Origin of the sequence: Streptomyces sioyaensis, from assembly GCF_004122735.1 — a bacterium.
In the GTDB taxonomy this organism is placed as follows: domain Bacteria; phylum Actinomycetota; class Actinomycetes; order Streptomycetales; family Streptomycetaceae; genus Streptomyces; species Streptomyces sioyaensis.
The window spans coordinates 1-49,712 of the sequence record NZ_SDIF01000048.1; the positions used below are offsets into that span (position 1 = coordinate 1).

41 protein-coding genes and 1 pseudogene are annotated in these 49,712 nt (G+C 71.6%); 18 read left to right on the forward strand and 24 right to left on the reverse strand.

Annotated elements, in window-relative coordinates; all coding sequences use genetic code 11:
* Positions 1 to 856: pseudogene (locus tag EST54_RS34095) on the reverse strand (hypothetical protein); the annotation flags it as partial.
* 291 nt (positions 857 to 1,147) lie between these two features.
* Here EST54_RS34095 and EST54_RS17955 point away from each other — a divergent pair.
* The 3 genes from EST54_RS17955 (at position 1,148) to nshR (ending at position 3,692) form a co-directional block, all read left to right on the forward strand.
* Positions 1,148 to 1,780, forward strand: a complete 633-nt coding sequence (locus tag EST54_RS17955; RefSeq protein WP_161989297.1) for an RNA polymerase sigma factor — start codon at positions 1,148 to 1,150, stop codon at positions 1,778 to 1,780.
* 191 nt (positions 1,781 to 1,971) lie between these two features.
* Positions 1,972 to 2,700 carry a hypothetical protein gene (locus EST54_RS17960; protein WP_129248658.1) on the forward strand — a complete coding sequence of 243 codons (729 nt, stop codon included), beginning with the start codon at positions 1,972 to 1,974 and terminating at the stop codon, positions 2,698 to 2,700.
* Between the two features lie 182 nt (positions 2,701 to 2,882).
* The gene (gene nshR / locus EST54_RS17965) at positions 2,883 to 3,692 is read left to right on the forward strand and encodes an NshR/TsnR family 23S rRNA methyltransferase (RefSeq protein ID WP_129248659.1); all 810 of its coding nucleotides are present in this window, start codon (positions 2,883 to 2,885) and stop codon (positions 3,690 to 3,692) included.
* Here nshR and EST54_RS17970 read toward each other — a convergent pair.
* The 15 genes from EST54_RS17970 to EST54_RS18035 all read right to left on the reverse strand — a co-directional run bounded on the left by EST54_RS17970 (position 3,682) and on the right by EST54_RS18035 (position 24,362).
* Positions 3,682 to 4,449 (reverse strand): SDR family NAD(P)-dependent oxidoreductase, encoded by a 768-nt coding sequence (locus EST54_RS17970; protein ID WP_161989298.1) that lies wholly within the window; start codon positions 4,447 to 4,449, stop codon positions 3,682 to 3,684. The two genes, nshR and EST54_RS17970, sit on opposite strands and share 11 nt — an antisense overlap.
* Complete coding sequence (gene tsrT, locus EST54_RS17975; RefSeq protein ID WP_129248661.1) at positions 4,446 to 6,221, reverse strand: tryptophan 2-C-methyltransferase; 1,776 nt, start codon at positions 6,219 to 6,221, stop codon at positions 4,446 to 4,448. Before tsrT ends, EST54_RS17970 begins: the two co-directional genes overlap by 4 nt.
* Positions 6,222 to 6,232: 11 nt before the next feature.
* On the reverse strand, positions 6,233 to 8,830 hold the full coding sequence (locus EST54_RS17980) for a lantibiotic dehydratase (RefSeq protein WP_129248662.1): 2,598 nt from the start codon (positions 8,828 to 8,830) through the stop codon (positions 6,233 to 6,235).
* Positions 8,827 to 10,014: a cytochrome P450 gene (locus EST54_RS17985; protein ID WP_129248663.1), complete on the reverse strand. Its 1,188-nt coding sequence runs from the start codon at positions 10,012 to 10,014 to the stop codon at positions 8,827 to 8,829. Before EST54_RS17985 ends, EST54_RS17980 begins: the two co-directional genes overlap by 4 nt.
* A gap of 16 nt (positions 10,015 to 10,030) precedes the next feature.
* The gene (locus tag EST54_RS17990; RefSeq protein WP_129248664.1) at positions 10,031 to 11,332 is read right to left on the reverse strand and encodes an AMP-binding protein; all 1,302 of its coding nucleotides are present in this window, start codon (positions 11,330 to 11,332) and stop codon (positions 10,031 to 10,033) included.
* Entirely contained in the window at positions 11,308 to 12,657 is a 1,350-nt protein-coding gene (locus EST54_RS17995; protein ID WP_129248665.1) for a cytochrome P450, read from the reverse strand. Before EST54_RS17995 ends, EST54_RS17990 begins: the two co-directional genes overlap by 25 nt.
* Positions 12,635 to 14,578, reverse strand: a complete 1,944-nt coding sequence (locus EST54_RS18000; RefSeq protein ID WP_129248666.1) for a TOMM precursor leader peptide-binding protein — start codon at positions 14,576 to 14,578, stop codon at positions 12,635 to 12,637. The genes EST54_RS17995 and EST54_RS18000 overlap by 23 nt, the downstream gene beginning before the upstream one ends.
* On the reverse strand, positions 14,575 to 16,287 hold the full coding sequence (locus tag EST54_RS18005) for a hypothetical protein (protein ID WP_129248667.1): 1,713 nt from the start codon (positions 16,285 to 16,287) through the stop codon (positions 14,575 to 14,577). Before EST54_RS18005 ends, EST54_RS18000 begins: the two co-directional genes overlap by 4 nt.
* Positions 16,284 to 17,948, reverse strand: a complete 1,665-nt coding sequence (locus tag EST54_RS18010) for a SagB family peptide dehydrogenase (RefSeq protein ID WP_129248668.1) — start codon at positions 17,946 to 17,948, stop codon at positions 16,284 to 16,286. Before EST54_RS18010 ends, EST54_RS18005 begins: the two co-directional genes overlap by 4 nt.
* Complete coding sequence (locus EST54_RS18015) at positions 17,945 to 19,048, reverse strand: lantibiotic dehydratase C-terminal domain-containing protein (RefSeq protein WP_161989299.1); 1,104 nt, start codon at positions 19,046 to 19,048, stop codon at positions 17,945 to 17,947. Before EST54_RS18015 ends, EST54_RS18010 begins: the two co-directional genes overlap by 4 nt.
* 5 nt (positions 19,049 to 19,053) lie before the next feature.
* Complete coding sequence (locus EST54_RS18020; RefSeq protein WP_129248670.1) at positions 19,054 to 20,058, reverse strand: lantibiotic dehydratase C-terminal domain-containing protein; 1,005 nt, start codon at positions 20,056 to 20,058, stop codon at positions 19,054 to 19,056.
* Positions 20,055 to 22,703 carry a lantibiotic dehydratase gene (locus EST54_RS18025; protein WP_161989300.1) on the reverse strand — a complete coding sequence of 883 codons (2,649 nt, stop codon included), beginning with the start codon at positions 22,701 to 22,703 and terminating at the stop codon, positions 20,055 to 20,057. The genes EST54_RS18020 and EST54_RS18025 overlap by 4 nt, the downstream gene beginning before the upstream one ends.
* Positions 22,696 to 23,481 (reverse strand): alpha/beta fold hydrolase, encoded by a 786-nt coding sequence (locus EST54_RS18030; RefSeq protein WP_203525445.1) that lies wholly within the window; start codon positions 23,479 to 23,481, stop codon positions 22,696 to 22,698. The genes EST54_RS18025 and EST54_RS18030 overlap by 8 nt, the downstream gene beginning before the upstream one ends.
* 418 nt (positions 23,482 to 23,899) lie before the next feature.
* The gene (locus tag EST54_RS34100) at positions 23,900 to 24,073 is read right to left on the reverse strand and encodes a hypothetical protein (protein ID WP_154074026.1); all 174 of its coding nucleotides are present in this window, start codon (positions 24,071 to 24,073) and stop codon (positions 23,900 to 23,902) included.
* 103 nt (positions 24,074 to 24,176) lie between these two features.
* Positions 24,177 to 24,362: a thiocillin/thiostrepton family thiazolyl peptide gene (locus tag EST54_RS18035; RefSeq protein WP_129248673.1), complete on the reverse strand. Its 186-nt coding sequence runs from the start codon at positions 24,360 to 24,362 to the stop codon at positions 24,177 to 24,179.
* A 334-nt stretch (positions 24,363 to 24,696) separates the two neighbouring features.
* Here EST54_RS18035 and EST54_RS18040 point away from each other — a divergent pair, with 334 nt between their 5' ends.
* The 7 genes from EST54_RS18040 (at position 24,697) to EST54_RS18070 (ending at position 31,760) form a co-directional block, all read left to right on the forward strand.
* Positions 24,697 to 25,251, forward strand: a complete 555-nt coding sequence (locus EST54_RS18040) for a DUF2867 domain-containing protein (RefSeq protein WP_129248674.1) — start codon at positions 24,697 to 24,699, stop codon at positions 25,249 to 25,251.
* Between the two features lie 67 nt (positions 25,252 to 25,318).
* Positions 25,319 to 26,161, forward strand: coding sequence for an SAM-dependent methyltransferase (locus EST54_RS18045; RefSeq protein WP_129248675.1), 843 nt, complete (start codon positions 25,319 to 25,321; stop codon positions 26,159 to 26,161).
* Positions 26,162 to 26,184: 23 nt separating this feature from the next.
* The gene (locus tag EST54_RS18050; protein ID WP_129248676.1) at positions 26,185 to 27,417 is read left to right on the forward strand and encodes an acyl-CoA dehydrogenase family protein; all 1,233 of its coding nucleotides are present in this window, start codon (positions 26,185 to 26,187) and stop codon (positions 27,415 to 27,417) included.
* A gap of 44 nt (positions 27,418 to 27,461) precedes the next feature.
* The gene (locus EST54_RS18055) at positions 27,462 to 27,869 is read left to right on the forward strand and encodes an ester cyclase (protein WP_129248677.1); all 408 of its coding nucleotides are present in this window, start codon (positions 27,462 to 27,464) and stop codon (positions 27,867 to 27,869) included.
* 22 nt (positions 27,870 to 27,891) lie between these two features.
* Complete coding sequence (asnB, locus tag EST54_RS18060) at positions 27,892 to 29,751, forward strand: asparagine synthase (glutamine-hydrolyzing) (RefSeq protein ID WP_129248678.1); 1,860 nt, start codon at positions 27,892 to 27,894, stop codon at positions 29,749 to 29,751.
* A 78-nt stretch (positions 29,752 to 29,829) separates the two neighbouring features.
* Positions 29,830 to 30,654 carry an alpha/beta hydrolase gene (locus EST54_RS18065; protein ID WP_129248679.1) on the forward strand — a complete coding sequence of 275 codons (825 nt, stop codon included), beginning with the start codon at positions 29,830 to 29,832 and terminating at the stop codon, positions 30,652 to 30,654.
* Between the two features lie 122 nt (positions 30,655 to 30,776).
* Complete coding sequence (locus EST54_RS18070; RefSeq protein ID WP_161989302.1) at positions 30,777 to 31,760, forward strand: aminotransferase class I/II-fold pyridoxal phosphate-dependent enzyme; 984 nt, start codon at positions 30,777 to 30,779, stop codon at positions 31,758 to 31,760.
* Positions 31,761 to 31,785: 25 nt separating this feature from the next.
* Here the strand turns inward: EST54_RS18070 and EST54_RS18075 are convergent, their stop codons facing one another.
* From EST54_RS18075 to EST54_RS18095, 5 genes are all read right to left on the reverse strand, one after another.
* Entirely contained in the window at positions 31,786 to 32,718 is a 933-nt protein-coding gene (locus EST54_RS18075) for a squalene/phytoene synthase family protein (protein WP_129248681.1), read from the reverse strand.
* 221 nt (positions 32,719 to 32,939) lie between these two features.
* Positions 32,940 to 35,540, reverse strand: coding sequence for an ABC transporter permease (locus tag EST54_RS18080; protein ID WP_129248682.1), 2,601 nt, complete (start codon positions 35,538 to 35,540; stop codon positions 32,940 to 32,942).
* Positions 35,541 to 35,616: 76 nt separating this feature from the next.
* The gene (locus tag EST54_RS18085) at positions 35,617 to 36,405 is read right to left on the reverse strand and encodes an ABC transporter ATP-binding protein (RefSeq protein WP_129248683.1); all 789 of its coding nucleotides are present in this window, start codon (positions 36,403 to 36,405) and stop codon (positions 35,617 to 35,619) included.
* Between the two features lie 240 nt (positions 36,406 to 36,645).
* The gene (locus tag EST54_RS35490; protein ID WP_244942550.1) at positions 36,646 to 39,090 is read right to left on the reverse strand and encodes an NACHT domain-containing protein; all 2,445 of its coding nucleotides are present in this window, start codon (positions 39,088 to 39,090) and stop codon (positions 36,646 to 36,648) included.
* Between the two features lie 49 nt (positions 39,091 to 39,139).
* A complete protein-coding gene (locus EST54_RS18095) occupies positions 39,140 to 40,234 on the reverse strand; it encodes an alpha/beta hydrolase (RefSeq protein ID WP_129248684.1) in 1,095 nt (364 codons plus the stop codon).
* A gap of 730 nt (positions 40,235 to 40,964) precedes the next feature.
* On the opposite strand from EST54_RS18095, the gene EST54_RS34105 reads away from it, so the two are divergent.
* The 6 genes from EST54_RS34105 (at position 40,965) to EST54_RS18130 (ending at position 44,445) form a co-directional block, all read left to right on the forward strand.
* Positions 40,965 to 41,780 (forward strand): hypothetical protein, encoded by an 816-nt coding sequence (locus tag EST54_RS34105; RefSeq protein ID WP_154074027.1) that lies wholly within the window; start codon positions 40,965 to 40,967, stop codon positions 41,778 to 41,780.
* Between the two features lie 43 nt (positions 41,781 to 41,823).
* The gene (locus EST54_RS18110) at positions 41,824 to 42,447 is read left to right on the forward strand and encodes a class F sortase (RefSeq protein ID WP_167511564.1); all 624 of its coding nucleotides are present in this window, start codon (positions 41,824 to 41,826) and stop codon (positions 42,445 to 42,447) included.
* A 635-nt stretch (positions 42,448 to 43,082) separates the two neighbouring features.
* Positions 43,083 to 43,313 (forward strand): type A2 lantipeptide, encoded by a 231-nt coding sequence (locus EST54_RS18115; RefSeq protein WP_129248686.1) that lies wholly within the window; start codon positions 43,083 to 43,085, stop codon positions 43,311 to 43,313.
* Positions 43,314 to 43,595: 282 nt separating this feature from the next.
* Positions 43,596 to 43,829: a hypothetical protein gene (locus EST54_RS18120; RefSeq protein ID WP_129248687.1), complete on the forward strand. Its 234-nt coding sequence runs from the start codon at positions 43,596 to 43,598 to the stop codon at positions 43,827 to 43,829.
* Positions 43,826 to 44,089, forward strand: a complete 264-nt coding sequence (locus tag EST54_RS18125; RefSeq protein WP_129248688.1) for a hypothetical protein — start codon at positions 43,826 to 43,828, stop codon at positions 44,087 to 44,089. The genes EST54_RS18120 and EST54_RS18125 overlap by 4 nt, the downstream gene beginning before the upstream one ends.
* A gap of 68 nt (positions 44,090 to 44,157) precedes the next feature.
* Positions 44,158 to 44,445: a hypothetical protein gene (locus EST54_RS18130; RefSeq protein WP_129248689.1), complete on the forward strand. Its 288-nt coding sequence runs from the start codon at positions 44,158 to 44,160 to the stop codon at positions 44,443 to 44,445.
* 58 nt (positions 44,446 to 44,503) lie between these two features.
* On the opposite strand, the gene EST54_RS18135 is transcribed toward EST54_RS18130, so the two are convergent.
* The 3 genes from EST54_RS18135 to EST54_RS18145 all read right to left on the reverse strand — a co-directional run bounded on the left by EST54_RS18135 (position 44,504) and on the right by EST54_RS18145 (position 47,017).
* Complete coding sequence (locus EST54_RS18135; RefSeq protein ID WP_129248690.1) at positions 44,504 to 44,785, reverse strand: SCO5918 family protein; 282 nt, start codon at positions 44,783 to 44,785, stop codon at positions 44,504 to 44,506.
* A gap of 95 nt (positions 44,786 to 44,880) precedes the next feature.
* A complete protein-coding gene (locus EST54_RS18140; protein ID WP_129248691.1) occupies positions 44,881 to 46,413 on the reverse strand; it encodes a DEAD/DEAH box helicase in 1,533 nt (510 codons plus the stop codon).
* A 400-nt stretch (positions 46,414 to 46,813) separates the two neighbouring features.
* Positions 46,814 to 47,017, reverse strand: coding sequence for a cold-shock protein (locus EST54_RS18145; protein WP_006604579.1), 204 nt, complete (start codon positions 47,015 to 47,017; stop codon positions 46,814 to 46,816).
* Positions 47,018 to 47,438: 421 nt separating this feature from the next.
* On the opposite strand from EST54_RS18145, the gene EST54_RS18150 reads away from it, so the two are divergent.
* Positions 47,439 to 47,786 (forward strand): MerR family transcriptional regulator, encoded by a 348-nt coding sequence (locus tag EST54_RS18150; protein ID WP_129248692.1) that lies wholly within the window; start codon positions 47,439 to 47,441, stop codon positions 47,784 to 47,786.
* An 834-nt stretch (positions 47,787 to 48,620) separates the two neighbouring features.
* Positions 48,621 to 49,505, forward strand: a complete 885-nt coding sequence (locus EST54_RS34110; protein ID WP_154074028.1) for an SCO2400 family protein — start codon at positions 48,621 to 48,623, stop codon at positions 49,503 to 49,505.
* Positions 49,506 to 49,712: the final 207 nt, after the last annotated feature.

Sequence of the window (49,712 nt, forward strand, 5' to 3'; positions counted from 1 at the left end):
CCACCGACCCGCCGGCCGCCTCCACCGCCCCCGCGGCCGCGTGCCGGGACGGGGCCGCGGGGGCGGTGGAGGCGGCCGGCGGGTCGGTGGGGCCGGGGGTCTTCCGCACCGCGGTGCCGGAGTTCTTCCGCGCCGTGGTGGGGCTCGCGCTCCGCGTCGGGTGTCCGGTGTCGGACGAGGAGTCGGGTGCGGTCGCCGTGGGCGTGGCCGAGTGCGGGGACTTTGCGTGCGGGACGAACGGAGAGCTGATGCCGGGACCGCCCAGCATCGCGCTGATCAGCACGGCGACATAGCCGCCGGCGGGGATCAGCAGCAGCCGGGCGGCGCGGAGCACCCGGCGCTGGCGTCGTCCCGAGGAATCGACGAAGACGGGGCTCGCTGACTCGCCCTGGGGCGTGTCAGGTTCCGGCACGGGGTGGCCGGGTGCGTCGACCACCGGCAGCTGCGCCGTGTCGGACACCGGGAGCTGCTCCGTGGGGAACACCGGCGGGAGCTGCCCTGTGAGGGCGTCGCCGTACAGGGGGTCCCATGCTGTCGTGTCCTGCCCCGTCGGGTACGTCCACTGCCCCGTCGGGTGCGTCTGCTGGGCGGTCGGGTGCGTCCACTGTCCCGTCGGGTGCGTCCGGTGGGCGGGCGGTACCCCGTCCCAGGGCGGCGAGGCCGTGTCGGTGGCGACGCCCGTGACGCCCCCTGCGTACTCGTGGCCTTGGGCATACCCCTGGCCGTGGGCGTACTGGTGGCCGTAGGCGTACTCGGGGCGGTAGGCGTACTCGTGGCGGCCGTAGGCATAGGTGTAGCCGGCGCCGGCGTACGGATCCTCGCCGTACGCCGCTCCGCTTCCGTCTGTCCACCGCACGAGTCGTGTCCCCTGTCCTGGCCGACCGACGCGGTCGCCCGCATGGAGAGAGCGAACTCGGCCGGAACTGTTACACCTGGGCCGCACGGGACGGACGAAGTTCATGGAAAGGGGTGATCCGGACAAGGGGTGCGCAGATACGCCGGCCCGCACTCCACGGCGACGTGAAGAACCACTGGCCGTTGTGACACTTCCGTGAGGGCGGACGCTGTTCACCATGGGCCGTCGATGCGACCGGAGCGCGGCGGGCGACACGGACTCACCATGAAACCGGAGCGAACGAGGGCAGCTTTGGGTCAGGTAGGGCAAACCCGGCGCGCAGCGACGTACGACGAGGAGTTGGGCGCAGCGGTCTCGCGGGCCCAGGGCGGCGACGAGGCCGCTTTCGCGATGGCCTACCGGATCGTGCAGCCGGCCCTGCTCGGCTATCTGCACGGGCTGGTCGGCAGGGACGCGGAGGACGTGGCCTCCGACGCCTGGCTGGAGATCGCCCGCGACCTCGGACGTTTCAAGGGGGACGGGGCCGGGTTCCGCGGCTGGACCACGACCATCGCCCGGCACCGGGCGCTGGACCATCTGCGCCGCCAGCGCGTGCGGCCCCGGGCAGGCGGGACCGAACAGGACGTACTGAACCTGCCCGGACCGCACAACACTCATGACCAGGCCCTGGAGTCCCTCTCCACCGAGCAGGCCCTGGAACTGGTCCGCGGGCTGCCGCGGGACCAGGCCGAGGCGGTGCTCCTGCGGGTCGTCGTGGGTCTGGACGCTCCCGCCGCCGCACGCGTCCTCGGCAAGCGTCCGGGAGCGGTGCGCACGGCCGCCCACCGGGGCCTGAAAGGTCTCGCCCGCCGGCTGGGCGTCGGCGGCGAGGCGGACGAGGGTGTGACGGATGGGGCTTCCCGAACGCTGGGGAAGTCGAAATGAACGACGAGGGCGGTCGAGGGCGACAGTGAACGGTCGGAAGGTGCCGAGGACCGGCACCTCGACGAATCGAAACGGTCGGACAGGAACGGCCAGGAACGGAAGCGGACATGGGTGAACGGCTGAGCGGCGACGGAGCTCCGGCACGTCACCGGCACGGGCGCCCTGACGGCTCCGTGTCCGGCCCTCCGGACGTGCAGGACTCCGCCACGCTGGAAACGATGCTGGGCGCCGCCCTCCGCGCGGACCGTCCCGATCCCGAGGCCGAGCGGCGGGCCCTGGCCGCCTTCCGGGCCGCCGCCCACGGCGCGGGCGCACACCGGGCCCGTACCCGGCGCCGGGACGACTGGCGGCCGCGCGAGGAGCGGAGCGTCCGGCGCCCGGCGCGGATGACGTTCGGCGCGGTGTTCGCCAGCCTCGCCCTGGGCGGTGTCGCGTACGCAGCCATCGGTTCGGCCGGCTCGTCCACCGACGGCGCCGGTACCGGCCGGGGGACCACGCCCCCCTCCGCGGTCGCCCCGGATCAGCCGGGCGGTACGGCCTCGTCGGCGCCCTCCGGCCGCCCCGGCCCCGGCAACCGCCCCTCCTCCGCCAAGGACACCGAGGCCCACTGCCGCGCCTACAAGAAGGTCGAGGGGCGCGGCAAGGCACTCGACGCGACGGCCTGGCGGCGGCTCGTCGCGGCCGCCGGCGGACGGGACAAGGTCGCCGCGTACTGCTCCGAGCAGCTGGCGCGGGCGACGGCGGCGCCGAGCGGACCGGCCGGCAAACCCGGCAAGGGCACCGCGCACGCCGGCAACGGCCCAGGGGGGAACACCGGCGCCTCCGGCAACAGCACGGCCGACGCCAACCCCGGCGGCACGCACAACCCGACCGGAAACGACCGGACAAGCGGCGGGAACGGCGGCGGGAAGCACCGGTAGCCCCGCGGCACCCTCGGCCGGCCGGCCCGCCCGGGGGCACCGGTCTCGTGCACCTCAGCGTCGGGTGCGGGTGGTGGAGGCGGTCAGTTCACCGCCGTGACCACGTCCCCGGCGTGTGGTGGCGTTCGCTCCCCCGCATCCACGGACGACGCCGGTCAAAAGAGGACGGTTAGACTCGGCCCATGACTGAGTTGGACACGATCACCAGTAATTCCGATCCTGCGGTACAGCGCATCATCGATGTCACCAAGCATTCCCGGTCCAACATCAGGACGACATTGATCGAGGACACCGAACCGCTGATGGAATGCATTCGGGCGGGGGTGCAATTCATTGAGGTGTACGGGAGCGACAACACGCCGTTCTCCCCTGAGTTGCTCGACCTGTGCGGGCAGCATGAAGTACCCGTCCGGCTTGTCGACTCCGCGATCGTCAATCAGTTGTTCAAGGGGGAGCGGAAGGCGAAGACATTCGGCATCGCCCGCGTTCCCCACCCGGCCAAATTCAGCGATATCGCGCAGCGGGACGGGGATGTCGTCCTTCTCGACGGAGCGAAGATCGTCGGGAATATCGGGGCGATCGTGCGGACTTCGCTCGCCCTGGGGGCCTCGGGAATCGTGCTCGTCGACAGCGATCTCACGAGCATCGCCGACCGACGTCTGCTCCGGGCCAGCCGGGGTTATGTCTTCTCGCTCCCCATCGTGCTCGCCAGCCGCGAGGAGGCCGTCTCCTTCGTCCGTGACAGCGGCCTCCGGTTGATGGTGTTCGAGGCCGACGGCGACCTTGAGGTGAAGGAACTCGGCGACGCCCGCGAGCGGCTGGCCCTGACGTTCGGCAGCGAAAAGGGCGGCCCGTCGAACCTGTTCAAGCAGGCGTCCGCGGCGTCGGTCTCCATTCCGATGGCCAGCTCCACCGAGTCCCTCAACGTCTCCGTGTCGGTCGGCATCGCGCTGCACGAGAGGGCTCAGCGGAATTTCGCCGTCAGCCGGTGAGTTGCTGCCGGCCGAGCAACTCATCGAGGTCGTCGGTCCCCACGTGCAGAAAGCGTCCGGCGAGCGGATCCAGCTCGCCGCGCGCCACGCGGAGCACCGCCGCCACGAAACGGGCGGGGTCCGTCCAGTCCTCACGGCCCGCGCAGACGGCCATGGAGAGCGTCATGTCGGTGCGCACCATGCCGGGGCTGATGTCGAAGAGGTGGACCCCGTGGTCCCTGAGCGGGTCGGCCACGACAGCGGCGAGGGCCAGCAGGGATGCCTTGGAACCGCTGTAGGCGGAGTAGCGCAGGTCCCCCTGCACCGCAAAGATGGAGTTGACGTTGACGATCCGGCCCGACCGGCGCCGGATCATCTCCTGTCCCACCGCCTGGCAGGCGTTGACGGTGCCGCGGACGTTCGTTTCGAAGACCTCCCACCAGTGCTCGGGGTCGGCTTCCCAGAAGGGGGCCTCGCCCTGGTCCACCAGCCCGGCGTTGTTCACCAGCAGGTCGACGGGCCCCAGTTCGGCATGCACCGCCCGGGCGGCTTCCCGGATCTCCCGTGGGGAACGGACGTCCGCCACGCAGACGGCGGTGGCGGCCCCGTGCCGTGCGCAGGCACGTGCGGTGTCGTCCAGCCGCCGCCGGTTGCGCCCGATCAGCCCGACCGCCATGCCCGCTTCGGCGAGTCCGGCAGCGAGGATGCTGCCGAGGCCGCGGCCCGCGCCGGTGATCAGCGCCGCCTGCCCGCGCAGGGAGGGGAGTTCAGCGCTCACCGGGCCGCCTCCACCGCGAGCTCCCCGAGGGCGCCGGTACCGCTCATGATGGCCTCGCGGTCGCGCCAGTGCGCCCAGAAAGCGCCGGTGTACCCCTGCCTGTTCAGGCTGGTGAGGAACGGGTTGTCGGCGTAATTGTTGTCGTTCTCACTGCTGCCGGAGATGGTCGGCAGCATCACTCGATAGTATTCGGACTTCGGAATGTGGTCCCAGAGGAAATCGACAGAGGCCTGCCATATCCCGTGCGGGCTGCCCACTGTTCCCGGAGCTTCCGGGAGGTCCGGCGAGAAGTAGCAGACCAGCCGGAACTCCCCGGATTCGTCGAACATGAATTGCCGTTCGTACTCGATGGGGCTGCTGCATTTCCGCAGCGGCTTCAGGACGATCGGCCGGGTCGCGTTGTTGGACTGCAGTCCGGGGAGCGTGCGGACCCCGTCACACTTCTCGGCCAGAGAGATCGCCAGATCCATGTAGGGAAACAGGCGGAGCCCGAGGCTGAAGCCGGTGACCGTCGCGTCCAGCGCCATCATCCGGTCGACGCACTCGCGCATGGTCGACAGGTTTTCTCCCGGCATGCCGAACAGCGCCTCGACCATCGTCAGCATTCCGTAGCGGTGGCTCAGCTCCACCAGCCGCACCGTGTCGCTGAAGTCGTAGTAGCGCGTGCCCTTTCCGGTCACCTTCCACGCGTCGAGCATCTCGGGGCGTACGTGGTCCGCGCCGACGTTCACCCCCGCACAGCCGGCGGCCGCCAGCAGCTCCGCGAATTCCTCGTCGAAGGGCGCGGGCTGGCAGTAGACCCAGAGCCGCAGGTGGCGCAGCGGACTGGCCGGGTCACCCTCCCGGCGCCGGATGATCTCCCGCAGCAGGCTCTTGCTGTGGGAGATCGAGAGGTTGAATTCGCTGTCCGTGGTGTGCAGGTCGTAGATGCCCTGGGCGGTCAGTGACTCCATCTCGTCCACCACCGCGGCCACCCCGCGGCGCGCGAACTGCGTGCCCTTGGCGTCCGGTTCCACGCAGTGGCTGCATTTGTAGACGCAGCCGCTCTTGGTCAGGATGCTGCCCAGCCCCCCCTCCCGGTAGTAGCGCAGGTTGTCGATCTTGTACGGCTCGCCGGACCGCCGGGTGTAGGAGCGTTCGGTCTCCGCCTGCCACGCCCGGCTCTCGTAACGGCCGACGGCGCCGAACGACAGGGGCGCGGGGGCCGGCAAGGGTGCGGGGGCCGCCACGGGCGCGGGAGCAGCCGCCGCGCGTCCGTTCAGCACGGGCGGGGGCACCCTGGTGACCTGCCCGGGGCCGCGGTTGATGAGCAGTCCCGGGATGTGGTCGGCGGTCCGCCCCTCGACGAAGGCCTGTGCCAGGTCGCAGATGATCTTCTCGCCCGGACCCTTCACACCGAAATCGACGTCGAAGTAGTCGACCAGGGCGAACGGCATGGTGGAGAACCCCACGCCACCGGCGATGACGGGAGCCGCGGTCAGCCCGCGGACCTCGTCGATGACCGCCTTGTACCCATCGATGAACGGGCGTTGTTCAAAGGCGTACACGGTGTCGGTATTGCGGCACGTGACGCCGACCAGCAAGGGGCGGCTGCTGTCGAAGTAATCCCGGAGCGCTTGTTTCCAGTCGCCCACATGGAACGTGAGATCCAGTACGTGCGTTTCGAATCCCTCGGCCTCCAGCGCCGTGGTCAAGACGTCCAGTGCATAGGGCGCGATAGGTGGATAAATTTGGTTGGGGTTGATCAGCGTAATGATGCCTTTGTGTGCCATTGGCTTCCTTCTTACGGCCGGGCGCCGGCGCCGCCCGCGGTCGATACGCGCGGGGGCTGGGAGGTCTCCAGGACGTACTCGGTGACGCGACCGTCGGGGTCGGCGTCGATGGGGTCGGGCAGCGGTTCGGTGAAGGTCAGGGTGTCCCCCGGGGCAACCGCCGCGGCCGGCCAGCACAGGGGCTGGGACAGGTCGACGTACAGGGGCTTGCGGATCCCCGCGCCGGAGGCGGAACGGGCGGCCATCACCGGGCTCTTGTCGGCCCGGCCGCGCACCACGTCCCAGGGGTCCGGGAGCGTGGTGGTGCGCAGAAACGACCGGCGGGGCACGCCCGTTCGCGCGCACCAGCGGTGCCAGGCCAGCGCCCCCTGGGCCGTCCCCGCCCACGTCCCGCCGGGGAGCGCGGCGCCAGGGACCTTCCAGGTGCGCCGGCTCAGGACGAGGTGGCCCAGGGTCAGCCGCGGGTAGTGGCGGACGGTGGCCGAGGACTCCGGCGCCGCCAGGGCGTCCACGTGATCCCACAGCGTGAGCGTCGCGCCGGACGCCGGCCCGAAGCGGCTCAGCCACCGGTACAGTCCGGGCGCCACGGTGGCCAGGGTCGAGTTGTGCGGGACCGGGAACAGCGGTCGTCCCGGGAAGCGGTCGCTGAACAGCAGCATCCGGCCCCCCACCGCCTGCGCGACACAGGCGGACAGGTCGATGCGAGCCTCGGGGTCACACTCCAGCGCCCGTCCCGGATAGCTCAGCGCGGCGGGCAGCAACAGCGGGTGCTCATTGACCGTGGCCCCGAGCAACGCGGAGACGTCGACCGGGATTCCGCCCTCCTGGGGCGTATCCGCGCGCGCCGCCCACGCGCGCAACTCGGCGATCCGGGACGCGTCGAGGTCGGCGGCGACCCGGGCGGCAAAGCGTCCGTAGCCGGTGCCGACGCCGTTGACCACCACATGGTCCCCGGCGAGTTGTACCGGCCACGCCGCGCACGGGAGGTCCATGACGGCGTCCGGCAGCCCCGCCGCCACCGCGTCCAGCAGGCCGGGATCGCAGCTCACCTCCGCGCCGGGCCGGTCCGCCGCGGCGCGCAGCCCGTCGAAGAGCCGTTGACGGAGGGCGAGCACCGCCGCCAGCTCCTCCGCCGCACAGTCGGCGAGCAGCGCATCGGCTTCCTTGCGGCCCGCGTCGAGGAACCACGCGTACGCCGTCGGCACCGGCACCGGATCCGACCCGAAGCGGCGCCGGAACGCGATGCCGGTGGCCAGTTGGAAGGGCAGCTCGAAGCCGAGCAACGGCACGATGCGCTGGACCCGGCCCAGGTCGGCGAGGACCTCGGGGGAGGTCCGCAGGATGCCGTCGTCGGCCCGGACGCCCACGACGTCCGCACTGACCGTCGCACGGTCGGCCGCCCGGACGCCGGTCCCCAGGGTGTGGGCGAGGGCAGCGATCCCCTCCTTCGCGCCGCGCAGTGCGGCGGTGCGCGCCGCACCGGCGGTGGCGAGGGCGTCCTCCGCGTCGCGCAGCGCGCAGAGCGCGTCGTGCACGTCCTGGGCCCGCCGGGCCTCCTCCCCCTCGGCGCCCGGCGCCGGGACCGTGGCGCCGGCCACCGCGCACAGCGTCCGCCGGCCGTGGCTCGGCAGGCGTGGTCCGGCCTCCAGCAGCCCGCGCTCGATGAGACGCGCAAGCGTGTCGGGCAGCGCGCCACCGGGCGCGACGGTGTCCAGGCGGACCGGGTCCCGCAACTGGTGCAGCGTGCCGGCAAGCGCCGCTCCGCACCGCGCGGACCGCACCCGCTCGGTGCCGTTCGCCGCGTTCACCAGCCAGGTCACCCGCAGGCCGTCGGGGTGTTCCCGGACCGCCGCGCTCGGGTTGACGGTGAGCCACAGCAGCTCCGGCCTGAGGCTCCGGTAGCCGCCGGTGGCGATCCACTGCCGCACCCACTCGACCACGGCGCGATCCACCCGCACGTGGGTGCGCGGCGGGGTCGTCGCAGCGCCCCGGAAGAGCACGTCGGTGGTGGCGAAACCGGCGAACGGCGTGGGCTTGGTCGCGGCGCGGTGCACCAGGCGGAGCAGCGTGAGGGCCCTGCGCCGGGCCTTCTTGCCCGCGGTCGCGTCCAGCACGCCGACCGGTCCGGCGGCCAGCAGGCCGGGCACCGACAGCTCGACGGACCAGGCGATGTCCTCCTCGCGCAGCGCCGCGTCCACGGTCGCGCCGGCGGTCTCGGCCAGTTTCCCCAAGGCCAGGCCGAGCTCTCGTTCGGACGTGTCGCGGGACGCCAGGGTGCGTGTGTACGCCGCGATCCGGTCGGCGGTGGCCGCGTCCACCGGCAGCCCCGCCGGGAGCGGCCGGGCGTTGAACGCGGCGCGCCGCGCCCGCAGCACGTCCCGGCGCTGCTCCTGACGCACCGTCGGCACCAGCGTGCCGAGGTGGTCGGCGAGCACGGCGCCGCGGCGGTGGGCGGCGTCCTCGGCAGCGGCCCATGCTCCGGCCGCCTGCCACACCCCGTCGCTGCCCAGATCCACCACGACGGAACCGGGCAGCCGGCAGCGCCGGCGCACCGCGACCGGGCCCAGGGTGACGCGGTCGGTGGGCGGTGGTGCGTCGTTCCCGCTCACTGCCGCCATTCGATCTCCAGCGGCAGGCTGTCCAGTCCCCGGTGGAGGAAGTGCGGCGTCCAGGCGGGCTCGGCCGCGAGCCGGAGCCCGGACCACCGCCGGCCGACCGCTTCCAGCAACACCCGGCCCTCGGTACGCGCCAGGTGCGCGCCGAGGCACACGTGGCGTCCCTCGCCGAAGCTGACCCCCGCGTGGTCGGCCTGCGCGCCGCTGGTGAGCAGCTCGTGGTTGGCCGCGCCGAGCATCACCCTGATCATGTCGCCGGGGCGGATGCGCTCCCCTTCGAGGGTGCACTCCTCCTGTGCCACCCGGACGGTGAACGTGAGCGGGGATTCGCCCAGCAGGAGCCGGTCGACCTCCGCCGAGGTGTCGACCTCGCCGGCCGACAGGCCCGCCAGCAGCTCGGGGTGGGTGGCCAGGCGCAGCAGCAAGCCGCTGAGCATGTTGCGGGAGGTGTCGTGGCCGGCGATGTAGAGGCTGAAGACGTTGGCGAGGACCTCGGTGTCGGACAGCGCCTCCGAGGTGTCCCGCGCGTCGACGGCGAGTGCCAGCACCGAGTCGGGCATCAGGCGGTCCGGGGTGGCCCTCCACCGCTGGACGAGCCGGCCGAGGTCGTCCACCCGCGCCAGCGCGTTGCCGACGTCGTCCCCGGAGGGCCGTCCCGACGCCACGCCGCCGCCCCTGCTGATCACTCGGCAGAGCTCACTGACCTCGTGGCGGTCGTCTTCGGGGATCCCGACGAGGTCGCCGATCACGCTCACCGGCAGGCGCGCGCTGATCCCGGCGACGCCGTCCATGGTCGGACACCGGCCGGCGTCGTCCAGGAGCGCCGCCATGGCGGCCTCGATCCGAACGGTCCGGGCGCGCACCGCCCGAGGGGTGAAGAGCCGTCCGAGGAAGCGGCGCAGGCGCGCGTGGCGTTCTCCCTCCGAGGCCAGCAACATGCTCTGGAAGAAGCCCGCGTGGCTGCCGTTCTCCGACCACTCCGACTCCGGTGGCGGGCCGGGCAGGCGGAAGCGGGGATCGCGTAACACCAGCCGCGCGAGGTCGTAGCCGGTCACCACCCAGGTCCGGTCGGGTCGGCTCCACACCAGGGGCCCCTGGCGGTGCATGCGTGCGTAGAGCGGGGCCGGGCACCTCAGCAATGCCTCGGTGACTGCCGCACGAGTGGGTCCGGTCGTCATGCCATCACGCTCTTTCTCAGCGAAGCACCTTGCCGCGTGCGTCATAGGCGGCCTCGTCGGCCGGCCGGCAGACGACCTGGTGCGGTGTCACGGGGGCGGGGAGTCGTCGGCAGGCGTCGCGGACCCGGGCTTCGGTGACGTCGCCCACCGCGATGACGGTCAGGCGATCGCCGGTCCGGGAGCGGTCGACCGCCACCGAGGCGTCCGTGACGCCGGGCAGCGCCCGCACGGCGGCGGTGATCTGCCGCGGGTAGACACTGACGCCGTCGACCTTGACCAAGTCGTCCTTGCGGCCGTCCAGGACGAAGCCGCCGTCGGCCGGATGGGCGAGATCACCGGTGGTCACCGCGCCGTCCGGCCGGGTCGTCAGCCGTCCGCCGGTCACCGCGAACCGGGTGTCGGGGCCGCGGGTCCACAGCGTGCCGACCCCGTCCGGCCCGATGTCCTCCAGCCACACCGGCTTGCCCGGCAGCGGCGCTCCCACGTAGCCGTCGTCGTGCACCGCACGGTCGACGGTGACGAGTCCCGTCTCGGTGGAACCGAGCATGGTGAGGAATCCGCTGCCGGGGAATCCCGTGCTGATGCGCTCCGCCCGCTCCGGGGTGAGGCCACCGCCGGCGGGGACGAAACACGTGTGGGAGAAGGCGCGTTGCCCGGCCGCGGTCCGGGCGCCCAGCACGGTGAGCGCCGGCGGCGCCAGGCACACCCCCGGCCGCCCGGCCAGCTCGGGGATCGCCGTCTCCCACCCACTCGGCCGGAACAGCACCAGGTCGCGGCCGAGCATCATGGCCGGCGCGACCACCATGTAGAAGGCCGCCGCGAAATCGATCGCGGAGCAGGTGGCGAACACCTCGGCCGAGGCGTACTCCGGCAGGCCGTCGACGTACAACTCCACTGCGGACGCCACCGCGTGCGGCCGGCCGAAGAGCAGTTTCGGCCGCCCGGTGGTGCCCGACGACGCCGTGGCGTAGGTGGGGCCGTCCACGCCGGGCGGTGGTGCCGCCTGCGGCCCGGCCGCCAGCAGGGCGCCGTCGCCCACGGGAGCGTGTCCGGCGGCGCCCCACCGAGCCGGGTCACCCAGCACCCAGCGGGGCGCGGGGTCCAGCAGGCCGAGCGCGAGCAGCCCCACGATCGACCGTTCGCCGCCGTCCGAGGGGACGACCCAGCCGTGCGGCGCGTCGGGCAGCTCCGCCACCAACTCCTCGGCCCGCGCCAGCAGCGACGGCCAGGAGAACCGTCCGCGCTCGGTCACCACGCCCGCGCGGGAGCCGCGCAGCACGGGTGCGGCCTGCGTCAGCCATGCTCCGAGAGCGCCCATGTCACCCACTCCCTGATGGTCGTCGGGCCCCGGAGGTCCTCGGGGACGAGCACGCCGTTCTCCTTCAGCACCACGTACGTCACTTCGCGCTCCAGCGACGTCAACGGCCGGTCGAGGTCCTCCTCTTCGAGGGCGTCGGTCAGCGCGCGGGTGAGCGAGGCACCGTCGGCGGCCGGCGGGGAGCACACCACGCGCAGCCGCCGCGGCATGTCGAAGCGGATGTGCCGGACCCGCTCGATCTCCGCGTCGGCCGGCGCGGCGTCCGGCGCGAGGTGGTGCAGCGCCTGGAAGAGCTCCCGCGCCTGGTGCCGGGCGAGTCGCGCGCCGAGGCAGCGGTAGGCACCCCACCCGAAGGAGAACAGCGCCCGGCCGGCCACCGGGTCGTCGTCCAGCCGGTTGGCGTCCGCGACCCGGACCGAGATGACCTGCCCGGACCGGAACTCGTGACCGTCCAGCTGGAACGGCTCCCGGACCACGCGCTCCAGCGTCTTGAGCGGGGGCTCCGCACGAAGGGCCTCGTCGAGCAGACTCTCCCGGGATGCGGCGTCGGCGAGCGCCCCCGGCGTGCCGAGGATCCGCACGGCGGCGTTGCCGAGCATGCCGGACACCGTTTCCAGGGAGGCCTGCACCAGCATCACGGCGTTGGCCTCGATGTCCTCGTCCGACAGGTCCAACGTCCCGGCGTGCCAGGCGCCGAGCACCGACGCCGGGGGCGCGGCCGCCCGGGCGGCCGCGACGATCTCCCGGACCCGGACCAGCGCGGCATGGCCCGCACGGACCGCCTCCGCGGGGTCGTCGAGCCGGGCGGCGTAGGCGACCAGCGCGACCTGCTGGCTCAGCTTGTGCAGCCGCCGGTAGTCGTCGTCCGTGAAGCCGATGAGCCGCGCCCCGACGCGCACCGCGTACGGAAACGCCACGGCGGTCATGAACTCGCCGCCCCCGGACGCCGCGAACCGGCGCACGGTGTCCTCGGCGCCTCTCCGCAACTCCGGCGTGAGGGCCTCGATCGCGTCGGCGTCGAAGAATCCGCCGAACGCCCTGCGGAGCACCTGATGGCGTGCGGGGCCGGTCTGCAGCATGACGCGTTCGGCGAACGCGGCGATCTCGTCGACCTGGGGGTGCAGTTCGTCGGGCAGCTTCGTGACGAGGTGGGCCATGACCGGCTGCGGTTCCAGGACGCCCAGCCGGTGGTCGCCGAGCAGCCGAACCGTCAGGGACCGACTGCTGACCACCCATCCCAGGCCGTTGGGCAGGGGACTCAGCCCCTCGGGCGTCGCCGCGGGGGCGGCCGGGGCCGCGGTCTCAGGGGAATGGGTGCGGCTCATGCCGTACCTCCTCGATGGGGAACTCAACGGGGCCGATGCCGTTCCTGGCCCGGAACGCCTGGAGGGTCTCGGGCGGCGGCAGCCGTCGGTGCCGGTGGCCGAAGGTCATCGGCACGGTGCCCGGCACGATCGCCTTCACGCAGCTCAGGCCCAGGCGATCCAGTTCGCCGGTGGTGTGGTCCACGACGAAGACCTCCTGTCCGTCGCGCCGCGCCGCCGCGAGCATCGCGGCGAGATCCGCCGCGACGTCGCCGGCCGGTGGCGCGGGGGTCACGGCGGGCGACGGGTCCGGCGGCGTCCCGTCGAGGAGGAAGGAGAACCGCGGCCGGGCCCCGGGCAGGGCTCCGACCAGGGCGTGGTCCTCCATGCGGCGCACGAGGTCGGGGGCGTCCAGAGCGCGCTCCAACTCGGGGCGGCGGCGCTGGTACTCCACCGTGATCACGGGCGCGGCGGCGGCCATCTCGTGGACCGCCCCGAGCAGCGCCCGCTCCACCGTGAGCCCCGAGCCCGCGGTGACCAGGGTCGCCGGCCGCTCCGGATCGGGTGAGGTCGTCACGAGCAGGGCCACGGGAACGTCGAACGCGCCGAGGGCCCGGAAGGCCCGCAGGTCGCGTCCGGTCCGGTGCCGCACCGTCCGCACGGCGCGGGCGGCTTCGCCCGTCAGCCCGCCGAGGTCGATCTCCGGCAACGGCGTCCCGGAGTACCACGCGCACAGAAAGGCGTCGCGCTCGGCCACCTCCAACAAGGCGGCCAGCAGGGCCTCTTCGACGCCGGATCCCAGTGCGCACCCGTTGGAGTTCTCGTAGACGAACCGCGGGCCGGTGTCCGGGCGCCTGGTCGCGCCGTAGTACGCGACGTGGAACGGCACCAGCGCCGGCCGCCCGGTGTGCGCCGAGTACGCCTGGGCCCACCCCGTCCGGGTGTCCGGCGTGAACGGCGTGTACTCGAATCCGGGCTGCCGGTACGCCTCGTCGGGGTGCAGGAGCAGGGAGCGGGGGTCGACCGCGTCGTCGAGTTCGGCGAACGCGGCGAAGCGGACGGGGTCGCGGCCGCCGCAGTGCCACCCGGCGTACCGCTCCAGGCCTTCCAGGATCGCGGCGGGCCGGGCCCCCGCGTAGTCCTCGGCCCGCCCGATCGCGATCTCGTCGAATCCCCAGACGGTGGGCACCCGCACCTGCGTCGAGGGCAGGGCGGCCCGGTCGCCGACCGCGGCGGACCGGGTGAGGCCCGACCACGCGTCGAGGTACTCCTGCTCCAGCCGGTCGGCGTACCGGGCAGCCGGGACGCGTCGTGCCGAGCCCACGCCGGTCGTGGGCAGGGGCCTGGACAGGTCGGGAACCGGTGGCGGCAGCGGGCGGCGGCTGCCGAGGCAGTGCGGTGCGGTGCACAAGGTGTGCGGGAGCGCCGGGTGCCAGTCGCCGGTCAACCGCGCGGGCCCGACCGCGAAGGCGGCGTCGACGCCGCGCGGGGGCACGCCGGCGGCCAGCCGCTCCGCCTCGTCGCGCACCACGGCTGCCACCAGGCGCAGGGCTCCGGGCGGCAGCCAGCCGGCGCGCCGTGCGGACAGCCGGCGCGGGGCCGCCTCCGCCCCCGCGGGAACGCCCTCCGGACCATCCGCCGCCCGTACGCGCAGCGCCAGGCAGTGCGGGCAGCCGGGTTGACCGGGCCGCATCACCGGGCCGACGACGACCCGGCCGCGGAGCCCGTACACGGGCACGACGACCGTGTCCGCCGCCGGGAGGTCCGAGAGGTCGGCATCCCAGTCCAGGTGCACCACGACGACGGGGCGGCCGTCCCCGGCCGCGGGCATGCCGTCCGCGGTGCGGACATCGACCGCGTCGCCGACCCATCGGCGCAACTCCGCCGCGGGGTCGTCGGGGAGCCGGGGCGCCCGGCGGCGCGACGTCAGCGTTTCGCTCATCCCGCGTGTCCCGGAGCCAGGACGATGCCGGTCAGGTCGGCGGCGACCAGCGGCGGGAGGGCGGCCTCGCGCCAGGCCAGGCCGAGTGCGGACGCGACCTCGTCGACCCGGCGCTCCTCCGGGACCGTGCCCGTCCACGCCGTCACGGCCGTCGCGTCGTCCCCGTGCCCGAGTTGGCCCCGTGCCAGGGCGGCCAGCAGTGCGCGCTCCACCGCCTGGTCGGGGTCGAAGCCGGTCCGGGTGACGGTGCCGTCCACCCGGGCCCGCCACAGTCCGCTCGGATGGCGCGCCGTGCTGAGCTCGACGTCCCTGCCGGCCAGTTCGGCGAGCGCGCGGGCCCGCTCGGAGCGGGCCGTCCCCTCCCGGCGTTCCGCACCCGCGTCGTCCGGTGCCGCGTCGTCCAGTGCCGCGTCGGCCCAGCGGAGCAGGGCGCGGGCACCTGCCTCGGCGCGGTCCTTGCCCACGCCCACGACGGTGTCGCCGCTGGTGGGAAGCGTCGCCTCGACCGCGGTCACGGCGGCCTCGGCGCGGGCGTCGGCCACGGATTCCGCCACGATGACCGGGCCGTCGGCCGAGCCCGTCGGCTCGCCGCGCCCCGGCGGGTTGATCCGCAGGCGCAGCGCCGTGAGGGGGAACTGCGGGAGCTGTTCGGGGGTGCAGGAGAACAGCGGGCCGAAGCACCGCGCGCCGAAGACCGAGTCGGGGAACCGGGTCCGCCGACCGGCCGCCGGAGCGAGCGACGGGTCCGCCGGGCCGGCGGGCAGCGCATGCCCGGGGCAGTCGGGGTCCGGATCGACGTCCGTGCGCCAGATGCTGAGCCGGGTCAGGTCCACCACCACGCCCTCGCCCAGCACGGCGTCGTCGCCGCCGGCGACGTACTGGAACACCTCCTGTGCCAGCACGGTCGCCGCCACCGACACCGGTACGTACCCGAGCCCGTCGGACGGCGGCAGTTCGACGGCCTGGTGGGCCAGGCGCCGCCAGGCGCAGCGGACGCAGGCCCGGCCCGACCGGGGCACCTGCCCCTTCAGGAGCATCGCCTGACCGCGGACCAGCGCCGCCCAGGCGCCGCTGCCGAGCGCTTCGGCCCGGTCCAGCAGCCGCCAGGCGTCCTCTTCTTCTCCCGGGGCGAAGACCCCGATCACGGTCCGTCCTTCGAGGTCCCCGTCCGGGCCGGACAGGCGTACCGGCGCCCCCTGCCGGCCGAAGTCCTCCGCGAGTTCCTGGAGTTCCTTCCCGGGTGCCGTGTCCAGCAGCACGAGGTCGCCGAAGCCGGTCTCCATCAGCGTCGTCGCCAACGGCCCCACCCGCTCGGCGGGGCCCGCCACGGCCAGCGGGTGCCGCCGGACACGGGCGAAGCCCTCCGCGGGACGGGCGGTGAAGTGGCGCAGGTACTCGGCCTGTTGGGGGAAGAGACGGGCCGACTCCGGGTCGTCGGCCCCCTCGTCGGCGGGTTCGGGCCGCAGCACCTTCCGCTGCTCCAACGCCTTCAGCAGCTTGTCCACGAAGGCGGCCTGCTCTGGCTTGAGCGCGCCGAGGAGCTCGTCGGGCACCACGCCGCGGTCCAGGAGGGGGGCGAGTTTCTCCACCCAGGTCGCGACCGTCTTGCCGTTCAGGGTGAACGAGCCGTCCGTCGTACGGATCCACACCCCGTTGGGCACCGGTACGTAGTAGGCATCGGCGCGCAGGCGCAGCACAGTGCCGGTCATATCCCACCCCCGTCGCCCGCCGCCGCGGCGAGCGGACTCAGACTGTTCTCCAGATACAGGCCCCGGCGGTAGCCGCCCACGGGGACCATCAGCAAGGACGTCAGGCGTCGGGCCCCCAGTCCGAGGGCCTCGTCGAGCACGCCGCTGACGAAGCCCAGCACCGGGTGTGCGGACCTGCCGTCCCGCGCCGCGCACACGGCCAGGCGCTGGGCGAGGACGCCGGCCAGCAGATGCTGGGTGCGATAGCCGACCGGACCGCTGGCACCGCGGTGCGGCTCGGTGGCACCGACCATGACGGCGATCAGCGGTGCCTGTCCGACGTTCATGTAGTGCGCGAACATGCTCCGCTGGACCACCGGCCCGAAGTCCCCGTCGGCAAGCCGGGCGAGCCGGCGCCCGTCCTGCTGCGGCAGGTAGGCCCCCGGGGGCACCCCCGGCACGGAGCGGACGACCAGCACGCACCGCGGGTGCGTCAGGGCGGGGACGTCCCCGCTCCCGGTCACGTCGCAGTCCAGCGGGGCGAGCACCTGGGGCAGCCAGTCCGCCAGGACGTCCGCGGGGAGCGGTGCGCCCCGGAGCTGCTCACCGAGGGCCGACCGGGCCCAGGAGTCGGCGACCGACACCGGCCGTCCGGACACCGCGGGCAGCTCCGCGTCCGCCCGGTCGGCCAGGTCCTCCAGCACGACGGGCGGGAGGTCGACCGTCCGGCCGGGGCGTCCGGCCGCCAGGCAGGCGGCGTGCATGCGGCGGGTACCGGTGGTGGGGCCGGGCGGCGCGGACGCCCCCAGCCAGCGGGGCCGTCCGACCGGAGCCGCGCGGCCGGCGGCCGGCCCCCGCTCCGCCTCGGCCGGGTCCCCCAGTGCGATGTCCACCACGGCCGGGGTGGCCTCTTCCTCGGGGTCGAGCCCGAGGAGGTCGGCGATCCGCCGCTCGTCCACGCCGAACGCCACGCGAGCGGGCAGGTTCCACGAGCGGGCGGCGAGCGCGAACTGGCCGACCACCGCCCCGGTGTCCATCGCGCCGAGCCGGTAGGAGAAGTCGCCGTACTTGAAGTAGTTCTTCCACAGCGGCTGGGTGAGGACGATCCGCACACCGCCCGCCGGGGGCGTCAGCTCCGCCGGCGGCCGGCCGCGGGACAGCACCGCCAGGGCGTGGCGCACCGCGTCGTAGTGGTGGATCCCCGCGTCCAGGCCCGCCGTGCCCGCGGTGACCACGTAGCACTCGGCGGGGTACGTCACGCCGCCCGAGGGCATGGCGCGGCGGAGCTGGTAGTGCGGGTTGCGGTGGACCGGCGTGGGCTCCTCGGGGCTGCTCTTGGCGATGCCGGCGGGGTACCACCGCACACCGGTCAGGCCGTAGCCGGCCTGGAGCAGCGCGCCGAGCCGGGTGGCCGGGTCGGACGCGGCGAACGCGGCCGCCGCGGCGGGGCCACCGGCCGCGACCGTCCGCGACATCGTCGGCAGGTCCCTGCGGGGCAGGTCGGCGTACCAGCGGAAGGGGCTGGGGATGTTCCGCCAGTCGATCTGCCAGTGCTGCGGGTGGACCTCCTCGTAACTGCCGCGGAGCCTGCGGACGAAGGCGTCCACGCCCGCGTCGTCGAACGGTCCGCGCTCCGACGGGTCACCGGAGAGCGGCGGTGCGCCGGTATCGGCCGCGGTCATCCGGAGACCTCGGCTTCCGGCTGCACGGACCGGATGAGCTCCGCCGCGTCGAGGTCGTACTCCTCCTCGAAGGCGCGGGCGATCAGGTAGAAGAGCGTGTACCGGTCGGCCAGCAGGAAGCCCAGCCGGTAGAGGTGCCAGTTGGTGTACGCCTGGGCCAGCCGGGAGGCCAGGAACCGGCGGTCCTCGCGGATCATGCCCTGGTAGTACGTGTTGTCGGCGATGGCCCGGTGGATGCCGGCCACCGGGGCCTCCGGCAGGTCGGCGAGCCACTCCACCTTCGGCCTGCGGTAGAGGCCGTCGGGCGACGGGGTGAGCTTGGCCGTTTCGGCCTTCCGCGGGGTGGCGTAGAGGTAGAAGCGGCCTTCGTCGAAGCCCTTCCGGATGGCCGGGAGATAGCCGCGCAGCCGCACCGCCCACTCACGGGCCAGTTCGGGGACGTCGGCCAGGTCACCCTCCGGGTCCTGCATCTGCTCGACCAGTGCGCGCAGGCGCGGCCGCAACAGGTTGCGGTTCTGCTCGTACCGCTGGGCGTGCTTGGCCCGGGTGCCCTCCGGGTCCCGGATCAGCAGCATGTAGCCCTCGAACGTCGCCAGGTAGGAGAGGTAGCCGGCCTTGAAGCCGAACTTGGCGACGGGCGGCGGCAGATGGGGGGCGAGCAGCACGCCGCTGCACACGAGGAAGTCGAAGGCCGCGGCGAGGCGGAGCGCTCGATCGCCGCGCGTGGCACGGAGGGTCCGCAGCGCCAGCGGCGTGGTCTCGGTCCAGAACGCCTCCGCCAGCCCCAGTCCGGCTTCGCCGCCCAGCCAGTCGTGCTCGTGGTTGTACGGCTGGTGCTCGAAGGGGTCGTCGGACGCCGCGGACCCGATGTGCTCCATGATCCGGGACTTCAGGCGGCGTTCGACCGACGGGCTCCGGGTCGCGAAACGCAGCCGCAGGAACGGCCGGCCGCCGTAGTTCTCCCGCAGGTAGAACCACGACTCCGTCTCGCCGAGTGCCACCGACTCCTCCAGCGTGGGCGCGGCCACGTCGAGAAGGAGGTCTTCCTGCACCGACCACGGGACGCTGACGGTGAGATCCTTTTGTTCACTGCTGGACATGGCACTCATCCCTGTCGTTGTGCGGCCGGCACCGGGCGAGACTGGCTCGCGCCCTGCTCCTCCGCCGCCCGGCAGGCCAGGTAGGCGACGAAGCATTCGCCCTGCGGGCGGACGTTCATCCGGTTGTTGGTGGTGTGGAGGTACTGGCTGACGAGGGTCGCGAGCGCGACCACGGGGGGTGCCGAGCGGTCGGTCTCCGCCGGCCACACCCGCCCTGCCGCCACGAGCGGGCGCAGCCGCTCCAGGGACTGGACGAGCGTGCGCTCCCACCGCTCGCCCAGTCCCTTGCCGATGGGTTCGCCGGTGTCCAGGCCGGCGATCAGCTTCGCGTAGTCCGCGCGCTGCAGCCGGTACTGCTCGTTCCAGGCGGCCAGCAGGCGGTCGTCCGAGACGTACGCGGCCCAGCGCTCGTGGTAGGTGCGGAGGAAGAGGGCGCGGTCGTCCGGCCCGAAACCCAGCGCCCGCGAGGCCAGGAGCAGCAGTTGGAGGGAGATCCCCAGGCGCGCCCGGTCGTTGCGGACCAGCCGGAGCACCTGTCCGGTCAGCAGCGAGCTCGCGTGGAAGACGTCCTCCGCGATCTCGACGCCTTCCGGCCCGCCGTACTTGGCCGTCTCGGGCCGGTAGTCGATCCAGCGGACCGTGTTCGGCGGTTCCGGGGTCTGCATGAGGGCGTCGGAGGCGTCACCGTGCTCCAGCTCGCTGAGGTGGCGGAGCGCATCCCGCAGCCGCACCGGATCCGTATCGGCGGGGCCGGGATGCCGCTCCAGGTGGTCGACGATCCGGCGCTCGACCTGGGCCCGGACGTCGTCGTGCTGCTCGGCCGGCACCTGCATCCGGAGCCGGACGTGCGGACCGCGCTCCCAGTGGCGCAGGTAGAAGTGGCGCTCCAGGCGTCCCGCGCCGCGCAGCTCGTCGACCATGGGCAGGAGGAGATCCGTGAGCAACGGATCGGTGTCGCCGTGGTGGAAGACGTGGCAGGACAGCCAGGAGTGCGCCGTGTCGGTACTCACCGTGCCCCCTCAGTGGTCTCGATGATGAACTCCTCGGTGAGCCGCTCGCGGTGGCCCTGTGCACCGTCGTCGCCCACCGTCGGCAGGCACTCCTGGAACGTCAGGTCGCCCTGGCACCGGCGCAGTGCCCGCTGCCAGGCGCGCACGCTGGTGACACTGGTGAAGTCCAGGAAGGTGGGCTTGCGTTCGGCCGAGGTCGGGAAACGTGCGAGCGTCCTCGCCCAGGTGTGCTGCTCCTCTTCCGACGTCGGGACGAGCGGATCGGGGAGGGTGAAGCCGCGGTAGAAGACGCGGTCCGGGAGCCCCAGCGACTCCTGCCAGCGCCGCACCTCCGCGAATGCGTCGGCGCCGTTCCCGGTGGCGACGTCCGGGAGCCGGTCGGCGGGAACCTTCCAGGTCCGGCGCGCCAGGACCAGGCTCCCGGAGCGGACCCGCGGGTACCGGCGGACGGTGTGCGGGTCGCCCCGGCGCTGATCGACCCGGTCCCACCAGGCGAGGTTGGCCAGGCTGCCCGCGCCGAAGAAGTTGAGGAACTGGTAGAAGCGCGGCGCGAGTTCGTTGAGCAGGAAGTTCAGCATCACCAGCCGCAGGGGCGGGCCGTCCTTGCCCCGGCGGAGCAGCAGCCGGCCCGTGCCCTCGTCGCACTCGACCCAGCACTCTTCCAGGGAGACGCCGGGGTCCTGGCCCCACTCCTCCGGGGTCGCGCAGGGGTAGCGGAGGTAGCTGCCCAGGAGCGGGGAGTGCACATTGGCATTGATGCCGAGCACGGCCGAGAGATCGGTGAGCGGCGCGGAGGTGCGGTCGTCCTGGGCGATCTCCGCCCGGACCAGCTCGCCGAATCCGCCGTCACCGACCGCGGCGTAGGAGGGCAGGAACCGTGAGATGGCACGTCCGAAGCCGATCGAACCGCCGTTGACGACGAGCAGCCCGCCGTCGGGGGACGCATCGTGCTGCACGCTCCAGCTCGCCCGGGACCACCGGGGTATCCACGGCGGAAGGTTCTCGGCGAGCTCCGCGGCCCGCTGCGGATCGATCACCGTCTCGGCGCCGTCCTCCGGGCGGGCCAGCTCGTACACCGCGTCCTGGAGGGTGCGCAGCTGCGTCGGCATCGGGGCGGAGACATCGGTCAGCCGCTGGGTGAGCAGCAGCTGCACCTTGGCCGAGGACAGCGCCGCGAACAGGGTGAGGAGCCGGTGCGGGCCGGGGCCGAACCGCGTCCTGACCACGTCGGCGACGATCGCCCGGACGTGGGCGGCGTCGTCGAAGAGCGGAAGCAGCCGGTGCCAGTGGGACAGGGCGGGCAGGTGCCGCTGCCAGCGGTCGGCGGGCTCGGTGCGTGGCGTGGCCACCACCGTGTCCTCGTACAGGAGCGTGCGTGCCGCCTCGATCGGTGGGGTGGCGACCCCGCACCGGTCGGCGACCTCGGCGACCTGCCGCTTGATCTGGGCGATGAGCTCCTCCCGCCGGTCGAGCCCGGCGGTCTCGAACGCGGACTCGGCGGCGGCCATCCGGTCCACGCACTCCCGGAGGCCGGCGTCGCAGTCCTGGGGAAGTAAGGCGACCAGCCGCGCGATGGGGTGCGGGTGCTGGTCCCCCACCCCCAGGTCGCGGGCGAGCACGCCCTGCTCGATCAGCGTGTCGAGCGCGGTGTGCGCGGCGGCCGGATCCGTGTCGGGAAGCGCGGCGCACCGTGCCCGCACGTCCCGCTCGGGTACCGCCAAGTCCGCCGACAGCGCGAGGAGTTCCGTGACCACCGTGCTGGACGGGACCCGCACGAGCCGCTCCTTGGCGGCCGGCTCGTGGGTGCCGTCCCGGCCCCGGAGGAGGAAGACGACTCCCTCGCTCGACGATCCCACCACCGGTGCCCGGCGGAGAACCGCCGCGGACCGGAACGCGGGGTGGTCGGCGAGCGAGCGTTCCACCCAGCTCACGAGCTGGCGGGGCAGCCGGCAGACGGACACCTGCGCGTCCGCGTCGAGCTCGGCGGAGGGCGCCTCGGCCGCCGCGCGCTCCTGGAGGAGCACCGGCTGGGTGCGGACCAACTGGCCGAAGGGGGACGGCTTGAGGGCGCTCCGCGTCAGCAGATTGAGCACGGTGGACTCGGTCATCCGGTCCCGCTTGCCGTGCGCGGTGCCGTCGGCGACCGCGGCGGCGTAACGGTCCATGTTGTGCAGCAGGCCGTCCGCGCTCAGCTGGGCACCCGCGCGCAGGGAGCGGTCCAGGGCCGCGGAGGCCAGCACCTTCTGCTCCGCGCGGAGCGCCGCCTCGTACGCGTCCTCCCACCGGGCGGTGAGGTCGTCGCGCGCAGCGGCCAGGGCACGCAGCTCCGCGGCACCGGCCACGTCGGCCCCACCGGGCAGGTGGAGGACGTCGAGCGCGGCCGCCGGCACGTCCGCCGCGCGGTGCAGGCGCCGGCGCAGCGCGAGCACGGCGCGGCGCTGCTCGCGATCGGTCAGGTCCGGTACCAGCGAGGTGAGTTCCTCCGCCACCCGCGGCGCCCGGTCCTGCCAGTCGCGCCGCAGCTCCCTGAGCTCGTCGCAGAGGCGGGCGACCTCGCGCGAGGAGAGCTGCGCCACGACATCGACCGGCTGCGAGCAGACGCGCACCACGCCGTATCCGGCGTACCTGATCCCCGGCCTAGACATGGGCTGCTTCCCCGGCTTCCGCGGCTTCCCCGGCTTTCCCGGCTTCCCCGGCGGCGACGTCAGCGGCCCGCTCGGCGGCACGCCGCCGCTCGTGGAAGGCGGTGCGCCCGGCGTCGACGCGCGCGGCGAACTCCTCGACGGTGGCGGCGAAGACGCGCGGCGCGTCCACCGGCACGACGTGTCCGGCGCCGGCAACGACCGCGACATCGGCGCCCGCGGCGGCCGCCGGCCCGATCGCGTTCCGCTCGTTCTGCAACAGCGCCCCGTTGACGAGTTGGACCGGGGTCCCGACGCGGGTGAGGTCCTCCACGTCGGGCAGCCGCAGGCACCCGTCGGACAGCTCGTCGAAGGTCGCGGTGAGCAGCTTCTCCCACTTCTCGCCGTGCAGTTCGGCAAAGTGGTTGCGAGAGCCCTGCTGGTGCGTCGCCATTCTGGTGAAGCCCGCCAGCCAGCGATTCAGGGTGTCCGGCGACACCAGGAACGAATACCCCGACATGACGACCCCGGCCACCCTGTCCGGAGCGCTCTCCGCGGCCCGGAATGCCACGGCGGCACCCAGGTAGGAAAGCCCCACGACGACGGGCGGCTGCGGCTGTTCTCCGATCGCCTCTCGGAGGCGGTCTATCGCCGCCGCGGCGGGATGTGACGGGACCTCGCCGCCGGCTCCGTGGCCCGGAAGACGTATTTCGGTAACGGAGTGTCTCCACCAACGCCGGCACCCAGCATAATGAGCATCCTCCGTGCCCAATAGACCGTGCACCAGGATTACGGGTCGCACGTGATACCAGCTTTCTGTTACCGGAAGCAGAGCATGGCCGGTCAAAGCAGAATTAATATCCCGGCGGCACGGCGGTACCCCCGTCCGCGCACGCCGAAATCACGCTCCATGCCCGGCCTCGCCTCGACCGAATTAATGAACCTGATCTCGACCACATGAATGGCCGGATAAACAGCCGCCGCAGGGCGTAAAAGGGAATGCTGAACACAGGCTGGACCGCGGTGGTCCCCGGCCATCGTGATCAGGCATAGTAAAGGTGGTGACAGGAGCCGACGGCCTGGCCGCCGTTCGGCTCCCGTATCGCCCTGGCACGGGAATATCGTCCGAGCCGGAGCCCCGGACCTGCCCGATTGGAGCGGGCAGGTCCGAGGGCGGCGGGGGGCGGACCCCGCGCCGGTGATCAGCTCAGGAGCTGCACCTACCGGAGCGGATACGGGTGGTGGACGAGACGGAGCCGATCGACGTCACCGGGCAGGCCCTCGCAGTCGAGCAGCGCCTCGTTCCAGGTACTCGCTGGTCTCCAGAGCGTCGACATCCAGGCCGTCAGGCCTGCCACGCCGACGTCCTGGCCGACGGCGGCAACAGCGCTCATGCCGTCCCCCCTCCTCGTCCTCCGCTGCTGGGCCCTCGGGCCTGCCAGATTGGAGCAGGCAGGACCGAAGGCTGCGGGGTCAGACCCCGCACAGCAGCGTGATTCAGGAGCTGCAGCTGCAGGTGCAGATGCAGGTGGTGCACGAAGCGGAGGAGACCATGGTCACGGAGAGGTCCTCGCCGTCGAGGAGCGTCTCGTCCATGTAGTCGCTGATCTCCAGGGCGTCGACATCCAGGCCCGTCAGGCCGTCGACACCGATCTCCTGGCCGACGATGGCGGCAGTGCTCATGCCGTTCACCTTACCTTTCGGCAAATTTGCGGTCGCGTCGATCGCGCCGCATGCGGCCGGCCACGTAAAACACAATTTGTAGCCGGCCCCCCGGGACTCTTGTCACCCGGCTGAGGCCGACCATAGGCATCCGAACTTCTGCCGCACAAGGGGGCTATCCCGAACAAGACGATGTGACGCACGCCACATTGGCAAAATCCGCGGCTAGCCCCCTAGAAGATCACTTTTAGGTGTTAGATTCGCCCCGGTGATGCGTTAGTTCACGTCGTTGATTTCGGACGCATTGGCGCCTTGAGGCCCGGAGGGCATCGGCGCCACACTTGGGGGATCCACAATGGAAGTAGCTAGTTGTTCAATACCGGACGACACGGCTCTCGCATGTTTCCGCGACAGCGGGGAATACACCCACGCCGAAGCGGCGGAATCATTAATTCCGGACCAGGAAAAAGTTGATGCGAGAGAGCTCGCCCGGCTGGCCATGGACCGCCCCAGCCTGACACCGGAGCGGGCGTTCTGGTTGATCGACCTCTGGATCCGCGTCCAGGCCCTGGTCCTCCGCCCGTTCGGGGTCAAGCCCAACACCATGCGCAGCACGCGGGACCAGCCGCTGCCCACGGTGGGCGAACGCCTCGGCCCCTACGAGGTGTTCGAGGCCAGCGAGCGCGAAGTGCTCCTCGGCGACACGGACAAGCTGCTCGAACACCGGATGTCCTTCATCGTCGCCGACGGCAAGGCGTACATCGGTGTCGTGCTGCGCACCAGGAACAAGGCGGGCGAGGACTACTGGAACCAGTTCCGCCACAACCAGACGGAGATCCTGCACTGGTCGCTCCGTCGCGGACTGTCCCGAGCGCTCGGGGACGACGACATCGCGGCCCAGGCCCGTTGAGACGGCCGCGGACCGGTGGTGCCCCGTGCCGGGCGCGCCACCGCCCGGCTCCGGCGAGAAGAGCACCATGTCGAGTTTGATCGAGACCGCCCATTGGATCGCCTGCGCCAGGGCAGCTGAATCGCTGCGTGACGACCGGTTGTTCCACGACCCGCTCGCGGTGGAATTCGTCCGTCGCACCGAACCGGACCTCTACGCTCGGCTGCGGTCCGAACCGAGCTCCCGCTACGACGTCCTCGCCGTACGCACCAGGTTCTTCGACGACTGCCTGCTGCGCGCCGTGACCACCGGCCCGGCCCGGCAGGTCGTCGTGCTGGCCGCCGGCATGGACGGCCGGGCCTTCAGACTTCCCTGGCCACCGGGCGTCACCCTCTATGAGGTGGACCTGCCCGCGGCAGTCGAGGAGAAGGCCGCCTTCCTGTCCCGCACCTCCCTGACCGCCGACCGGTGTCACCGGATCGCGGTCGGTGCCGACCTCACCGACGACTGGCCGTCCGCGCTGGTCGACGCGGGGTTCCGCAGTGACCTCCGCACGGCGTGGCTGGCCGAGGGAGTGCTCTACTACCTGACCGAGCACCAGGTGAATGCGGTGGTCGACCGGGTGACCGCGCTCTCCGCCGCCGGCAGCGCCTGCTTCCTGGAGCACGTCAACACCGACCTGTACCGCGCACCGTGGATGCAGGAGTGGCTGCGGACCATGCGTGACGAGGGGCGTCCCTGGCTGTCCGGTGTGGCCGACCCCGAGACGTGGCTCGGCGGCCGGGGCTGGCAGGCCGTCGTGCGCGAACCCGGCGAACTGGCCGAGGCGGCAGGGCGGCTGGTTCCCCGGACACCCCCGCGCGCCACCCCCGGAGCCGCCCGTACCTGGCTGATCTCGGCCGACCTCGCGGACCCGGCACCCTCCGGGTGAGCACCCCTACAGCTGGAGTCTTTATGCGCCCTCTGATCACCCAGCCGACACGGCAACGGTACGTCGCGATGGCGGAGGAACTGGCGGCGGCCTTCCGCGAGCGGGCCGCCGAATACGACCGGAAGGCCGAGTTCCCGCACCAGAACATCGACGAGCTCCGCGACGCCGGCTATTTGGCGCTGACCGTCCCGCAGGAACTCGGCGGACTGGGCGGCACCCTCGGCGACATGGCCCTGACCCAGGAACGCCTGGCCGCCGGCTGCGCCTCCACGGCGCTCGCCGTGAACATGCATCTCTCGATGGCCGGCCAGATGGCCAGGAACTGGCGGACCACGGGGGACGAGCGCGCCCGGCGGACGCTCAGGGACATCGTCGACGGACGGGTGATCCTCATGGGGGCCACCGCGGAGCCCGGGCACGCGCTCGTCCGGAGCACCGGGGCCAAGGCCCGGAAGGTGGACGGCGGTTACCTCGTCACCGGGGACAAGACCTTCGGCACCGGCTCGGCGGTCATGACCCACATGACGTCGATGGCGGAGTACCGCGAGCACCCGGACGGTCCGCAGGTCCTGGTGTTCCGCATTCCCGCCGACAGCCCCGGCGTCCGGGTCCTGGACGGCACCTGGAACACCTCGGCCCTCAGGGCCACCCGCAGCGAGAACATCGAACTCCGCGACGTCATGGTGCCGGAGGAGAACGTCCTGACGAGCTTCCCCGTCGGCACACTGGACGGTTCGCTGCTCCAGACCGTGTGGGGCTGGGCCATGCCCACCTTCGCGGCGGTCTATCTCGGCGTGGCCGTCGGGGCCTTCGAGCAGTGCGTGCGGGACGTCCTGAGCCGCGGCTGGGACGACCGGCCCTACATACGGGCGGAGATCAGCGAGTGCGAGGCCCTGATCGAAACCTCCCGCGCCCTCATCGAACGGACCACCCGTGAGGTCATGGGCAATGGCCTGTGGACCGAGCTGAGCATCCAACACGGCACCGCACGCGTCGTGTTGGCCAAAACCGTCGGCACCAACCACGCCGTGGAGGTCGTCGACCGCGTGATCAGGATCATCGGCACGCCGGCGCTGCGGCCCGGCTCGGTGTACGAGCGTGCCCACCGGGACGTGCGGGCCGGGACCATGCACCCGTACAGCAACGCCGACGCCTGTGACCTGATCGCCGCGACCACGCTCGGTGCCGAGGTGGCCCCGACGCACCCGCCGCGGCTGGACCGGCTCGCCGAGCCGGCTCCCGACGGCAACCCCTGACCAGCACTCCGGACCGAGTTCAGTACATCGGAAGGCGACCACCCGTGGACCGAGAAGCCGCGCTGCACCTCATGGAACATTTCCTGGCGGCGTACAACGAAGGAAACCCGAAGCACTTGGACCGCTGTCTGCATCCGGACTACCGGCACCCCAACCCGGCGGTCGAGCGCGGTATCGAAGGAATGCGGGGAGCGGTCCGTCGCTGGGCGGCGTCGGTGGAGGACCTGCGCCTCACCCTGGACGACCTCGTCGTCGAGGGGGACAAGGTCGTCGCACGCATGACCTTCAGCGGCCGGCAGGTCGGCACGATCCTGGACATCCCGCCGTCCGGCAAGCACTTCTCGGTCGGTCTCATCGACATCTTCCTCGTCGAGGACGGCCTGTTCGCCCAGCACTGGGACGAGATGGACCTGCTCGGACTGCACCGACAGCTCGGTGCGCTGCCGGCCTGACCGGCGAGGGGAGGAAGAGACGATGTGTGGAATCGCGGGCTGGGTGGCCTTCGAGCGGGACCCCGGCGCGGAGCGCTCCGCCGTGCAGGCGATGACGGACACCATGGCCTGCCGCGGCCCGGACGCCGAGGGCGTCTGGTACGGCAGCCACGTCGCCCTGGGGCACCGGCGGCTCGCCGTCATCGACCTCGCGGGCGGCACGCAGCCCATGACCGCTGAGGAAGACGGCGAGGTCGCCGCCGTCATCTCCTACAGCGGAGAGGTCTACGACTTCGCCGCACTGCGGAACCGACTGCGCGGCGCCGGCCACTCGTTCCGGACCGACAGCGACACCGAGGTCGTGCTCCGTGCCTATCTGGAATGGGGGACCGACTTCACCCGGCACCTCACCGGGATGTTCGCCTTCGCGCTCTGGGACACCCGCAGCCGGGAGTTGCTGCTGGTCCGTGACCGGCTGGGCATCAAACCGCTCTACTACTACCCCACGTCGGACGGCGTGCTCTTCGGATCGGAGCCGAAGGCGATCCTGGCCCATCCCGAGGCACGGGCCCGGCTGAGCCCGGCCGGCCTGCGGGAGCTCATGACGTGGGTGAACACACCGGGACACGCGATCTTCGACGGCATGTCCCAGGTCCGCCCGGGACACCTCGTCCGGGTCTCCCGCGGGAACCTCACCGAGACCGCCTACTGGCAGCTCCCGGCACGCCCGCACGACGACGACTTCGACACCACCGTCGGCCGGGTGCGTGCCTTGCTGCAGGCGGCCGTCGCGGGCCAGACCGTCGCGGACGTGCCGCTGTGTTCGCTGCTGTCGGGCGGCCTGGACTCCAGCTCCGTGGCGGCGCTCGCCGCGGAGGCGCTGCGGCCGAGCGGACAGCCCCCTCTCCAGTGCTTCTCGGTCGGCTTCGCCCCGTCCGGCCACGCGGCGATGCCGGTCTCCGATGGGTCCGCTCTCACCGACGACGCCGACTATGCGGCGAAACTGGCCGGCCACATCGGCGCGCACCACGAGTCCATCGTGCTCGACGCGAAACTGCTGTCCGATCCCGCGGCCCGCGCCGCCGTGCTCCGTGCCCGCGACCTGCCCCAGGGCCTCGCCGATATGGACACGTCCTTGTACCTGCTGTTCAAGGCGATTCGGCAGCGTTCCACGGTGGCGCTGTCCGGCGAAGGCGCCGATGAACTCTTCGGTGGCTACCCCTGGTTCCACGACGAGCAGGCGACCCGTGCGCGGACGTTCCCCTGGATGTACGCGGCCGGCGCCGGTGCCGCCCAGGGCCCGGCGTTCCTCGACCCCGCGCTGCCCGAACGTCTCTCCCTGGACGAGTACCGCGCCGACAGCTACGCCGACGCGATCGCCGCCGTCCCCGTCCTGCCCGGGGAGCCGGAACCCGACCGGCGCATGCGCACCGTCAACCACCTCTTCCTCACCCGCTTCCTTCCGATGCTCCTGGAGCGCAAGGACCGGATGAGCATGGCCGTGGGCCTGGAAGTGCGGGTGCCCTTCTGCGACCACTCGTTGGTGGAGTACGTCTTCAACGTGCCGTGGTCGATGAAGTCCTTCGACGGGCGCGAGAAGAGCCTGCTGCGCGCGGCCATGGCCCCCGACCTCCCCGAGTCCGTTCTCACCAGGAAGAAAGAGCCCTACCCGACGATTGCCGACCCGGCGTACGACCAGCTGCTCAAGGGCAGGCTCGGCGATCTCATGGACGATGCCGGAGCACCGGTGCGCGCGCTGATGGACGAGAAGAGCGCGGCGAAGGCCTTCGACACCGTGCGGAAGGCCTCTCCCGGGGAACTCCGCTTTCTGCGGGTCGGGTTCGAGTCCCTCATAAAGATCAATGACTGGATGCGCGACTACCAGGTGGAACTCGCGGAGTGACGCCGTACGCCCGGCCGACGTGAGCCGGGCGGGAACCGCACCGCACGAAAGAACGCCCGCGAAAGGGGAGTGAGAGCGATGTCCGAGGTCACAGCGCGCCGGTTCACCGGTGTCCGTCACCCGATCCACACGCACATCTGGCCGCATCCGACGCCCAGGTACCTTGCGATATTCGTGCACGGCTACGCCGACCACGCCGGCCGGTACGGGCATCTGGCCAGCGCCCTGAACCGGCACGGCGCCGCGGTCTACGCCCCGGACCACATGGGAAGCGGGCGGTCGGACGGCCAGCGCGCACTCGTCACGGACTACGACGAACTCGTCGCGGACGTCGGCACGGTCCTGGAACAGGCGCGCGGCGACCACCCGGGCCTGCCCGTCGTCATGATCGGGCACTCGATCGGCGGGATGGTGGCCGCCCGCTACGCGCAACGCCGTCCCGACGACCTTTCCGCACTCGTCCTCGTCGCGCCCGTGCTCGGCTCCTGGCACACGGCGACCTCTCTCCTGGCCTTCGACGAGATTCCCGAAATGCCGATGGACGTCGGCTCGGTGATGTCCCGGGACCCCGCCGAGGCCGCCCGCTACAACGAGGACCCGCTGATCTGGCACGGCGCCTTCGTGCGCAGGACCCTGGAGTCGGTCGTCACGTGCCTGGACCGGATCAACGACGGGGGCGGCCTGTCCTTCCTGCCGACCCTCTGGCTGCACGGCGACGCCGATCCACTGGCCCAGCTCGAAGAGACCAGAAGCGGAATCGAAAGGCTCCGCGGTTTCCACCTCACGGAACGGGTCTACGACGGAGCGCTGCACGGCATCTTCCACGACTCGGACCAGGACCGCGCCCTCGCCGATACGACAGCGTTCCTCGACGACGCCCTCAAGGTCCCTACGCACCCCTGATGACGTCCGCCGGACAGCGGGTCGGTCACCAAGGAAGGTTTTTCATGACGAGAGCCGCCGGCCCGGCACATCCCGGAGCTCCCACACATCCGGGAGAAGGGCATCAGCTTTCCCTGAACGAGATGCCGGCAGTCCCCCTCGCCCACCTGGAAGAGGTGCTCCGGGAGTCACTGCTCGGGGCGAATCGCTACCCCGACCCCTTCTCCCGCCGACTGACCGAAGCGATAGCGGACCTCTACTCCGTACCGGACCACGAGGTGGTCGTCGGCCCCGGCTCCGCCGCGATCCTCCAGCACGTCATCCAGTGGGCGGCGCCACAACCCACCGACGAGGTGATCTACGCCCGGCCGTCCTTCGACGCCTATCGCCTGGTCGTGAACGCAGCGGGCGCCAAGCCCGTGGAAGTCCCGCTCAAGGAGCACAAGCACGACCTGTCGAGGATGCTGGACGGCATCACCCCCCACACCCGCGCGCTGGTGCTGTGCAATCCGCACAACCCCACCGGCACCGCCCTCGACACCGCCGGCATGCTCGCCTTCCTCCGCGAGGTCCCGGAGCACGTGGTCATCGTCCTGGACGAGGCGTACCGCGAATTCGCCGGCGGCCAAGACACCCTCAACGGGCCGGAGGCGTATCACGACATCCCGAATATGGTGGTTCTGCGGTCCTTCTCGAAGGCCTATGGACTGGCCGGATTGCGCGTCGGTTACGCGCTTGCCCCGCGGGACATCGCACACACCCTGCGCAACAGGCTGCTGCCGTTTTCGGTGAGCACGATCGCGGAAGCCGCGGCGCGCGCCGCCCTCGCGCGTCGGCCCGAGGTCCTGCGGCAGGTGGATCGCGTCATTGCCGAACGAGGTCGCCTCACCGAAGGGCTTCGCCACCAAGGCTGGGACGTCACACCGTCCGCGGCGAACTTCTGCTGGCTGCCGCTGGGCCCACGATCCCCTGCCTTTGCCGCGGCGGCAGCTCGCCAGGGGATTCTCGTACGCGCCGTCGGCGAGGAAGGCGTACGCATCACGGTCGGCGAGCCGCAGGCAACCGACGCGTTGCTGCATTTCACCGCCCAATTCGCCGCAGAGTCGGCCGGGTTGGCGTCGGCGTGATCCCGGACCCCCTCACTGACCCGATTCACTCGGAGCCCTCCGCACGCGAGCGGCGCAGCCTGCGCGCGTGGCGGTATTCGCGCGTGAGGATCGTCAACAGGGCGGGAACGGCGGGTCGGGCAGCGGAGGTCAGGAGGCCCGGCCCCTTGGCCCCGGCCGCGTCGACGGTGGCCTTTTCCAGGGCTATCAGGGCCCGGGCGAAGGGACGGTTGGCGGCAGGCAGGAGCTCGATCACACGGTGACTGGCGGCCAGATCGGCGCGGGCCTGGTGGAGGAGGTGCCGCAGCAGAGCGCGTACTTCGGGGGTGTCCTGGGCGTCGACGAGGTCGGTACGGGTCACGCCGTGGCTGACCAGGGTGTCCTGGGGAACGGTCAGCCTGTCCTCGGCCAGATCTTCGGCGAGGTCATTGACGAAGTCGAGCCGCTGACTGCCGTCTATGTAGGTGCGGCAGGCGGCGCGGTAGCCGGCGGGTTCGTCACCGGGCACCAGCAGGCCGGCCACCAGCATGAAGGCCGGCAGTGAGTACGCGTCGAGGTAGCGCTGGTAGTCCGACTCCGTGGCGAAGCCGGTGAATTCGAGATCGGTGGCCGCGGTGCGGAGGAAGTCCTTGACGTGCCCGAGGAGCCGGGGGTGACGGGCGCCGGTGTGCAGGAGCGGGCGGATCACGGGGTGGTCGCTGGTGCCGGTGGCGATGGCCTGGTTCACCTCCTCCTCCCACGCCGCGTAGGCGGCGGCGCGCTGGGGCAGCGGGCCGTGGTCGAGAAGGTTGTCGGTGTGGTGCATGAATGCGGTGGCCGCGATCATGTGGGGGGCCAGCGGACGCGGCAGGAGCAGAAGGACGGCGATATAGGCCGCGCGTTTGTAACCGGCTACCAGCGCACGCTGTCGGGTGAAGTCCTCGCGCAGCTGCGGGTCGTGAATGCCCGCGGCATCCAGCCTGGTGGTCCACATGCTCATCCGGCGTTCCTTCTGTGGTGCGGCTGATCCCGTGGGCGAGCGCCGCGCATGGTCCTTGTCCGGTCGCTGTCCATCCGACCATGCCCATCCAGTACGCCGCATTGCTGCCCCGTCGCTGCCCCGTTGCCGCCCCTCCACGGGGACAGCAACGGGGCAACGGCGCATCGGGACCGGGACCCGGATCCGGGCCGGAGCGGACCGCATCATGCCCGGGCGGGCCCCTAGTGCGCCTGGATCGACTGCAGCATGTTCAGCCGTGCGGCCGTGCGGGCCGGCCAGATGGCCGCGAGGACGCCGATCAGCAGTGCCAGCGCGAGGAAGAGGCCGAGCTTGGCCCACGGCAGGACCGTCTCGTACGTCGCCACCGACGACGTCATCAGGTGGCCGCCGGCCCAGGCCAGGAAGGTGCCCGTGCCGATGCCGAGGAGCGCGCCGAACAGGGAGATCACCACGGACTCCAGGCGGACCATCTGCTTGATGCCGGCGCGGTCGAGTCCGATGGCACGCAGCATCCCGATCTCCCGGGTGCGTTCGATGACCGACAGGGCCAGGGTGTTGATGACGCCGAGGACCGCGATGACGACGGCCATGCCGAGCAGCCCGTAGATCATGTTGAGGGCGGTGGTGAGGTTCTTGCGTGCTTCCTTGGTGATCTGTTCCGTGTTCTGGACCTTGAGCAGCGGGCTGTTGCCGAGCGCCGCGCGGATGTCGTGCTCCAGTGAACCGGCCTTGCCGGGCTCGGCCTTGACCATGATGCCGTCGAGCGTGTGGGTGGCGCTGTACGGCAGGACGTCGTGCAGGGTGCCCAGCGCCTGGGTCACAGCGGGGTTCGCCTCGTACACGGCGACGATCTTCAGCTTCTTCGTGGTCGGGTGCTTCCCGGGCTCCATGGGGTCGGTGGCGGCGTCAAGCGTGTCGCCCACGCCGGCACCGGTCTTCTGGGCGAACTCGTCGGACACCGCGACGGTGCCGGCGCGGATGCCCGCCAGTGAACCCTCGCGGAACGTCAGGTCCGTGACCTTGGCGAAGGCTGCCGGGTCGGTCCCGGCGATCCCGGCGTGCTGACCGCGTGCCTGGAAGTTTCCGACGGTGAGGGGAGCGGCGGTGGCGACTCCCGGCACCTTGGCCACCTTGGCCGCGTCGGTGGGCACGAAGCCGGTGTGGTTGCTGTTGCTGATCTGGAAGTCGGCGGTGGTGCCATGGGCCGCCTCCTCATCCATGGCCTGCTGCGTGGAGTATCCGCCGACGGTGAGACCGGTGATCAGGGTGAGCCCGATCATCAGGGCCGAGGCGGTGGCGGCGGTACGGCGCGGATTGCGCAGCGCGTTCTCCCTGGCCAGCTTGCCGCTGACGCCGAAGAAGCGGGTGGTGACCTCGCCGGCCAGGGTGATCAGGGGGCGGGAGAGCAGCGGGGCGAGGACGATCACGCCGTTCAGGGTCAGTACGGAGCCGAGCATGGCGATCAGCAGGTTCGACTTGTCGGTGGTGTCGAGCGTGCAGACGTAGCCCATGACCAGGATGCCGAGCCCGGTCAGGAGCGCGCCGAGCACGTTGCGGACCCGCAGGGTGCGGGCGGGCGGCGCCACGCCGGCACTGCTGAGCACCTCGACCGGTGCGACCTTCGCGGCCTTGCGGGACGGCAGCCAGGCGGCCAGGACGGTCACGACGACGCCGACCGCCAACGACGACAGCACGGCCTGGGGCGAGACGACCAGCGGGCCGTCGGGCAGCCCGGCGCCCCCGGCGTTGAGCAGCGGGCGCAGCGCGGCGGCGATCCCCAGGCCGAGCGCGAATCCGGCGGCGGAGGCCCCGAGCCCGACGAGGGCGGCCTCGATGAGGACGGAGCGTACGACCTGGCGGCGCGAGGCGCCCACCGCCCGCATCAGCGCGATCTCACGGCTGCGCTGGGCGACCAGCATGGTGAAGGTGTTGGCGATGATGAACACGCCGACGAACAGCGCGATGCCCGCGAAGGCCAGCAGCAGCTTGGTCAGGAACTGGGTGTCCGCGGTGATCTGCGCGGACTGTTGGGCGGCCAGGTCGGCGCCGCTGGTGGCCGTGGCCCCGTCGGCGGGGAGCAGGGCCTGCACCCGGGCGGTCAGCGCACGCTCGTCGGTGCCGGGCCGCGCCGCGACCGCGATCTCGTGGAACCGGCCCGGGCTGAGGAACAGCTTCTGCGCGGTCGTGGTGTCGAACAGCGCCAGCGTGCTGCCGGCCGCCACCCGCGGGTCGTCGGTGGTGACGATGCCGACCAGCTTCTTGGCCAGCGCGGGCCCGTCGGTGGCGAAGCGGACGGTGTCGCCGATCCGATAGCCGGCCTTCTCGGCGGTCTTGGCGTCCAGGGCCAGCTCGCCGGCGGCGGCGGGGGCCCGGCCCTCCTTCAGCGGGAAGCGGCTGTCCTTGCCGGCCGTGCCGGGCTGGTAGTTCGTGGCGAGGTGCTTTTCGGGGTTGTCGGCGTTGACCGGACGGCCGTCCTTGTCGGCCAGGACGGCCTCCCCGTTGATGGTGGGGCGTACGGCGGTGACGCCGGGCAGCGCGCGGATCTTCTGCGCAAGGGCGGCGTCCAGCACGGTGGTCGACCCGCCCTCCCCGCCCTTGGCCGGGCCGCCAGCGGGGACCGACTCCGGTTCGGACATCTGCGCCTGCACGGCGACGGCGACGTCCTTGAGGCTGACGGCGGAGGCGGTGCGGAAGGCGTTGGCGGTGGTGTCGCCGAAGACGAGGGTGCCGGCGACGAAGGCGACGCCGAGCAGCACCGCGAGCGCGGTCATCATCAATCGGGCTTTGTGCGCAAGGACGTTGCGCAGGGCGGTACGCAGCATGTGGTGGTCCTGGAGGTACGCGACAGGGACATCGCGAGACGGATGAGGGGCGCAGGGGCCGGCGTGGGAGCCGGCGTCAGCTCGTGCGGTCCTTGGTGTCGAAGCGCCGCATCCGGTCGAGGACGCCTTCGGGCGTGGGGCCGGCAAGCTCGTCGATGAGGCGTCCGTCGGCGAGGAAGACGACACGGTCGGCGTAGGAGGCGGCCACCGGGTCATGGGTGACCATGACGACGGTCTGCCCGAGCTCGCGTACGGATTCCCTGAGGAAGCCCAGGAGTTCGGCGCCGGAGCGGGAGTCGAGGTTGCCGGTCGGCTCGTCCGCGAAGATGATCTCCGGTCGGCTCGCCAGCGCGCGGGCCACGGCGACCCGTTGTTGCTGGCCGCCGGAGAGCTGCGAGGGACGGTGCCGGAGCCGTCCCGACAGCCCGACGGTCGCTACGACCAGATCCAGCCACTCCTGGTCGGGCCTGCGGCCGGCGATGTCCATCGGCAGCGTGATGTTTTCCAGGGCGTTCAGCGTGGGCAGCAGGTTGAACGCCTGGAAGATGAAGCCGATCTTGTCCCGGCGGAGCCGGGTGAGCTGCCGGTCATGGAGGCGGGAGAGCTCGGTGTCGCCGATCCGGGCCGAGCCCGCCGAGATGGTGTCGAGGCCCGCCATGCAGTGCATCAGGGTCGACTTGCCGGAGCCGGACGGACCCATGATCGCGGTGAACCGGCCGCGTCCGAACTCCACTGACACCGAATCCAGCGCCACGACGCGGGTCTCCCCCTCCCCGTAGACCTTGCTCAGGCCGACGGCGCACGCGGCGGCCCCGGCGGGGGCCGGGGCCTGGGGAGCTGTGGGGGTGGTGGCTGCCTGCGACATGTCTACTCCTGGAAGGGTGCTCGACTCGCTTCCATCGTGGTCGCGCGGGTGGCCGGATCCATCGCTCTCAGGTGCGGGATCAGCAGCCCATCGAAGGGTGGACCCGGCGGGCGGGCGTAAGCCCCGAGGAAGACCCCACCTCTGCCCAAAGGAAGACGTCGCCGTTGCCTGAAGGACGACCTCTGCGGTCCGTGGGCGTACGGCAGCCGGCACGGTTCGTTCGTCGGCCGGCCCGCTTCGTCAGCCGGCCCGCTCGGCCCGGACACGGTCCGCACCGCCGTGTGAGGTCGTCCGGGAGGCGCGGGTCAGGTGGTGCTGGAGCCGGACGTGGCGGAACTGGTAGACCGCGCCGGCCTGCCGCAGCACCCCTCGCCGGTGGGCGTCCGCCAGGAAGGCGGTCACGTTCCAGGGCAGCCTCCCGGTCAGCGGCAGCCAGATACGGGAGAGGGCCACCCACTGCCCCCAGGCGGTCATGCTGAGCGCGTACGCCAGCCCGCCCCCCAGACCGCCCACGAGCCCGAAGGCGACCCAGCTGGCGATGCTGAACCACCCGGTCCAGTACAGCACCCCGCCCATGGTCCCCAAGACGAGCGCGAGCACGAGCAGGTGGAAGAGCGCGGTCGTGCGGTTGGTGTGCAGCAGGTCAGGGGGGCTGGCGGCGGTTTCGATGTCGATCGGGGCTTCCAGCCCGGCCATGAGCGCGTACGCGAGGCCGGCCGACAGGCCGTACAGGAGCGCGGCGTTGAAGCCCTGGTCGTACCTGGTGGCGAGGAAGGCCGCGAGCGCGCTCCCGGGCGAGTCCCGCACCGCGACCACGAGCGCGAACCCGAGCGCGGCCATGAGCCAGACCAGGACCCCCAACCCGAATCCGCCCACGAGCCCGATCGCCAGCCGCGGGACGAACTCCTTGCGCATCTCCGTGCGCATCTCCTTCGCACCGCCGAGCAGCCGTACGCGGACGCGCGAGGGCTCACATGCCGTCTCCCCGTACCTGTGCCCGTACACGATCCCGAAGGCCAGAGCGGACATGGAGGCGAACGAGAACCCGTTCACGAGCCCGTTCATGAGTCCCAGCACGGGTCCGAACCCGAACGCGTACCAGGTCAGGACCCACATCACCAGCCCGTCCACGAGCCCCAGGGCCAGACCGGCCACGAGCCCGATCACGCACCTGCGCGAGGAACGGCGGAGGCTGTGGCCCAGCTGCCACCAGGCGAGGTCACGGGTGCCGGGACGGTCCGAGTGCCGGGCGAGATCACGGGTGCCCGGACGGTCCGGGTGCCGGGCGAGATCACGGGTGCCGAGCCGGTCCAGGTGCTGGGCGAGGTAGCCGAGCCAGTGCAGGACGCGGGCGCGGCGAGCGGGGGGCTGGTCCTGGTAGAGGGTGGGGATGAAGTTGTCCAAGAGGTGGTCCTCCAGCGCCTCGGGCGCGGCGAACCGGGTCTCCAGCAGCTCGGACGGGGTGCGGTCCGGGGTGTCGCTGTAGAGGGTGCGGGCGAGCGCGACCATCAAGGGAGTCGTCAGCACCGCGGCGAGCGGGGCGCCGGCCGGGTCCTGCGGATGCGCGCGCAGGGACCTGAGGACGGGCTCCCACCCGGTCGAGGTGGCGGTCGTCTTGCGCGCCGTGCGCGGCAGGTAGTGCTCCAGGTCGGCCGGGGAGAGGTCGGTCAGTTCGACGACCGCGGCCGCGGTGAGTGCCTTGGTGTTCCGCACGGCGGCGGCGTACTCGTCGCGGCGGCTGGTCAGCAGCAGGTGCATGGCCGCGTGACCGTTGAGTCTCTCCAGCGCGCGGCGGTGGAGTCCGTCGGCGATCTCGTCGAACCCGTCCAGGACGGGCAGGATACGGTCCCTCTCGACCAGCTCGGCAGCGAGTGTCGAGGCGCCGGGGCCGGGTCCGGTGACCGCCAACCCGGGGTAGTCACGCTCCAGTTGGCCGGTCAGCCAGCGACGCAGGGGCATGGCCGGGTCCCATGACGCGAGGCTGAAGATCACCGGCACGGGTTCGGTCGAGGCGGTCCGGGCCTTCAGCAGATCCAGGACGAACCGTATGGTCAGAATGGACTTCCCCGCTCCCGCCCGGCCGAGCACCACCAGCCGCGCGGACGGGATCCGCCGGTACACGTCCACGATCTCGTGCAGTTGACCGGCCAGGGGCAGGGGGCCGGGGACGGGGAGCGTCCCGGGCCGCGCGAGGCAGATGTTGGACCAGTGGTCCGTCAGCTCGTCGGACGCCCGCTGCCAGCGCACCGGCAGCGGGATCGGATCCTGGACCTTGCGCTGTTCCTCCTCGTCCCGCCACTGCTTGCGGACCGACTCCGCGAGCCGGTCCGCGGCATCGTCCAGGGTGCCCTTGAAGGTCGGGGGCATGCGGACGTCGTTGAACGTCACCTGGCTGATCACGTCGGCCATGAGCGCGTGACCGTACGTGATCCCGTTCAGCTCGTTGCGGGTCCCGCCGGTGCGCGGTGCCGGTCGGCCCGCCGGTGCGCCGCCGGTTCGCCGGCGACGCACCTCACGGACGACGAGCACCACGGCCAGTGCGATGACCGCGGCCCGGCCCCACGGCACGTACCGGGCCGGGACCAGACCGTTCCCCGCCACCATCACGGCACCGGCCGGCATCAGCACCCGCACGACAGGCACCATCGCGCCGAGCGCCACGGTGGCCGGCGACGGCCGTTTCACGCCGCTGCCCCTCCGCCACGGAGCGCCGCCGGCCGGCCCTGCGCACGGCTCACGGGTGCCGCAGACGCTTCATGATCAGCTTCACGTAGTCGTTCATGTCGGCCTGCAGACACGGGAACTGGGCGTGCTTGCCGGTGCACCCCTTGGCCCACCTGCTGCCGTCGCCGTAATCCACGAAACGGTACGGAATGCCGGACGACTTCAGATGCGCCGCCATCGTCGCGGTCGTCACCTGCGCCCCCTTCTCGACCGCGGCCTGGACCGGGTTGTCCAGCAGGTTGCCACCGTCGCCGGAGTACATCGCGACGCCCATCCCGCGCAGCGCCGTGACGTGGTGGGCGGGGCTCGCCGCGTTCCAGGCGCCGTCCAGGGGCCACAACGGCGACCCGAAGATCGCGTCGGGCGCGGCGTACGGCTTGCCGTACGCCGGAACCACTCCGCTGCCGACCACGGCGCCGCGCCCCCAGGGAGACCGGAGGTCGAGGTCCGCGGAGAAGCTGCCCGCGTAGCGGAACAGGTCCGGCCGGTCCTCTGCGTAGTGGATCGCGCCGAAGCCGCCCATCGAGTGGCCGACGATCGCCCGGCCCGCCCTGGCGGCGATGGTCTTCAGGTTGGCGTCGATGAACGGGATCACCTGCTTGAGGTGGAAGGTCTCCCAGTTCTGGCGGCCGCGCGGGCCGGGGTTCCGCCAGTTCGCGTACCAGCCGTGGCCGCCGCCGTTCGGCGACACGGTGATCAGCGGAACGCCCTTGGTCGCATGCTCCGCGATGGTCTTGGTCCACAGGGAGTTCGGGAGGTCACCGGCGCCGTGCAGGTGATAGAGCACGGGATAGCGGGTGGCGGCGGCGCCGTTGTACCCGGTCGGCAGCGTGACCATGAGGACGTGCTCGCCCGGGACCTGGCCCTTCATCGCATCGTAGGTCGGGACCTGCCGGGACTTCACCGTGACGACGAACGTGCGCTTCTCGGGGCCCGCCCATTTCGGCTGGCTGACCACGGTGAGGCCGAAACCGTCTGCGAAGTGCGGTGGTGCGGTCGCGGCCTGCGCGGCGGGCGCGGCCGGCCCGACCATGCCGAGCAGGGCGACGAGGCCGACGAACGCGGCGCCCCAGCCACGTAACCCGGCCCTGGACAGGATCTTCATGTGCTTACCCCCGTTTTCGACTTCGGACCCGCCGCGAGCTGCGCGAGCGAGTACGGATGAGGGCGCCCACCCGCGTGGTACGCCCGGAGACACCGGAATGCAGTGCGGTGCCGGGAAGTGCAGTGGAGTGCTGTGGAGTGCTGTCAGTGCGGTGGAGTCTGTGCAAAGCGTGCTGCCGTGTTGCGCAGTACCTGGGGTGACTGGACAGATCTGGTCTCAGATGGTGAAGCGGTTCGGTGGTGGTGTCAACCAGCCCTTACGCCAAGGGAATTGGCGTTCGAACGGGGCAGTGGCGCCGACATCCGTTCGGCCGGCAGCCGAATCCCGACACCGGGCGCGCCCACCAGCGCATATCCACGAATCGGGGGCGAGTTCACCGTGCGAGGCGCAGAAATAACTCCGCAGCGAGGGAATTCCCCAGTACCGCGGCACCACCTGACGAAAGAGCGCGATAGCTGACAGAGCCATAGCTCAGTGCATGTACAGGTCATTTGACGCTCAACAGGCCGCATAACACCGGGAATTCACGCCGGCGAGAACTCACCGCCCGCCCATTACCCTTAAAGCAATGACATATCGGTCATACACCCTATACGCCGCTGTTACACAACGGCAGCTCGCCCGATGGGTTCGCCTCCTAACTTATGCCTGGCGGCCGCATATACCGGCACAGAACGGTTCATGCGGCACAACTAGTAAATTCCTAGGTTTACGCAGGAGGAACACCTATATGCGCACCAGGCTCCGCAGCAGTCTCGTACGTACCGCCGCTATTACTGCCGTCGCGAGTGGTGCGGTCATTGCGCCGGCTGCCTCCGCGATGGCCGCCGACGCAAGTTCGGCGCCGTCGTCCTCGGCCAGCTCCTCGGAGGCCCAGGCAAAGGCCGAAGCCGACGCCAAGGCCAAGGCCAACGGCAACACCCACACCAACTCCGAAGCCAGCGCCAAGGCCGAAGCCGACGCCAAGGCCAACGCAAAGGCCGAAGCCGGCGCCAGGACTTTGGTCACCACCAAGACCGTCTCGGAGGCCGGCGCGAGCGCCCATGCGAGCGCCAACGCGAGTGCAAGCGCCAGCGCCAACGTCTCCGTCAAGGTCTACGTCGACGCGCACGGCCAATACGCCGCCGAGCTGTGGAGCAAGGACGCCAAGACCGGAAAGACGGTCAAGTGCGGCACGATCGACAAGGCCGGCCAGACCGTTACGTGGAAGAACGCGAAGTACACCCTCCACACCGACGGCAGCATCGTGAGCACCAGCGCCGGTGGCAAAACGGTCACGCACCAGCTGACCCGGTCCGAGGCGAACGCTGCCTCCAAGGCGCAGGTTGCGGCCAAGGCCAAGGCCCGCGGTTCGGCGGTTGTGCCCACCTCCGCCGGCAAGCAGGTCAGCCAGGTTCCGACCGGTTCCGTCGCCGCCGGCTACGAGCAGCCGGCCGGCAACGGGAGCAACGGCCTGATCGGTGTCGGCTCCGCTGCCGCCGCCGCGTCCGCGGCCGGTCTGGGCTTCGTGCTCAAGCGCCGCATGGGTGCCGGCCAGGCCGGCTGATCCCAAGCGGCATCGAAACCAGAGCGTGAGGAGCTGACCGACCGTGCAAACCCTAGGTAACCTCCCGCAGGCTGTCAGGACAGGCTTCCTTGCGCTCGCCGCAGCCGGAGTCCTGGCGGGAGTCTCCGGCTGCGGCACAGCCGATGCCAAAGCCGCCCCGGACATCAGCGTGAAGTCCACTACCGGCCAAGCTCCGCGGGAGCAGGCCAAGCCGCTGAGCAAGTCCACACCTGTCAGCCTGGACATCCCCGACGCCAAGGTGAAGGCGAACCAGGTCCTGCCGCTGGGCCTGGACAGTTCCGGTCAACTGCAAGTCCCGCCTGCCTCGCAAGGAAACCTTCCCGGCTACTACACCAAATCGGTCACGCCCGGCGAAGCGGGACCAGCCATCATGGTCGCCCACTACGACACCGATAAGGGCCCGGCGCTGATGAAGAACGCGGCGGACATCAAAATCGGCTCGGAGATCAAGGTCGGACGCAAGGACGGGACCACGGCAACATTCAAGGTCCGACAGATCCAGCAGGTCGGCAAGGATGGCTTTCCCACCCAGAAGGTGTACGGAAAAACGGACCGCCCCGAACTACGACTGATCACCTGCGGCGGACCCATCGTGAACGGACATCGCTCCGACAACATCATCTTCTACGCCGACCTGGTCACGTAACTCCGCATGCGACCCCGTCGGCGCGCGCATCCAGGGACGAACAGGCCGCTCGAACTGGCAACGAATCTGCTTCAGTTCGCGCACCGGCGGGGCCGGCGAGAAATAGCGGCACGGAGCGAATCACCCCCTGATGGGTCGTCAGGCCGCCTCGCCGCGGCCTTCCCGCACACGACACATCACGTGAACCCGACATCCGGCGACACAGTCCCATACATCCGAGGCCCGGCAACCCTGCGCATTGTCTCCGCAGAATGGGCACGCGCCCGCCGCTGAATCGCGTTTTACCGAACGACCGCCCGCCGAGCACCACTTCAAGCGGTTGATTTGTCCTTTGAGTGCCCCTGCCGGTACCCCGCCACAATCCTTGGCCACCCAAGAGTAGGTGAAGGAGTTGTCACCGTCCGGTCGAAAGTACGGCTTGCCGACATCACGTGATACCGGAACGTCTACAGAAATAACCGACGGGTCGCGATGGCCGGGTCGCCCGTGGGCGTGGTTTGATCTCGCGGCAATCGGAAGTTGCACATCCGCTTCCGCTTCCAGGTATCAGGAGTCGTCGGAACGGCAGGGTCACCTGTCGCCGGTCGGCCGATACCGCTCACGATCACCACGAACGACGAAGGGAAGGGCCAGTCATGCGTAAGGACTCCATGCCCCAGAACGAGGTCCACGAGATCGCCGACAGCGACCTGGACAACGTCTCCGGCGGAATACTCGGTGCCGGAAACCTGACGGGCGCCGGAGACTCCTCCCTGCCCGCGCTGCCGACCCTGCCCGCTCTGGGCGGCTCGGTTTCCGGCGGCGTGAGCGGCCAGATAGGCCCCGTCTCCGGCCAGGCAGGTTTTTCCGGCGGCGCCGGCCTCTGAGCCTCTCCACCAGGTGACCCCCGGGTTGTTATTACTCACCCTTCGGGTCCAGCCGAATTCCAGTGGGGTGGTCTTGGGCCCCGGAGCTGTCGCTCCGGGGCCCTCGGCATGCCCCCGGCCGGCCTCGGCCGACGCCCGCGCCACGGGATGTCTGCCCTGCTCAGGAGGGATTCCCGGACGTCTCGGAAGGCGCCGGGAACGGTGCGCGGAGTAGGGTGAAAGCACCGGTGCGAAGCGCCCGGAGGCCGCTCGGGGTGCCGTCGGTACGAAGGACGTGAGCCCATGGAGACAGTTGTCACCGTGGCGGCCATCCTGGCCCTGATCACCCTGGTCGCGTACCTGATCAACCTGCGCAACGGGCAGCAGGACGGCCCTGGCACGGCGCGGCACGGCGGACGGGGCACGGCGGCCCCCCGCGGCGGGGCCCGGCCCTCGCGCGGGGCCCGGAACGCCGCGCGCCGACGGCCGGCCGGGCTCGGCGACCCGCCCACGTTCCCGCCGGGAGGCCAGCGATGAAGCCCTCCCAGCCGCTGCCTCCCGCCGGGCAGGCCGAGGTCCGTATCGTCGCGGCGACGCCGGAGGTCGCCCGCATGATCGCGGAGGCGCTCCGCAGCCGCTTCGCCGCCACCGAGCAGCGCAGCTACCCCGCCGGTGGCGAAGGCGCGACCCGCCTGCACCTCACGGTGGACACCACCCACACCGCGGAGCCGCCCCGGTCCTGGCTGGTGACCAGCAGGTCTTCCGGGTCCGACCGCATCCAGGCGGACGAGATCTGAGGAGCCGGTCGCGGCCGGGCCGCCCGCGAGGCGCATGCCGTACCGAAAACAAGGAGCGAGCGGCAGCCATGGCAACACTGCACCAGCGGAAGAACTACCGCAGAGCGGTCTTGAATGCGCTGTACCAGGCCACCGAGGAGAACCGTCCGGGCACCACGGGGGCCAAGCTGCGCGAAGACCTCGGCCTGCCCGAGCAGGATCTGGCCGCCGCCTGTACGTATCTGGTGGGCGAAGGGCTGGTCGAGGTCGACTGGACGACGCACCACACGCCGGCGATGGTCACGCTGACGCATGAGGGCATCCGGCAGATGGAGGCCGAGGAGGAGGAACGGGAGGTGCGCGAGACGCGCGGCTGACCGGGCGGGCGGTGCGCCCGCCGGGGCCCGCTCTCGGCGGCCCGCCCATCCACGACGGTCAGAACTGGAACCCGGGCAGTTCGGTGGACTCCGGCGGCGCGGGGGCGGGGGCGGTGACACAGGTGAAGCCCAGGCGGGTCAGCGCCCTGGTCATCTCGCCCGCCGTGAAGTCCCGGCGGTCCTGCCGGGTGATCACCGCACCGACCTGCTTGACGGGGTAGGTGCGGCGGCCGATGACCACACAGGGACCGAGGGCGGGCTCCGGCGTGATCCCCGCCATGAGCTGCTCCACCTCACTCTTGAGGAAGTCGAAGGGGAAGTGGGCGATAACGCATCGCATGGTGCCTCAACAGGGTTGAAGGAAGGGCCCGGCACTTCCTGCCGGGTCCGGATCGATGCGGCCGCCCATGGCGTGAGCGGCCCGGAGGGACGGGTTCATGCGGTCGCGCCGCCACGGGAACGGTCCCGCGGCCCGGCGCCCCGCCCGTACGCCGGCGCGGAGGAGCGACGCCCCCGGCCGGAACCTCCCCGCCGGCGGCGCGAGGCCGTGGTGCGCGGCGCGTTCTGCTGCGCGGCCGGGGCGGCGACGGTGACGGGGACGCCCGAGGGGACCCGGGCACCGGTGATCCGGCTCAGTTCGGCCTCACCGGAGCGCACCGTGGCCGTCTGCGGAGTGATCCCGGCGTCGGCCATCAGACGGGCCATCTCGCGTCGCTGGTGGGGCAGGACGAGGGTGACGACGCTGCCGGACTCGCCGGCGCGGGCGGTGCGCCCGCCGCGGTGCAGATAGTCCTTGTGATCGGTGGGCGGGTCCACGTTGACCACGAGATCGAGGTCGTCGACATGGATGCCGCGGGCCGCCACGTTGGTGGCGACCAGGGCCGTGACGTGGCCCTCCTTGAACTGGGCCAGGGTGCGGGTGCGCTGCGGCTGGGACTTCCCGCCGTGCAGCGCGGCGGCCCGCACGCCGCTCTTCAGCAGATGCCGGGTGAGCCGGTCCACGGCGTGCTTGGTGTCGAGGAACATGATGACGCGGCCGTCACGGGCGGCGATCTCGGTCGTCGTGGCGTGCTTGTCGGCGTCGTGGACGTGCAGGAGGTGATGCTCCATCGTGGTCACCGCCCCCGCGGAGGGGTCGACCGAGTGCACGACCGGGTCGTGCAGGTAGCGGCGGACCAGGGCATCGACATTGCGGTCCAGGGTGGCCGAGAAGAGCAGCCGCTGACCGTCGGCGGGCATCAGGTCGAGCAGCGCGGTGATCTGCGGCAGGAACCCCATGTCGGTCATCTGGTCGGCCTCGTCCAGCACGGTGAGGGCGACGCGGTCCAGCCGGCAGTCACCGCGCGCGATGAGGTCCCGCAGCCGGCCGGGGGTGGCGACCACGACCTCGGCGCCGTCCCGCAGGGCGCCGGCCTGACGGCCGATCGACATGCCGCCGACCACCGTGGCCAACCGCAGCGCCAGGGCGCGGGCATAGGGGGTGAGCGCGTCCGTCACCTGCTGGGCGAGTTCCCGGGTGGGGACGAGGACGACGGCCAGCGGCCGGCGGGACTCCGCGCGCTGTCCGGCGGTCCGGGCGAGCATCGCGAGGCCGAAGGCCAGGGTCTTGCCGGAGCCGGTGCGGCCCCGGCCCAGCACGTCCCGGCCGGCCAGCGAATTCGGCAGCGTCGCCGCCTGGATCGGGAACGGCACGGTCACGCCCTCGGCGTCGAGCGCCGCGAGGAGCGGCCGGGGCATGTCGAGCTCGGCGAAGGCGGCGACGGCCGGCAGCGACGGGGTCAGGGACTCCGGAACGCTGTACTCACCCTGCCGCGCACCGGAGCGGCCTTTCCGGCCGGCCGAGGTGCGGGAATTCTTCGCGCGGGTCGATGTCTTTGCGCGGTGGGGCTTCTTCGAACGCTCCCCGGCGGTGGGGCCGCCCTGACCCGTGCGGGCGGTGCGGCCGTTCGTACGTGCTGTGCGGTTCATGGTGAACCTTCCTCGGTCGTGAGCGACACGTACGAGGAATTCTCGGCCCTGCGGACCACACGGAGAATCGCCACAACGAGTCGAACAAGATATGAAACAGGTCCGGCCGCGAACGAGGTTTTCGAGGGTTGCGCGCCGGGAATTCGCGGAATTCGGCGCAGCGGCCCGTCCGATGACCTCGGAAGGCGGGCTTCGAAAACAGGACTCGAAGGGCAGGACTCGAAAGCCGCGACGACGGCAGGCAAATGCCGGATACGCCGTCCCCGCGACGGCGGCGCGCAGTGCCCGTCCGCCCGGACGTCGGAACGCCCCCCGGAGCGGCACGGCTGCGTGGGCCGCGAAATGACAAGCGCTGGGGCCCGCACCCAAGGCGCGGGCCCCAGCGTTGCACGCTTCAGCTTCAGGCGGGAACGATGTTCTCCGCCTGCGGGCCCTTCTGGCCCTGGGTGACGTCGAAGCTCACCTTCTGGCCCTCCTGCAGCTCACGGAAGCCCTGGGCGGCGATGTTCGAGTAGTGGGCGAACACGTCGGCGCCGCCACCGTCCTGCTCGATGAAGCCGAAGCCCTTTTCCGAGTTGAACCACTTCACGGTGCCAGTAGCCATATCTTATTTCTCCTTCGGGGAATTCTTTGGACCCGCACTGCGCGAGCCTCGCGTCGCCGCGATGATTGCCCCACCCGGAAAAATTCCGGCTACACAAAACGCTCCCACCGGCTCGGAGCCGACCGAAGCGTTGAAGATTTTTGGGAACCACAACTGCAACTGATATCGACAGTAGCACGGCTCATACACCACCGCACAGAGGTTTCCCGGCCGACCGGCCACGAGCCCGGAGCCGGGGCCCGCGCATCCGCAATTTCTCCGGTCGCGACATGAGATATTCATCGCCATTCGACGCCGAATCCATGTACGCCACCCCCGCAGTACAAGCCCAGACCGGCCCAAATCTGTAGCGGCCGAAATAGACATTCTTCACCGCCAGCGGATAGGATTGACCCTTCGATGCCCAGGACGAAGGGTGCGCATGGCTCCGGAACCCCGGCCGCACGCCGCCGACCATCTCGACGACGACGAGTACCCCGCCTACACCATGGGCCGCGCCGCGGAGTTGATCGGCACCACACCCGCCTTCCTGCGGTCGCTCGGCGCGGCCCGGCTCATCACCCCGCTGCGGTCCGGCGGCGGCCACCGCCGCTACTCGCGCCGTCAGCTGCGCATCGCCGCCCGCGCGCGCGAACTCGTCGACCAGGGCACCCCGATCGACGCCGCCTGCCGCATCATCGTCCTCGAAGACCAACTCGATGAGGCCCTGCGCCGCAACGAGGAACTGCGCCGGCACGAGGGTCGCCCGGACCGGACGGGCAGCTCCTGACGGCAGTCGGTTCGGTGGACCGCTGACGGGCGCTGACGATCAGGCGCCCGGAGGCCGGGGCCCGAGGGCGCGAAGAGGCCGCACATATGGCCGAATTGGCACGGTGCCCGGGGACGCGGATCCCGAGGGACGCGTTTGCGAGGGATGCGAATCCAGGTCGGGGGATCGGTTTCCGAGGCGCATGCGTCCGGCGGAGGCGATTTCCGCCGGACATCTTCGCGACGGGTGCCGTTTGTTCCGATGGACGCAGCTTCCGGCCCCGGCCCGGTGGTTTCTTCACCTCGATGTCGCGTCGCTTCGTCCTTCCCGGCGGCGAACGGCTTTCCGCCACCCCTTCGGATTCCGCTGCGTGTGACGATTCCTCAAAAACCGCACCCCGTAAGCGATTCCCGCAACTGTGCCGGGTTTTATTGTGGCGAGACCGGTAAGATCATGGAACGCGCCGTGCGACCGCGGCGGGCCCACTCCCCGGCGGAGGCGGGCGGTGGCACGGCCCCGGGTGCAGGCGCCCATCGCGCACGCTCCGGGAGCGGACCCTCCGCAATCACCGGGTCGAATTCTCCGCTATGGGGCGAGTATCCGGGAAGTGAATTGCCGTCCCGTATACGGGAGATAGGCCGACGTCGGCAATTTCCTTGACGCATCCCGGTGTTCGTGCGGACATGTCCGGAGTGGAATACCAACGGGTAAGGAAATCTGCACGGAAGCGTTACAAGCTCTACGCTTTGCCTTCCGTATGTGCGGTTAGCGTTGCTGGCCGCTCGATCCCGCGTGCGAAGGTGAAAAAACCTCGCCGGCGTCCCTGGCGGCGCAGTCAGCACAGAAAGATCGCAGATGGATTACTGCTCGTCGTGCCGTCGAAATCTCAATGGGGCGCTGGTGTGCCCGGGATGCGGTGATTACGCCCCCGACATCGCCCCGCCGTCCTCCCGCCGCGAGGCCTCCCCGGTGGATGCGGCCGCCGCCGCTCCCGAATGGGAGGCCTGGCCGACGAAGGACGGTCCCGCCTCGTTGTCCGGCCTCGGTGCTCCGCACGCCGGCTACGCGCCCGAGGGCGACGCCGGGTCCGGTGCGTCGGAGGCGGAGGCCGAGGGAACCGGTACGGCCGGCGACCACGACGGCGCCGCCACCGACGGGCTCGGCCGGGCCGCCCGGCGCCGGCAGCAGGCGCGCTGGAAGAAGTACCGCCGGCGGGCCGCGGCCGCCACGGCCCTCGCCCTGGTGGGCGGCGGCCTGACCACGAGCCTCCTGCAGAACAAGCCGGCCACCGAGCACGCCCAGGCGGCCGCGGCACCGGATCCGACGGACGCGGACACGCCCCGGGCGGTGAACACCAGCGCGTCCTCGAAGGAGCCGGACGGCCATCCTTCGCGGCACCACGACAGCCGCTCGTCCAGGGGTTCCGCCGACCGGAAGCCCACCGTGGCCGGCACACCGACCGCCGCCCCGACGAGCCCGCGGCCGGCCACCACCACGGCCGCCCCGCCCCGGCACCACGCGACCCCGCGCGCGACCCCGCACACCACCTCCGCGCCGGCGGGGACGTCCCACGACAGCCACGGCCCCGCGGCGGCACCGAGGACCACCCCGCCCCCGTCCGACTCCGGGTCCGACTCCGGGTCCGGTACGAGCACCTCGCAGACGGGCCCGGAGCAGACCCCGCCGACGGCCGACCCGGCCTCGCCGGTGTGCCTGCTGGGAGTGGTGTGCGTCAACTGACCTCTCCGGCGGCGCTTCAGCGCCGCCCGTCCTCCTGGAGACCGGCCGCGAACAGGCCCGACCCGCAGGCGAGCACGGCGGTCGGCACCGGTGCTCAGCGGGCCCGGCGCCGCCCTGCCGGTGCGGCTTCGGCGTGCCGCACCGCGGCGTGCGGATCGGGGGACGGGCCGGCGGCCGGGCCGGGGGACGGCGGCCCGGCCGCCGGCC

Coding starts and splice junctions, on each gene's coding strand:
- nshR (WP_129248659.1), top strand. CDS start 2,883: ATGACTGAGTTGGACACGATCACCAGTAATTCCGATCCTGCGGTACAG.
- tsrT (WP_129248661.1), bottom strand. CDS start 6,221: ATGGCACACAAAGGCATCATTACGCTGATCAACCCCAACCAAATTTAT.
- EST54_RS17985 (WP_129248663.1), bottom strand. CDS start 10,014: ATGACGACCGGACCCACTCGTGCGGCAGTCACCGAGGCATTGCTGAGG.
- EST54_RS17990 (WP_129248664.1), bottom strand. CDS start 11,332: ATGGGCGCTCTCGGAGCATGGCTGACGCAGGCCGCACCCGTGCTGCGC.
- EST54_RS17995 (WP_129248665.1), bottom strand. CDS start 12,657: ATGAGCCGCACCCATTCCCCTGAGACCGCGGCCCCGGCCGCCCCCGCG.
- EST54_RS18000 (WP_129248666.1), bottom strand. CDS start 14,578: ATGAGCGAAACGCTGACGTCGCGCCGCCGGGCGCCCCGGCTCCCCGAC.
- EST54_RS18005 (WP_129248667.1), bottom strand. CDS start 16,287: ATGACCGGCACTGTGCTGCGCCTGCGCGCCGATGCCTACTACGTACCG.
- EST54_RS18010 (WP_129248668.1), bottom strand. CDS start 17,948: ATGACCGCGGCCGATACCGGCGCACCGCCGCTCTCCGGTGACCCGTCG.
- EST54_RS18015 (WP_161989299.1), bottom strand. CDS start 19,048: ATGTCCAGCAGTGAACAAAAGGATCTCACCGTCAGCGTCCCGTGGTCG.
- EST54_RS18025 (WP_161989300.1), bottom strand. CDS start 22,703: ATGTCTAGGCCGGGGATCAGGTACGCCGGATACGGCGTGGTGCGCGTC.
- EST54_RS34100 (WP_154074026.1), bottom strand. CDS start 24,073: ATGAGCGCTGTTGCCGCCGTCGGCCAGGACGTCGGCGTGGCAGGCCTG.
- EST54_RS18035 (WP_129248673.1), bottom strand. CDS start 24,362: ATGAGCACTGCCGCCATCGTCGGCCAGGAGATCGGTGTCGACGGCCTG.
- EST54_RS18040 (WP_129248674.1), top strand. CDS start 24,697: ATGGAAGTAGCTAGTTGTTCAATACCGGACGACACGGCTCTCGCATGT.
- EST54_RS18045 (WP_129248675.1), top strand. CDS start 25,319: ATGTCGAGTTTGATCGAGACCGCCCATTGGATCGCCTGCGCCAGGGCA.
- EST54_RS18050 (WP_129248676.1), top strand. CDS start 26,185: ATGCGCCCTCTGATCACCCAGCCGACACGGCAACGGTACGTCGCGATG.
- asnB (WP_129248678.1), top strand. CDS start 27,892: ATGTGTGGAATCGCGGGCTGGGTGGCCTTCGAGCGGGACCCCGGCGCG.
- EST54_RS18065 (WP_129248679.1), top strand. CDS start 29,830: ATGTCCGAGGTCACAGCGCGCCGGTTCACCGGTGTCCGTCACCCGATC.
- EST54_RS18070 (WP_161989302.1), top strand. CDS start 30,777: ATGCCGGCAGTCCCCCTCGCCCACCTGGAAGAGGTGCTCCGGGAGTCA.
- EST54_RS18075 (WP_129248681.1), bottom strand. CDS start 32,718: ATGAGCATGTGGACCACCAGGCTGGATGCCGCGGGCATTCACGACCCG.
- EST54_RS18080 (WP_129248682.1), bottom strand. CDS start 35,540: ATGCTGCGTACCGCCCTGCGCAACGTCCTTGCGCACAAAGCCCGATTG.
- EST54_RS18085 (WP_129248683.1), bottom strand. CDS start 36,405: ATGTCGCAGGCAGCCACCACCCCCACAGCTCCCCAGGCCCCGGCCCCC.
- EST54_RS18095 (WP_129248684.1), bottom strand. CDS start 40,234: ATGAAGATCCTGTCCAGGGCCGGGTTACGTGGCTGGGGCGCCGCGTTC.
- EST54_RS34105 (WP_154074027.1), top strand. CDS start 40,965: ATGCGCACCAGGCTCCGCAGCAGTCTCGTACGTACCGCCGCTATTACT.
- EST54_RS18115 (WP_129248686.1), top strand. CDS start 43,083: ATGCGTAAGGACTCCATGCCCCAGAACGAGGTCCACGAGATCGCCGAC.
- EST54_RS18120 (WP_129248687.1), top strand. CDS start 43,596: ATGGAGACAGTTGTCACCGTGGCGGCCATCCTGGCCCTGATCACCCTG.
- EST54_RS18125 (WP_129248688.1), top strand. CDS start 43,826: ATGAAGCCCTCCCAGCCGCTGCCTCCCGCCGGGCAGGCCGAGGTCCGT.
- EST54_RS18130 (WP_129248689.1), top strand. CDS start 44,158: ATGGCAACACTGCACCAGCGGAAGAACTACCGCAGAGCGGTCTTGAAT.
- EST54_RS18135 (WP_129248690.1), bottom strand. CDS start 44,785: ATGCGATGCGTTATCGCCCACTTCCCCTTCGACTTCCTCAAGAGTGAG.
- EST54_RS18140 (WP_129248691.1), bottom strand. CDS start 46,413: ATGAACCGCACAGCACGTACGAACGGCCGCACCGCCCGCACGGGTCAG.
- EST54_RS18145 (WP_006604579.1), bottom strand. CDS start 47,017: ATGGCTACTGGCACCGTGAAGTGGTTCAACTCGGAAAAGGGCTTCGGC.
- EST54_RS18150 (WP_129248692.1), top strand. CDS start 47,439: ATGGCTCCGGAACCCCGGCCGCACGCCGCCGACCATCTCGACGACGAC.
- EST54_RS34110 (WP_154074028.1), top strand. CDS start 48,621: ATGGATTACTGCTCGTCGTGCCGTCGAAATCTCAATGGGGCGCTGGTG.